This window comes from Flavobacterium sp. (assembly GCF_004211145.1).
Lineage (GTDB): Bacteria > Bacteroidota > Bacteroidia > Flavobacteriales > Flavobacteriaceae > Flavobacterium.
Genome location: NZ_SEBS01000012.1, coordinates 1 through 57,671 on the forward strand (window position 1 = coordinate 1; position 57,671 = coordinate 57,671).

The 57,671-nt window shown below is 48.4% G+C and carries 47 protein-coding genes (1 of these 47 running past the window's edge); 23 read left to right on the top strand and 24 right to left on the bottom strand.

The window, feature by feature from the left end:
• The 4 genes from EOO50_RS07650 to EOO50_RS07665 form a co-directional block, all read left to right on the top strand.
• Window positions 1–1,436, top strand: a 1,436-nt coding sequence (locus EOO50_RS07650) for a glyceraldehyde-3-phosphate dehydrogenase (RefSeq protein ID WP_290839027.1), incomplete at its 5' end; no start/stop codon positions are given.
• 150 nt (window positions 1,437–1,586) lie between these two features.
• A complete protein-coding gene (locus EOO50_RS07655) occupies window positions 1,587–2,042 on the top strand; it encodes a YciI family protein (protein WP_290839028.1) in 456 nt (151 codons plus the stop codon).
• A gap of 1 nt (window position 2,043) precedes the next feature.
• On the top strand, window positions 2,044–2,505 hold the full coding sequence (locus tag EOO50_RS07660; protein ID WP_290839030.1) for a DinB family protein: 462 nt from the start codon (window positions 2,044–2,046) through the stop codon (window positions 2,503–2,505).
• Window positions 2,506–2,602: 97 nt separating this feature from the next.
• Window positions 2,603–3,286 (top strand): hypothetical protein, encoded by a 684-nt coding sequence (locus EOO50_RS07665; RefSeq protein ID WP_290839031.1) that lies wholly within the window; start codon window positions 2,603–2,605, stop codon window positions 3,284–3,286.
• Between the two features lie 173 nt (window positions 3,287–3,459).
• Here EOO50_RS07665 and EOO50_RS07670 read toward each other — a convergent pair whose 3' ends face one another.
• The gene (locus tag EOO50_RS07670; protein ID WP_290839032.1) at window positions 3,460–4,866 is read right to left on the bottom strand and encodes an amino acid permease; all 1,407 of its coding nucleotides are present in this window, start codon (window positions 4,864–4,866) and stop codon (window positions 3,460–3,462) included.
• A 130-nt stretch (window positions 4,867–4,996) separates the two neighbouring features.
• On the opposite strand from EOO50_RS07670, the gene EOO50_RS07675 reads away from it, so the two are divergent.
• On the top strand, window positions 4,997–5,107 hold the full coding sequence (locus tag EOO50_RS07675; protein ID WP_290839102.1) for a winged helix-turn-helix transcriptional regulator: 111 nt from the start codon (window positions 4,997–4,999) through the stop codon (window positions 5,105–5,107).
• Between the two features lie 116 nt (window positions 5,108–5,223).
• On the opposite strand, the gene EOO50_RS07680 is transcribed toward EOO50_RS07675, so the two are convergent.
• From EOO50_RS07680 to EOO50_RS07690, 3 genes are all read right to left on the bottom strand, one after another.
• Complete coding sequence (locus EOO50_RS07680) at window positions 5,224–6,147, bottom strand: AraC family transcriptional regulator (protein WP_290839033.1); 924 nt, start codon at window positions 6,145–6,147, stop codon at window positions 5,224–5,226.
• 54 nt (window positions 6,148–6,201) lie between these two features.
• Window positions 6,202–7,044, bottom strand: coding sequence for an SDR family NAD(P)-dependent oxidoreductase (locus tag EOO50_RS07685; RefSeq protein WP_290839034.1), 843 nt, complete (start codon window positions 7,042–7,044; stop codon window positions 6,202–6,204).
• A gap of 95 nt (window positions 7,045–7,139) precedes the next feature.
• Window positions 7,140–8,030 carry a helix-turn-helix transcriptional regulator gene (locus EOO50_RS07690; protein ID WP_290839036.1) on the bottom strand — a complete coding sequence of 297 codons (891 nt, stop codon included), beginning with the start codon at window positions 8,028–8,030 and terminating at the stop codon, window positions 7,140–7,142.
• A gap of 226 nt (window positions 8,031–8,256) precedes the next feature.
• On the opposite strand from EOO50_RS07690, the gene EOO50_RS07695 reads away from it, so the two are divergent.
• The 4 genes from EOO50_RS07695 to EOO50_RS07710 all read left to right on the top strand — a co-directional run bounded on the left by EOO50_RS07695 (window position 8,257) and on the right by EOO50_RS07710 (window position 11,152).
• Window positions 8,257–9,237 carry an aldo/keto reductase gene (locus EOO50_RS07695; protein WP_290839037.1) on the top strand — a complete coding sequence of 327 codons (981 nt, stop codon included), beginning with the start codon at window positions 8,257–8,259 and terminating at the stop codon, window positions 9,235–9,237.
• Between the two features lie 2 nt (window positions 9,238–9,239).
• A complete protein-coding gene (locus EOO50_RS07700; protein WP_290839038.1) occupies window positions 9,240–9,851 on the top strand; it encodes a flavodoxin in 612 nt (203 codons plus the stop codon).
• Between the two features lie 87 nt (window positions 9,852–9,938).
• Window positions 9,939–10,439 carry a cupin domain-containing protein gene (locus EOO50_RS07705; RefSeq protein WP_290839039.1) on the top strand — a complete coding sequence of 167 codons (501 nt, stop codon included), beginning with the start codon at window positions 9,939–9,941 and terminating at the stop codon, window positions 10,437–10,439.
• A gap of 5 nt (window positions 10,440–10,444) precedes the next feature.
• On the top strand, window positions 10,445–11,152 hold the full coding sequence (locus EOO50_RS07710; protein ID WP_290839041.1) for a carboxymuconolactone decarboxylase family protein: 708 nt from the start codon (window positions 10,445–10,447) through the stop codon (window positions 11,150–11,152).
• A gap of 53 nt (window positions 11,153–11,205) precedes the next feature.
• Here the strand turns inward: EOO50_RS07710 and EOO50_RS07715 are convergent, their stop codons facing one another.
• Both EOO50_RS07715 and EOO50_RS07720 read right to left on the bottom strand, forming a co-directional pair.
• A complete protein-coding gene (locus tag EOO50_RS07715) occupies window positions 11,206–11,553 on the bottom strand; it encodes a hypothetical protein (RefSeq protein ID WP_290839042.1) in 348 nt (115 codons plus the stop codon).
• A 115-nt stretch (window positions 11,554–11,668) separates the two neighbouring features.
• Window positions 11,669–12,895, bottom strand: coding sequence for a T9SS type A sorting domain-containing protein (locus EOO50_RS07720; protein ID WP_290839043.1), 1,227 nt, complete (start codon window positions 12,893–12,895; stop codon window positions 11,669–11,671).
• A 331-nt stretch (window positions 12,896–13,226) separates the two neighbouring features.
• On the opposite strand from EOO50_RS07720, the gene EOO50_RS07725 reads away from it, so the two are divergent.
• Window positions 13,227–18,842, top strand: a complete 5,616-nt coding sequence (locus EOO50_RS07725; protein WP_290839044.1) for a T9SS type A sorting domain-containing protein — start codon at window positions 13,227–13,229, stop codon at window positions 18,840–18,842.
• 65 nt (window positions 18,843–18,907) lie between these two features.
• On the opposite strand, the gene EOO50_RS07730 is transcribed toward EOO50_RS07725, so the two are convergent.
• Window positions 18,908–19,756: an FkbM family methyltransferase gene (locus tag EOO50_RS07730; protein WP_290839046.1), complete on the bottom strand. Its 849-nt coding sequence runs from the start codon at window positions 19,754–19,756 to the stop codon at window positions 18,908–18,910.
• A gap of 354 nt (window positions 19,757–20,110) precedes the next feature.
• On the opposite strand from EOO50_RS07730, the gene EOO50_RS07735 reads away from it, so the two are divergent.
• Together EOO50_RS07735 and EOO50_RS07740 are read left to right on the top strand one after the other, a co-directional pair.
• Complete coding sequence (locus EOO50_RS07735; RefSeq protein ID WP_290839051.1) at window positions 20,111–20,590, top strand: T9SS type A sorting domain-containing protein; 480 nt, start codon at window positions 20,111–20,113, stop codon at window positions 20,588–20,590.
• On the top strand, window positions 20,587–23,304 hold the full coding sequence (locus tag EOO50_RS07740) for a carbohydrate-binding domain-containing protein (RefSeq protein ID WP_290839052.1): 2,718 nt from the start codon (window positions 20,587–20,589) through the stop codon (window positions 23,302–23,304). Before EOO50_RS07735 ends, EOO50_RS07740 begins: the two co-directional genes overlap by 4 nt.
• A gap of 365 nt (window positions 23,305–23,669) precedes the next feature.
• Here EOO50_RS07740 and EOO50_RS07745 read toward each other — a convergent pair whose 3' ends face one another.
• From EOO50_RS07745 to EOO50_RS07760, 4 genes are all read right to left on the bottom strand, one after another.
• Complete coding sequence (locus EOO50_RS07745; protein WP_290839053.1) at window positions 23,670–25,328, bottom strand: serine hydrolase; 1,659 nt, start codon at window positions 25,326–25,328, stop codon at window positions 23,670–23,672.
• A gap of 61 nt (window positions 25,329–25,389) precedes the next feature.
• Entirely contained in the window at window positions 25,390–26,196 is an 807-nt protein-coding gene (locus tag EOO50_RS07750; protein ID WP_290839054.1) for an AraC family transcriptional regulator, read from the bottom strand.
• Window positions 26,193–26,717 carry an STM3941 family protein gene (locus EOO50_RS07755; protein ID WP_290839056.1) on the bottom strand — a complete coding sequence of 175 codons (525 nt, stop codon included), beginning with the start codon at window positions 26,715–26,717 and terminating at the stop codon, window positions 26,193–26,195. Before EOO50_RS07755 ends, EOO50_RS07750 begins: the two co-directional genes overlap by 4 nt.
• Window positions 26,718–26,801: 84 nt before the next feature.
• Entirely contained in the window at window positions 26,802–27,947 is a 1,146-nt protein-coding gene (locus EOO50_RS07760) for a Gfo/Idh/MocA family oxidoreductase (RefSeq protein ID WP_290839057.1), read from the bottom strand.
• Between the two features lie 165 nt (window positions 27,948–28,112).
• Between EOO50_RS07760 and EOO50_RS07765 the strand changes: the two genes are divergently transcribed.
• On the top strand, window positions 28,113–28,496 hold the full coding sequence (locus EOO50_RS07765; RefSeq protein WP_290839059.1) for a YegP family protein: 384 nt from the start codon (window positions 28,113–28,115) through the stop codon (window positions 28,494–28,496).
• Between the two features lie 182 nt (window positions 28,497–28,678).
• Here EOO50_RS07765 and EOO50_RS07770 read toward each other — a convergent pair whose 3' ends face one another.
• The 5 genes from EOO50_RS07770 to EOO50_RS07790 all read right to left on the bottom strand — a co-directional run bounded on the left by EOO50_RS07770 (window position 28,679) and on the right by EOO50_RS07790 (window position 31,772).
• A complete protein-coding gene (locus EOO50_RS07770) occupies window positions 28,679–29,116 on the bottom strand; it encodes a hypothetical protein (RefSeq protein WP_290839060.1) in 438 nt (145 codons plus the stop codon).
• Between the two features lie 50 nt (window positions 29,117–29,166).
• Entirely contained in the window at window positions 29,167–29,574 is a 408-nt protein-coding gene (locus EOO50_RS07775) for a DUF4345 domain-containing protein (protein WP_290839061.1), read from the bottom strand.
• Window positions 29,571–30,014: a DMT family transporter gene (locus tag EOO50_RS07780; RefSeq protein ID WP_290839062.1), complete on the bottom strand. Its 444-nt coding sequence runs from the start codon at window positions 30,012–30,014 to the stop codon at window positions 29,571–29,573. The genes EOO50_RS07775 and EOO50_RS07780 overlap by 4 nt, the downstream gene beginning before the upstream one ends.
• Window positions 30,015–30,082: 68 nt before the next feature.
• Window positions 30,083–30,862, bottom strand: a complete 780-nt coding sequence (locus EOO50_RS07785; RefSeq protein WP_290839063.1) for an ABC transporter permease — start codon at window positions 30,860–30,862, stop codon at window positions 30,083–30,085.
• A 4-nt stretch (window positions 30,863–30,866) separates the two neighbouring features.
• Window positions 30,867–31,772 (bottom strand): ABC transporter ATP-binding protein, encoded by a 906-nt coding sequence (locus EOO50_RS07790; RefSeq protein WP_290839065.1) that lies wholly within the window; start codon window positions 31,770–31,772, stop codon window positions 30,867–30,869.
• A gap of 96 nt (window positions 31,773–31,868) precedes the next feature.
• On the opposite strand from EOO50_RS07790, the gene EOO50_RS07795 reads away from it, so the two are divergent.
• Window positions 31,869–32,588, top strand: a complete 720-nt coding sequence (locus EOO50_RS07795) for a metallophosphoesterase (protein ID WP_290839066.1) — start codon at window positions 31,869–31,871, stop codon at window positions 32,586–32,588.
• Window positions 32,585–33,229: a class I SAM-dependent methyltransferase gene (locus EOO50_RS07800; RefSeq protein WP_290839067.1), complete on the top strand. Its 645-nt coding sequence runs from the start codon at window positions 32,585–32,587 to the stop codon at window positions 33,227–33,229. Before EOO50_RS07795 ends, EOO50_RS07800 begins: the two co-directional genes overlap by 4 nt.
• A 50-nt stretch (window positions 33,230–33,279) precedes the next feature.
• Here the strand turns inward: EOO50_RS07800 and EOO50_RS07805 are convergent, their stop codons facing one another.
• Window positions 33,280–35,544 carry an aconitate hydratase gene (locus EOO50_RS07805; protein WP_290839068.1) on the bottom strand — a complete coding sequence of 755 codons (2,265 nt, stop codon included), beginning with the start codon at window positions 35,542–35,544 and terminating at the stop codon, window positions 33,280–33,282.
• A 280-nt stretch (window positions 35,545–35,824) separates the two neighbouring features.
• On the bottom strand, window positions 35,825–36,949 hold the full coding sequence (locus tag EOO50_RS07810) for an acyltransferase (RefSeq protein ID WP_290839070.1): 1,125 nt from the start codon (window positions 36,947–36,949) through the stop codon (window positions 35,825–35,827).
• Between the two features lie 21 nt (window positions 36,950–36,970).
• Between EOO50_RS07810 and EOO50_RS07815 the strand changes: the two genes are divergently transcribed.
• Window positions 36,971–38,113 (top strand): hypothetical protein, encoded by a 1,143-nt coding sequence (locus EOO50_RS07815; protein ID WP_290839071.1) that lies wholly within the window; start codon window positions 36,971–36,973, stop codon window positions 38,111–38,113.
• On the opposite strand, the gene EOO50_RS07820 is transcribed toward EOO50_RS07815, so the two are convergent.
• From EOO50_RS07820 to EOO50_RS07835, 4 genes are all read right to left on the bottom strand, one after another.
• A complete protein-coding gene (locus EOO50_RS07820; RefSeq protein ID WP_290839072.1) occupies window positions 38,094–39,047 on the bottom strand; it encodes a MoxR family ATPase in 954 nt (317 codons plus the stop codon). The genes EOO50_RS07815 and EOO50_RS07820 overlap by 20 nt on opposite strands.
• Window positions 39,048–39,175: 128 nt before the next feature.
• A complete protein-coding gene (locus EOO50_RS07825; RefSeq protein ID WP_290839073.1) occupies window positions 39,176–40,570 on the bottom strand; it encodes a peptidylprolyl isomerase in 1,395 nt (464 codons plus the stop codon).
• A complete protein-coding gene (locus EOO50_RS07830; RefSeq protein ID WP_290839075.1) occupies window positions 40,554–41,396 on the bottom strand; it encodes a hypothetical protein in 843 nt (280 codons plus the stop codon). The genes EOO50_RS07825 and EOO50_RS07830 overlap by 17 nt, the downstream gene beginning before the upstream one ends.
• The gene (locus EOO50_RS07835) at window positions 41,396–43,360 is read right to left on the bottom strand and encodes a peptidylprolyl isomerase (RefSeq protein WP_290839076.1); all 1,965 of its coding nucleotides are present in this window, start codon (window positions 43,358–43,360) and stop codon (window positions 41,396–41,398) included. The genes EOO50_RS07830 and EOO50_RS07835 overlap by 1 nt, the downstream gene beginning before the upstream one ends.
• A 397-nt stretch (window positions 43,361–43,757) precedes the next feature.
• Here EOO50_RS07835 and EOO50_RS07840 point away from each other — a divergent pair, with 397 nt between their 5' ends.
• The 7 genes from EOO50_RS07840 (at window position 43,758) to EOO50_RS07870 (ending at window position 50,832) form a co-directional block, all read left to right on the top strand.
• Window positions 43,758–44,903 carry an HlyD family efflux transporter periplasmic adaptor subunit gene (locus tag EOO50_RS07840; RefSeq protein ID WP_290839077.1) on the top strand — a complete coding sequence of 382 codons (1,146 nt, stop codon included), beginning with the start codon at window positions 43,758–43,760 and terminating at the stop codon, window positions 44,901–44,903.
• Between the two features lie 39 nt (window positions 44,904–44,942).
• A complete protein-coding gene (locus EOO50_RS07845; RefSeq protein ID WP_290839078.1) occupies window positions 44,943–45,278 on the top strand; it encodes a DNA-binding protein in 336 nt (111 codons plus the stop codon).
• 183 nt (window positions 45,279–45,461) lie between these two features.
• On the top strand, window positions 45,462–45,626 hold the full coding sequence (locus tag EOO50_RS07850; RefSeq protein ID WP_290839079.1) for a hypothetical protein: 165 nt from the start codon (window positions 45,462–45,464) through the stop codon (window positions 45,624–45,626).
• Window positions 45,627–45,973: 347 nt separating this feature from the next.
• Window positions 45,974–46,138, top strand: coding sequence for a hypothetical protein (locus EOO50_RS07855; RefSeq protein WP_290839081.1), 165 nt, complete (start codon window positions 45,974–45,976; stop codon window positions 46,136–46,138).
• A gap of 96 nt (window positions 46,139–46,234) precedes the next feature.
• The gene (locus EOO50_RS07860) at window positions 46,235–48,547 is read left to right on the top strand and encodes a peptidase domain-containing ABC transporter (protein ID WP_290839082.1); all 2,313 of its coding nucleotides are present in this window, start codon (window positions 46,235–46,237) and stop codon (window positions 48,545–48,547) included.
• Between the two features lie 334 nt (window positions 48,548–48,881).
• Window positions 48,882–50,471, top strand: coding sequence for a peptide chain release factor 3 (locus EOO50_RS07865; RefSeq protein WP_290839083.1), 1,590 nt, complete (start codon window positions 48,882–48,884; stop codon window positions 50,469–50,471).
• Between the two features lie 148 nt (window positions 50,472–50,619).
• Window positions 50,620–50,832 carry a hypothetical protein gene (locus EOO50_RS07870; RefSeq protein ID WP_290839084.1) on the top strand — a complete coding sequence of 71 codons (213 nt, stop codon included), beginning with the start codon at window positions 50,620–50,622 and terminating at the stop codon, window positions 50,830–50,832.
• 130 nt (window positions 50,833–50,962) lie between these two features.
• Here the strand turns inward: EOO50_RS07870 and EOO50_RS07875 are convergent, their stop codons facing one another.
• Window positions 50,963–55,216, bottom strand: a complete 4,254-nt coding sequence (locus EOO50_RS07875; RefSeq protein WP_290839085.1) for a T9SS type A sorting domain-containing protein — start codon at window positions 55,214–55,216, stop codon at window positions 50,963–50,965.
• A gap of 304 nt (window positions 55,217–55,520) precedes the next feature.
• Window positions 55,521–57,671 carry the end of a GEVED domain-containing protein gene (locus EOO50_RS07880; RefSeq protein ID WP_290839087.1) on the bottom strand. Its footprint extends 5,541 nt past the window's final position, so the window shows 2,151 of its 7,692 coding nt (coding positions 5,542–7,692); its start codon lies beyond the right edge, outside the window; its stop codon occupies window positions 55,521–55,523.

A 57,671-nucleotide genomic window follows, 5' to 3' on the forward strand; every position in this document is an offset into this window, starting at 1 on the left:
GTTTATACGAAAAAGAGGTCGCCTACCAAACCGATCGTCGTCGCGCCGCCGTCGAATTCATCAAGATCATCTCAGACTTATGGTACGACAAATCGATAGAAATCGTGTTGTTCCGCAACCAATTGATCAACCGAAACGTGAGCGATATCATCAACCTGCACGAATACGCGGGAGAATTCGTGGGCAAACCGATTTCAGTCTTCGATTCGGTCGAAATCGCACGCGCAATTCTTGGAATGGACTTGCCGCCCGCCAAACTCGACATCGGAAAACTTACGCATGAATATCGTTCAGAGGAAAACCATTATACGAACGCGACGTCGTTCATCATCGATAAACTTCGGAACGCACGCGATTTCAAGAACAACAAACCCAAAGACGTGGTTTTGTATGGATTCGGACGCATCGGAAGAATCCTTGCACGCGAACTCATGTCGAAATCCGGAAAAGGCACGCAAATGCGACTCAGGGCAATTGTGACGCGCGATAAGAACGACGCGATTTCCCTTGAAAAACGCGCGTCGTTATTGCGTTACGATTCGATCCACGGCGATTTCGAAGGTTCGGTAATCGCCGATCCCGACAACAAGGCGCTAATCATAAACGGCACGACCGTCCACGTGATCACCGCGAATTCTCCCGAGGAAATCGACTATACCGAATATGGTTTCACCGACGCTTTGGTCATCGACAACACGGGCGCATTCACGACCCAAGAAGCGTTGTCGCGGCACTTGGCTTCAAAAGGCGTCGACAAAGTCCTGCTCACGGCTCCGGGAAAAGGCGTCCCGAACATCGTGCACGGCGTCAACCACAAGGAATACAATCCCGATGAAGTCAATATATTCTCGGCGGCTTCCTGCACTACGAACGCGATCACGCCGATTTTGAAAGCGATCGAGGACACGCTTGGTGTCGTAAAAGGACATCTCGAAACGATCCACGCCTACACGAACGACCAGAATCTCGTGGACAACATGCACAACAAATACCGTCGCGGACGTGCTGCCGCTTTAAATATGGTCATCACCGAAACCGGAGCCGGAAGCGCGGTCGCGAAAGCGTTGCCGTCACTCGCCGGGAAACTGACCTCGAATGCGATCCGCGTGCCGGTTCCGAATGGGTCGCTCGTCGTTTTGAATCTTGAGGTAGAGCGCGAAACGTCGGTCGAGGAAGTGAATTCAATCATGAAACAATACGCGCTTGAAGGCGAACTCGTCGAGCAGATCAAGTATTCGCTGAACAACGAATTGGTGTCGTCGGACATCGTCGGGACATCGGCTCCATCGATCTACGACAGCAACGCGACGATCGTTTCACCCGACGGAAAAAGCATCGTTTTGTATGTTTGGTACGACAATGAATTCGGGTACAGCCATCAGGTCGTGCGACTCGCGAAATATATTTCGAAGGTGAGACGTTATACGTATTATTGAGAGCAAAGTGCAAAGTGCAACGTGCAAGGTTCAAAGTGCAACGTGCAAGGTCTCCCAAGGCACAAAACTTTGAACTCTGCACTTTGCTCTTTGCCCTTTAAAAAAGTCCGTCGCAACAGTGGCGGATTTTTTTTTACTTTTAAAAGAAAAATGAAAGCACTTTTTACTTTTTTGATTGTTGTCGGAGGCATCGCTCTTTTGCAAGCCCAGGACAATCCGAATTACGATAAGGCGCTCGCCGAAAAACTCGGTGGAGACGAATACGGCATGAAAAAATACGTGCTGGCGATCTTAAAGACAGGAAGCAACAAGACATCGGACGAGAAAACAACAAACGAATTGTTTCGCGGACACATGGATAACATCGGCAGATTAGTGAAAGAAGGCAAGCTCATCGTGGCCGGCCCGCTCGGGAAGAACGATAAAACCTATCGCGGGATTTTCATCTTCAATGTCGCGACGATCGCCGAAGCCCAACAACTCGTCGCCACTGACCCGGCGATCAAGGAGAAACTGCTCGAAGTGGAATTGTTCGAATGGTACGGAGGCGCGGCCCTGCCCGAATATTTGAAAGTCCAGGACAAGATCACGCTAAAAGGACATTGAGATGACACAGAACGAAAATTTAATAAAGCAATTCAAGGAGCTGTTCAACGGTGATCCGTGGCTGGATTCGTCGACACTCGGTATTCTGAGCTCTGTTTCATTTGAAAGAGCGGCGCAGAAACCCAAACATCTGACCAATTCGATTTGGGAAATCACGAACCATGTGATCAGTTGGCGCGAAGTCGTCCTGGCACGAATCCACGGCGCGAAAGACGTGACGCCCGAGCACAATTACTTTTTACCGATCGATGACACGTCAGAAAAAGCATGGCTCAAAACACTCGAACAACTTAAAAAATCCCAAGAGGTTTGGATCGGTTTTCTCGGAACCGTGAGCGACGAAAAACTCTCGCAACAATACCTCAACACGAATTATAACGTGTACGATTTGATTTTCGGAATCATGCAGCACGACGCGTATCATCTCGGGCAATTGGCGCTTTTGGCGAAGTACGAGTTGTGATCGGGCATCAAGCACTTTTCTTTGTGCGAAGACGATAGAATCACGAATAAGGTCGGTAAACAATAAATGTCGTGCCAATAAAGTTTAAGAATTGACGATGAAAACACTTTTTCTACTTGCGATTTGCGTCGTACTGAGCCAACCTTCTTCCTACAAAATCGTTGGAAGTCTACACGATTGCAATCCTCAGGAAATCGAGTACGGGAATCGCCTTATCGCCATCTCGAAAGACGGAAAAGTGCTTAACGACGCAATAAAGACAGGGGCGAAAGGACATTTTGAGATCGGCGATCTCGCGCCCGGGAATTATGTCATCGGATATTACAACAAATTCCGGCAACGCGTCCGGAAACCGGTAGCGGTGAACGCGGCATCGACGTCGGTCGAACTTTGCCTCGACGATTTTCAGGATACGAACGTGAGCACTTTATTCAACACGATGAAAAACGGCGACAAACTGCTTCTGTCGATTTCTTCGCACGGCTGTTTCCACACATTTCAGGACGACTTGACTTTCTCATTGACCGACAAAAAATATTCGGTCAGTTTCACCGACGAGAAAAACAAAGTGCGGACGCTGCCGATCGACATTGCCAAACTCAACGAACTGATCCGATTCGAGAAAATCGTTAGACACATGTCAAAAATAGATGGCGGCTGCACCACGACCGACGGCTACGTCTTTACCAAAAACGGCGAAATTGTCTATCAAGCGACCGACAATACTTGCGAGTGGCGCGGCGTCCGAAAAATAAGATCTGAAATCCTCGGAATCAAATAGGAAATGAGTTCGTATTCAACATACGAGGTTTCGCTTTTCGAAAATTTTCAAAATTAAAGAGTCAAACTAACCAAGACAAATCGCTTAACTAACTCAACTCCCTTATTGCTTATCTCAAAATCCACCAAACGACACTTAATGTCCTAAATGCTCTAAATGGTTAAAAACCTGGATTAAACCGACTTCGGCTTCGTCAAATAATAGACCGGAATCCCGATCAACATAATCAAGACGCCCCAGCCGCACGTGTCGGTCTTGAACCACAACAGCGAAACTGAAATTGCGGTCGCAACCAAAATGTAAAACGCGGGAAGAATCGGATAACCGAAAGCCTTGTACGGACGATCGGCGTCGGGCATCGATTTCCTCAATTTGAAAATCCCGTAAATCGTCAGAATGTAAAATATCAACACGATGATGACGACGAAATCAAGCAAATCCCCATATTTCCCCGTCAAACACAAAGCCGACGCCCAAATACATTGCACCCAAAGCGCCCATTCAGGAACGCTGTGCCGGTTTAAATGTGCGGCTTTCTTCAGGAACAGACCGTCTTTGGCCATCGTGTAATAGACACGCGCTCCTGCCATGATCAATCCGTTGTTGCACGCGAAGGTCGAAATCATGATCATGACCGCGATGATGTAGGTTCCGATGCCGCCGAAAATATACTCCGACGCCACGACCGCAACCCTATCGCTGGGCGCCGTCGCAATTTCCTGCAAAGGCACGACCGACAAATACATCACGTTCGCCAACATATAGATAATACTCACGATGAGCGTTCCCAAAAACAGACTTAACCCGACATTTCGCTGCGGATTCTTGATTTCGCCCGCGATAAAAGTCACACCGTTCCAAGCGTCGCTCGAAAACAACGATCCGACCATAGCCGCTGAAATCGCGCCCATCAAAGCCGCCCCGCCAACAGGAAACCATGAACCGCTTTCGACATCGAACGATTGGGTGATCCAGCCGTTCGCCCAATTCGCGTCCCAGACTTCGGCCTTGGCGGCGAAAAACCCGAAAAGGATCAGTCCAGCAAGCGATAAGATTTTGATGACCGACAAAACGGTCTGTAGGATTTTACTGTTCTTGACGCCCCGGCTGTTCAAATACGTAAGCAGGATTATCGTGATGATCGAAACGATTTGGGCCGCGCTGAGTTTGAAAAATCCGGCTTCAAACAAAATATTGTTTTCGCTGAAAGGCTCGTACAAATACGCGAAGAATTTCGAAAACGCCACGCCTACCGCTGCGATCGTTCCGGTTTGGATGACGGCGAAAAAACTCCAGCCGTACAGGAATGCCGTGAGTTTTCCGTACGCTTCCTTGAGATAGACGTACTGCCCTCCGGCTTTGGGGAACATCGCGCTGAGTTCGCCGTAACTGACGGCCGCGATTACGGTTATTATGCCCGTCAATGCCCAGATGAGCAACAGCCATCCGGCCGAACCGACTTGCCTGACCATGTCAGAACTCACTATAAAAATGCCCGACCCGATCATCGAGCCCACGACGAGCATCGTGCCGTCGAGCAAGCCTAACTCGCGTTTAAAATGTTCGTTTTCGTTTTCCATTGGTTTTGGTTTGGTTGCGATGCGTCGCCCGATCGTAATTGATGACGCGCCGATTGGCTAAAGATAGGAAAAAAGGAAAACGATGTCTTTGATGACGATTTTAAGATGAAATAAATAAACCGCAACTAAGATCTCGGCGGTTTTTCAATACGAGCTCACCGAACACGGAAAAACCCTTAAAACCATAATCAACAACCTGACCGATTGGGGAATCGCACACCGAAAGAAAATTATCCGATAAAATCCCTGGATCATTCTCACAAAAAAAGCCCGAACGTCAAGCTCGGGCTTCCTAACCTAAATGTGTTTGTTATGGAAATAACATCGCAAATGTAACAAATTCGCGCAGCATTCGAATCAATTAAACGATCGCCTGAATTCCAGAGGCGAAATATTCGTCTTCGCCTTGAACAATTTACTGAACGATTGCGAATGTTCGAACCCGAGTTGAAACGCGATCTCGCTCACCGACAACGTCGTCACCGACAACTTTTCCTTCGCCTTTTCAATGAGTTTGGCGTGAATGTGCTGTTGCGTGTTCTGCCCTGTAAGTGACCGCAACATGTCGCTTAGATAACTCGGTGAGACGTTTAATTTGTCCGACAAACCCTGAACGCTCGGAATACCGTCGATTTCCGATGTTTCCGAATTAAAATAACCATTGAGTATTTCCTCAAGTTTTTCCAACAAATCATTGCTCGCGGCCTTTCGCGTGATGAACTGTCGCTTGTAAAATCGGCTCGCGTAATTGAGCAACACTTCTATTTGCGAGATGATCACGTCCTGGCTGAAATCGTCGATGCGACCGTTAAGTTCGCGTTCGATGATCGAAAAGATAGAAATTATAGTCTGCTTTTCTTCGTCCGACAGATGCAACGCCTCATTCGCCGAATACGAGAAGAAACCGTATTGCTTGATTTTTTTGGCAAGCGGATGATTCCACAGAAAATCAGGATGGATTAATAACGTATATAACGCGTTTCCACCCGAATCGCTATTGTTCGGGCTTCCGATGACCTGATTCGGAGAGGCGAACAACAAACCGCCTTCGTCAAAATCATAATAACCCTGGCCGTATTTTATCTTCTCGGGAAGTTCGGTCTTGTACGAAATCTTGTAGAAATGTAGCACATGCGGACCGGGCGGCATACAAATCTGCGTGCGATTCTCGGTTCCGTTTATGAGACTGATAAGCGGATGCTGGGGCGCGCCCAACCCAAAAGCCCGATGCACTTGCGACAACGACGTGAAACTCTCCTTCATATTTTCGTCCTTTTTCATATTTAAAAGTACTAAATGTACACCGAGGATTCGCATCCCAGGCTACTCATGTCGTTAATTCCCTTGAGCTGCGTCTGAAACATCCTTCCAAGCTTCCCAAGTCGCGAGCCTTTCGTCGTAAGCGTTCTTGATCCACGGCAGGTTTTGGCTTCCGAGGAAGATGCGCAACGGTGGTTTCGGTGCGTCGACGACCGCAAAGATCGCATCAGGCGTCGCATTGGGATTTCCTCGTTCCATCGTGTGCAGGCCTTCGAAAAAGTGCGCCTTGAAATCGGCATAAAAGTCAAGTCCTTCCGAGAATTTCAACGAATCCTGGCTTCCGAATTCTGTCGCGTACGCGCCGGGCTCGATGATCGTGACGTTGATTCCGAACGCCGCGACTTCAATCGCCAAACTTTCATGGATCGCTTCGAACGCCCATTTCGACGAACAGTAATAACCGATTACGGGCAACGTGACGTGGCCGAGTCCGCTCGACGTTCCCAGAATATGCCCGAAACCCTGTTCGCGCAAAATGGGCAAAGCCGCTTTTATTACGGCCAACGGACCTAAAACATTGGTTTCGTATAAGGCGCGAACATCGTCGGCACTCGCCTCTTCAATCGTCGCGACCAGCGAATAACCCGCGTTGTTGAGCACGACGTCGAGCCGCCCGAAATGCGCGTGAGCTTGTGCGATTACATTTTTTACCTGCTCGTGATTCGTAACGTCGAGCTCGAGCGTGAGGACGTTTTCGCCATATTTTTGTTTGAAGTCGGCGATGCTTTCGAGTTTGCGTGCCGTAGCCGCGACCTTGTCACCGCGTTTGAGTGCGGCCTCGGTCCAAACGCGTCCGAAACCTCTCGACGCGCCCGTGATGAACCAAACTTTGGCTGAATTTTCATTTTGGGATACCATAATATTGTGTTTTAAATTATAACACAACAAAGGTCAGCCGATATCAGGATGCGTTTGTAGCCGATTCGCGCGCGTTTGTAGCCAAAATGGATTGGTCAATTGAGTTTCCGGAATTCGATCGGTGTGAATCCGACGCGCTGCTTGAACAGTCGCGTAAAGTGTTGTGGATATTTAAAACCGAGTTCATAAGCGATTTCATTCACCGTTTTCTCGGCATGGAAAACGCGTTCTTTTGCCACGTCGATGATCTTGCTCTGGATATATTCCTGGGCGGTTTTTCCCGTTTCCTTTTTGATCAGATCGCCGAAGTAGTTCGGTGACAAATGCAATTCCTCGGCGCAATAACTCACCGACGGCAAGCCGTATTGCTTTGGTTTGTCGGACGTGAAATACGTATTCAAAAGCGTTTCGAATCTCGCGAGAACGCCGCTGTTCGCGACTTCACGCGTGATGAATTGCCTATCGTAGAAACGCGTGCAGTAATTCAAGAACAGCTCGATGTTCGACGCGATCAACGTCTTGCTGTGCTTGTCGATCGATTGCCCGAGTTCGTGTTGGATCTTCGCGAAACATTCCAAAACCATCTTTTTTTCCTTTTCCGACAAGTGCAACGCCTCGCTCAAACCGTATGAAAAAAACCCGTAATCGATCATGCGTTTGCCAAGCGAGGTTCCGATGAGGAAATCCGGATGGAAAACGAGTGCCATTCCGGCGGGTTGGTAAATCTCGTCCGACGCGACTTCAACGACCTGTCCCGGAGCGAAAAACACAAGCGTTCCTTCCTGGTAGTCGTATAGATTGTTCCCGTATCTCAAGTCACCGCATTTCACCTGTTTCAGGATAACGCAGTACAAATCGAAATTCATCTTGTGTTGTTTTCTCGGGTCGGATTTGCCCAAATCGACAATCCCGACAAGCGGATGCAGCGTCTCATTCTTATTGAAACTACTGTAGTCGCTAACGGTCTTAAAATTTACAAAGTCCATTTCTAAAGTATTGGAACACAAATTTAACGGCTTCCGCCGAGCTTTCCACCGATCGGGGCGTCAATCGGTAATATTGGTAGGTAAAACTGTAATCGATGTAAAGATTGAGGTCGCATTCGGTCGGAACTTTGTATTTCAACATCCCGAGCGGACCGTTTCCCTGGCGAAGCGTTTCTCCCGCAAAGCGTTTCCCCAGCGAAGCGTCTTTAATTTAAAACCATCTAAAATGAAAACAAGAACATTAGGAACCGATCTCAAAGTTTCTGAAATCGGCCTCGGCTGCATGGGCTTATCTTTCGGCTACGGACCGGCGACCGACAAGACCCAAGCGATAAATCTGCTCCATTCCGCCTACGATTTGGGCATCACATTTTTCGATTCGGCCGAAGCATACGGCCCATACGACAACGAGGAATTGCTCGGCGAAGCCCTATCATCGTTCCGCAAAAAAGTCGTGATCGCGACCAAATTCGGATTCAAGGAAGGCAAACCCGCTATGGGCTTGGATTCGCGACCTCAAAATATCCGTGCCGTGGCTGAAAGCGCGCTCAAAAGACTCCGAACTGACTATATCGACCTGTTGTACCAACACCGAGTCGACCCGAACGTCCCGATCGAGGACGTCGCCGGAACCATCAAGGATTTGATCGCCGAAGGAAAAGTCAAACATTGGGGATTGTCTGAAGCGGGAGCCGAAACGATCAGGAAAGCACACGCCGTCCAGCCTTTGGCCGCCTTGCAAAGCGAATATTCGTTGTGGTGGCGCGAACCCGAAGCTGAAATTTTACCGACGCTGGAAGAACTCCGAATAGGATTCGTGCCGTTCAGCCCGCTCGGAAAAGGATTTTTGACTGGCGCGATCACTGAAAACACCGAATTCGACAAAAACGATTTCCGCAATATCGTCCCGAGATTTTCTGAGGAAAACCGCAAAGCGAACCAGGCATTCGTCGATCTTTTGAGTTCGATCGCGACCCAAAAAGAAGCGACGTCGGCCCAAATCGCTCTGGCGTGGCTGCTCGCCCAAAAACCTTGGATCGTGCCGATTCCGGGAACGACGAAATTGCATCGCTTACAGGAAAACACCGGCGCGACCGCGATCGAACTTTCGCCCGACGATTTACAGCAGATCGCATCGGCAGCCGCAAAAATAGATGCTCAAGGCGCGCGTTATCCTGAAAATTTACAAAAAGCCATAAACCGATAATCATGAAAAAAGCGCAATCACATCTCATCGCGATGCTTTGCCTCTGTTTGGTCTCAGGTTGTTCGAAAGCGCAACCCGCCAAGCCCGACGCGAAAATCCTTATCTTGTATTTGTCACGGACGAACAATACTAAAGCGGTCGCCGAGATCATACACGGCAACGTCGGCGGTGATTTGATTGCGCTTGAACTCGTGACTCCTTATCCCGAAGACTACAAAAAAATAGTCGATCAGGTCGAAAAGGAAAACAACTCAGGCTTTCTGCCGCCTCTCAAAACCAAGATCGACATCGCGAAGTACGATACCATTTTCATCGGGTTTCCGACTTGGGGAATGCAGTTGCCGCCGCCCATGAAGAGTTTCTTGAACGAGTACGACCTGTCAGGAAAAACGGTGATTCCGTTCAATACGAATGCGGGTTACGGTATCGGCAGCAGTTTCGAAACCGTCAAACAGTTGGCCAAAAACGCAACGGTTCTCGAAGGTTTCAGTATCAAAGGCGGAAAGGAAAAGGACGGAATTATGTTCGTGATCGAAGGCGACAAGAAAGTCACGGCGACGTCAGGAATTAAAAAATGGCTGCAAAAACTAAAGATGTTGTCGACTGTGAAATAGGCTTTCATTCAACATCGCGCTAAACCTTAGGTAACGTAAACCTAGCTTTCGACAAAACGGCGTAACTTATCCAAAACAACCCGAAATATGCTCAAAAAAACAACCTCAACCCTCGTGTTCGCCATCCTACTCGCGATCGCTACATCGTGCGACAACACTAAAAAAAACGAAAAAATGACAACTGGAAACACAACTTCGCTTTTTGAAAAAGGCGACAAGACGCCATCAGAATATTTCACGGGAAACGCCTATTTGACGATGCTTTTGAAACGCGACAAAAACAACGATTTCTCCATGGGAAGCGTCACGTTCGACCCCGGCGCGAGGACGAATTGGCACACGCATCCCAAAGGCCAGGTTTTGCTCGTCACGGGAGGCGAAGGTTTTTATCAGGAAAAAGGCGGCACGGCGCGCGCGCTCAGGAAAGGCGATGTCGTGAACATTCCTGAAAACGTCGAACACTGGCACGGCGCGTCGGCCGACAGCGAATTCACGCACATCGCAATCACGAATATCAAGGACGACGAAAGTGTGGTCTGGCTCACGCCTGTTTCAGATACAGATTACAAAAAAGTCAACCAAAAATAAGCGCCATGAAAAGAATCAGCCAATTGTTTTTTATCGTGCTCGTCAGCGGCAGCATCGACGCACAAAACAGCGAGAAGTCGCTTTCGGCCCAACAGGAAAGCATGGCGGCGATTTCAGCGTTGACCGCCGTCGGAAACATTGAACAACTCAAAACGGAGCTCATCGCCGGCCTCGATTCGGGACTCACGATAAACGAAATCAAGGAAGAACTCGTGCAACTCTACGCCTATTGCGGATTCCCGCGCAGCTTGAATGCCGTCAACGCGTTCATGGCCGTTCTCGAAGATCGGAAGGCGAAAGGAAAAACCGACGTCGTGGGAAAAGAAGCGACGCCCGTAACCGATACGAACCGATATCAAACGGGAAAGCAGACATTGCAGAAACTGTCGGGACGCGAAGAAAAAACTTTGTCGGGCGCCAACGCATTCGCACCAGCCTTGGATCAATTCCTAAAAGAGCATTTGTTCGCCGACATTTTCAGCCGCGATGTCCTGACGTACAGTCAGCGCGAACTCGTCACGATTTCAGCTCTCGCGGCGATGACGGGAACCGAGGCGCAGTTGCAATCGCATATCGGGCTTGGGTTGAACAATGGGATTTCAGAATCGCAATTGGGTGAATTGTGGCAGATCATCGAAGCGAAAATCAACAAACAGCAAGCTGACATCGCGAAGGCCACATTCGAAAAAGTAAAAAATCCCGCGAAAAAATAGTTCGTTAGAGTTCAAAATGTCGGGTTATTCCATGAGATCCGAAAAGATGAAAATCACTCCGCCTTGTGCAGTTTCTTTCTTCGGGCGAACATGAACATCGCAAAAATCTGGACCAAACCCGCGATCGCATACATGACGGGAACGCCTTTTTTCCCGGCGGCGAAATATTCGTAGGCGATCAGGAAGCACAGGAAACTTTCGATGCCGTAGAATAGGATGTCCAACATCGGGAATCGCGCCGACAGTTTGTGATGAAAAATGGCGACCGTCAAAAAAACGACGCCTGCCAACAGGAACACGATCCACGAGGAATGGCCTGTTTCGAATCGCTCCAAACTGTGCAGCAAGATCACCATGCCTGAAATCAGGTGCGGAATTTTCTTCAATTTCTCTTTGTTCATGATCGGTTGAATTGTTGGGTTCGGCGTAACCAAGTTAAGTAAAAAGCCGATTCGGAATAATCGTCACGTTTGCTTTTACGCGTTCAATAAAAAATGTCGTGTCTTCGAGCCTGCTTCACTGTTTGATGAACTTGCGAGTGACGAATGTAGTTTCATTCTGCAAAATAGCGTAATACAATCCCGAAGTTAGATCCGATACGTCGACCACATCGAATTTGGTCGTTTTCAGCACGAGGCGACCGCGCGAATCATAGATTGCAACCGATTTGAATGTTTCATTGGTTTCGATGCGCAATTCGGTCCTGACGGGATTCGGATACAGCAAAAATCCATCGGCAAAATTCTCTTCGGCATCCAGATTACACGAAGCGTCGACGTCACAATTCGCATAACCAAGCAGGTTTACGATGTTTTGGATCACGTTCAACTGGGAAGCGTCGGCACAAATATGCTGCAGCGTTTGCAGGTTGTACAATTGGAACGTCGATTCGTTTTTGCCGTTTTTTATATTGAGGTCGACCATCGGATTCGAACTGCACGACAAATTATTGAGATCGTGCAACGCCGACAAATCCAGGTTCACGATGTTGTTCGAACTGCAGTTGAGCGTGACCAGTTGCGGCACTGCGCTCATGTCGAGACTTGAGATGGAATTGGCCGTGCAGATGAACGACAGCAAATTCGGCGTGCCCGACAAATCGATTGCCGCCAAATCGTTCTCGCGTACGATCAATGTTTCGAGCGCGTTCTTTTGGATGGCGACCGAGGTGAGCGCATTGCTCCCGATCAACAATGTTTTGAGCGCCGGAAGCTCGGAATCGGTAAATTCGAAATTTCCTTCAAAATTATTTTCCTCCAAATTCAACGTAGCCAAATTGTCGACTCCAGAAAAATCGGGCAGACTCGAAAATTCGTTGTTCCAAAGATTGAGTTCGAGCAGATTTGAAAGTCCCGCTACATTAATTGAATTCAGGTTGCAACCGTAACATTTGAACAGCTCGAGATTAGTGAACAGCGAAAGATCGGCGGTAGCCAGAACGAGATATTCGCAGCGCAACCTTTTGAGATTCGGAAATTGCTCGAGCCCGCCCAGGTTCACAACGCCATTGTTCCCGAAAAAAAGTTCGTGGATCGGCGCGACTTCCAAAACCTCGATTTCACCATTTCCATTCGTATCGATGGTTTGGATTTCATTTCCCGACGAATCGTACGGATAGATATTGTCATTCTCGTTTCCCGATACCAACAATGCCGATTTGAGCGCGGGATCGGTAAACGGGATGATCTGCGCGCAAATCGCGAATGGGATCAGTACGAAAAAACAGCTTAGTTTTATTTTCATTGTTCGCAGGTTCGAATTCCGGCTTCGGGTTTCGAAAGCTAAGATACGAGTTTGTGAAAAACCTTCGACCGCGTTGTTCGCGTCTTCGAAAATCAGCTCAATCCAAACGTTTATACGCAAATTCCCGACGAATGTTCATCGGCAAAAATCCTAAATCGGATTTCGCTTATCCTTGTATCCCAAATACATATTTGGTTGCCGATGTTGATAACAAATAACATTTTCATTAAATACGATCGCCAATATTTCGCTATGTTTGGCGTCGATTTTATAGAAAAAATCTTACAGCAGACAAATAAAAACGTAACTCTCTTTAACTAAATCATTTATCTTGAAAAACAACTACAATTTTAGGACGCAGGTTCTCTTACGGAAGTTCTTGTTCACCGTGATGGCAATTTTACTAAGCCATTCGCTTTCGGCCCAATTGACGATTCCGGCGACGAACGCATTCTCTTCAACGAATAACCGTCCTATCGGAGCGCAATATGGCTATGCCGAAACGGCTTCGATTTATTTGGCTTCGGATATGAACATCCCCAACGGATCGACGATCACCGGAGTGCGTTATTTCGTCGAGACCAATTACACGGCGACAACCGTTCCGATCGGAGTATCATTGAAAAATGTATCAAACAGCACATATACGGCTGGCATTTACAACTCGACGTATGTAGGCTCGACCTACGTTTATGGCGGAAATATCACGCCCGATGACGTTGCGGCCGGAAAATGGATTACGCTCAATTTCACCACGCCTTTCGAATATACCGGCTCGAATCTTCAGGTGTTGGTATCGTCTTACAGCGCCGACGATTACTTGGGCTCGGCAGACAAACTCTTCAGATGGTCGACATCTTCAAATCGCACCCAAACCTGGAACAGCAACATCGCGCCTACTTATCCGGGCAACGGGACAGTCATCAGCTCCAGGCCGAACATCCAGATCTTATACAACGCGGCAGGCGCGACCGGCTCGCTTTCGTGGGAATATCCTGCGGATTCCATGCTTGAGAACCGCACCAAAAACATCACCGTTTACCGTCATGGCGGATCTACGGGAGCGGTTTCAATAAATTATGCCACAAGCGACGGCACTGCAATCGCGGGATCAGACTACATTGCGACTTCGGGAACTTTGACTTGGGCCGACGGAGACATGGCACCAAAATCGTTTCCGGTAACAACTTTGGCCGACTTTGTACCCGACAATAACGAAACCGTCAACATCACGCTTTCAGATGCACAAGGCGCTCCATTGGTAGGCACGAATCCTATGGTTTTGAGCATTACGAATGTTTTGGCTCCGATGCAAGGCACGTACACTGTCGGAGTCGGAGGTAATTTTACATCCCTGACAAACGCAGGCGGTATTTTCCAGGCGATCAATACAAGTGTTGACGGCGTTTCGGCACCGATCACCATCAACATCATCTCGGACATTACCGGAGAAACCGGAAATTACGCGCTTAACCAAATCGCCGGTGGACATTCCGTTTTGATCCAACCTGTCGGCGCGGCAAGAACAATTACAGGTCAGTTGAGCACGACGGCCAATTTCGGGCTTCTCCGATTTGACGGCACCGACAACGTTACCATCAACGGATCGCTTACCGGAGCAACCGCTGCAAGCTGTACAGTGGGCGGCGACGCGTCATTGCGTCAACTTACGATCGTGAGTAATTCTGTCGGGACAACATCTGGAATCTTGTTCCAATCAGCCGCCGACGGAGCCAACAACATCACCGTCAAAAACGTTAATGTCATCGGATATTCGCCCAACAGTGGATACGGCATTATGTACCGCGTGTTTCCGAACTCGATTGCAGTTCCGTCGACGGCGCACAATGAAAACATGCGCATTGAGAATTGTTCGGTCAAAAAAGCATCGATCGGTATTTCTGCTGCAGGCGTGAGCACTTCGAACCAAAACACCAACTTGGTAATCACCCAAAATGACGTGTCGGCTACAGGAGCTGAGAGGGTTTCCCGATATGGCATTGTTATTTCCAACGAGATCAACCCACAGGTAACATTCAACAAAGTCAACATCGCCAATCTGAACGGAAGCGACGCGAGTGAAAACGTAGGTATAGCAATCGGCGCGGGATCAGCGTATTCTCCAAGCGTAGCAAGTGGCGGAATCAGCGGCGCGATGGTGTCCAACAACTGGGTTACCGGCGTTTTGAATACGACAACATTTGGCGGATCTGCGGTCGGTATCGGGGTTTCCGGAACATCGACGGGCAATCCGAATATTGTTCAGAATAACATGGTCAGCAACGTATCGGGTTTGTCTCAAGGCAATTACTATACGGCGGGAATTTGGGTAACCGGAGCAGTTGCATCGGTGACGAAACTCTACAACAACACGATTAATCTTTACGGCGACCGCGGGAATCAAACGATCCAATCGCCAAGTTACGGTATCGCGCTTTCAGGTCTTGATCCATCGTTGGAAATGAGAAACAACGTGATTTCGACCACGCAAATCGCAACCGGAACGGCCAACACGAAAACCTACGCTTTCGGAACGTTGAGTTCGACCTTCAACAATTTGGTTTCCGACAATAACGTGTTTTACATAGGCGGCGCCCAGGCTGGCGGATTCCGCTCGGGCGGCCTTTCGACTACAGTGGGAACGGCTCACGCAAATCTTGCGGCCTGGCAAGCGGTTTCAGGAAAAGATGCAAGTTCCATCCAGGTACAACCGGTATTCGTATCCCAAAATGATTTACACCTTGTAGCCGGAAGCAACCCGACAATCGACGGCATCGGAACTCCAATTGCAAGTGTTACGAACGACTTCGATTGCTTACCTAGAAATCCATTGACTCCGACACCGGGCGCGAGCGAAAGCAACGTGGCTGGTTTCATAATCTCAGCATCGGCCGGAACAAACGGAACGATTTCTCCTGTTGGGACGACAAGTGTACCGACGAACGGAAACCAAACATTCACGATCACGCCAAACTGTGCGTATGCTGTTGCCGACGTTTTGGTCGACGGCGTTTCACAAGGCGCGATCACAACCTATACATTCTCGAACGTAAACGCGAATCATTCGATCAGCGCGACATTCTCGGCTACTGTTCCGACGATTACCGCTTCGGGCGCGACGACGTTCTGTCAAGGTTCAAGCGTAACGTTGACTTCATCGGCAACGACCGGAAACGTTTGGTCGACAGGTGCGACGACACAATCGATCACCGTTACGGCGGCCGGTTCTTACACGGTTTCTGTGAACAACGGAACGTGTACATCGGCGGCATCGGCGGCAACTGTGATTTCGATCATTCCGGCTCCCGCTGCTCCGACGGTTACCGCTTCGGGCGCAACAACTTTCTGCCAAGGCGCGAGCGTAACATTGACTTCATCATCGGCGACAGGAAATACCTGGTCGAACGGAGCGACGACACAATCGATCACGGTTTCAACATCGGGAACCTATTCAGTCGTATTCAACAACGGAACTTGTAATTCTGCATCTTCGGCGGGAACAACTGTAACTGTAAATCCGGCGCCTGCAACGCCAACGATCACGGCTACAGGACCGACGACGTTCTGCCAAGGCGGAAGCGTAATTTTGATTTCATCGGCGTCGAGCGGAAACGTTTGGTCAAACGGTGCGACGACGCAATTCATCACGGTTACGACTTCGGGAACATACACCGTTTCGGTCAATAACGGAACTTGTACTTCGGCCACTTCAGACGGCATTGAAGTTACCGTAAACCCAGCTGCGACAACTCCGACGATCACGGCTTCAGGCACGACTACTTTCTGTCAAGGCGGAAGTGTAACGTTGACTTCATCATCGGCTACGGGAAATACTTGGTCGAACGGAGCAACGACGCAATCGATCACGGTTTCCACTTCGGGAACGTTTACGGTTTCGGTTTCGGGCTCAAGCTGCGGATCGGCAACTTCGGCGGGAACGACTGTAACGGTAAATCCGGTTCCGACAACTCCGACGGTTTCTGCTTCAGGAGCAACGACTTTCTGCCAAGGCGGAAGCGTGACGTTGACTTCATCGGCAACAAGCGGAAACGTTTGGTCGAACGGCGCGACGACACAATCAATTACGGTTTCGACTTCGGGAACATATTCAGTTTCGGTTGACAACGGCTCGTGCACATCAGCCTCATCGGCAACAACAACGGTAACGGTAACTCCATTGCCTGCGACTCCGACGGTTTCAACTTCAGGAGCAACGACTTTCTGCCAGGGCGGAAGCGTGACGTTGACATCTTCATCGGCGACAGGAAATATCTGGTCGAACGGTGCGACGACACAATCGATCACGGTTTCGAATTCGGGAACCTACACGGTTTATGTATCGAACGGCAGTTGTTCTTCGGCTGCAGTGGCTGGAATTACGGTTACTGTAAATCCGATTCCTGCGACCCCGACGATCTCAGCTTCAGGCTCGACGACCATTTGCCAAGGCGGAAACGTTACATTGACATCTTCATCGGCAACGGGAAATATCTGGTCGAACGGTGCGACGACACAATCGATCACGGTTTCAAGTGAAGGAACTTACACGGTTTCGGTAACGAACGGCGGTTGTTCATCGGCTACATCGGCGGGAACCACGGTTACTGTAAATCCGACCCCGGCGACCCCGACGATCTCCGCTTCAGGCTCGACGACGATCTGCCAAGGCGCAAGCGTGACGTTGACATCTTCATCGGCAACGGGAAATATTTGGTCGAACGGTGCGACGACACAATCGATCACGGTTTCGAATGAAGGAACCTACACGGTTTATGTTTCGAACGGTAGTTGTTCATCGGCTGGATTGGCTGGAATTACGGTTACTGTAAATCCGACTCCTGCGACTCCGACGGTTTCAGCATCGGGCGCTACGACGATCTGCCAAGGCGGAAGCGTTACGTTGACATCATCATCGGCCACAGGAAACACATGGTCAAACGGTGCGACGACACAATCGATCACGGTTTCGACTGGCGGAACGTATTCGGTTTCGCTGAGCAACGGAAGCTGTACGTCGGCAACGTCGGCATCGACGACAGTTACGGTCAACGCGATTCCTGCGACTCCGACGGTTTCAGCATCGGGTTCGACGACAATCTGCCAAGGCGGAAGCGTTACGCTGACATCATCATCGGCCACAGGAAACACATGGTCAAACGGTGCGACGACACAATCTATCACGGTTTCAAATGAAGGAACATATTCGGTTTCGGTAAGCAACGGAAGCTGTACGTCGGCAACATCGGCATCGACGACAATTACGGTCAATGCGATTCCTGCGACTCCGACGGTTTCAGCATCGGGTTCTACGACGATCTGCCAAGGCGGAAGCGTCACGTTGACGTCATCATCGGCCACAGGAAACACATGGTCAAACGGTGCGACGACGCAATCGATCACGGTTTCCAACGAAGGACCGTACTCCGTTTCAGTGACGAACGGCGGCTGTACTTCGGCTACATCGGCAGTTATGACAATTACGGTGAACCCGACTCCAAATGCGGGCTTGACACAAGACAACGGTGTCGTAACGGCGACTGAAACGGGCGCGACGTACCAATGGTACCAATGTCCGGATACGTTGCTTTCAGGTGAAACCGACCAGACGTTCACCCCGACGGTCGTTGGCGATTACAAGGTCGAGATCACGTTGGGCGATTGCTCGGTGATGTCAAGCTGTATCACGGTTACGCAATTGGGAGTTGGAGATTTCGCACATTCGAAATTCGAGATTTATCCGAATCCTGTGACCGACATCCTGAACATCGGATACACGACCGATTTCAAATCAGTCGAAGTCTTCAACATGATCGGACAGCAAGTGATGACCAAAAACGTAAACGCGAGCGCGACCCAACTCGATATGTCGGGATTGCCTGCCGGGACGTATTTGGTGAAAGTTGAAGCCGATAACGCTTCGAAGACCATAAAAGTGATAAAGCGATAAATTCGTAATAGCTAAACAAAAACCCCGAAGACATTGTTTTCGGGGTTTTTTATTTTAGAAATCGGTTATGATTTCACCGATGAATGTTTTGCATGCGTGTCGTACCAGCCGGGAATCCCGAATAACCGGTTCATCGATTTTGAAACGACGCGTCCCAGAAAAAATTTGTTTACCGGCGCGTCATCGCCAAGTAATCTGTAGCCTTTGAAAATCGTGCGGTAGCGGCTCATGGATTTCTCATGTGACTGCCATGCATTCCTTTTTAGGTCGGTTCCGAATAAACCGGTCGCGCCTTTGAGGAATTTGTAATCGGCGAACGATCCTTCAGACGAATTTCGCGGCTCCCTGTTCGAGGTGATCTTGGTTTGGTTCACGATCTGGAACGTGTCGTAGCCGAGTTCCTTGAATATGTTGAATTCCTCGGTGAGTTTTTCGAACGACACTTTCTCAGACTCTATGGAAATATATTCGGGTCGTTCAACGAAATTGCGCAACGCTTTCAGGCAGATCACGTCCATGCCTTCGATATCGATCTTGAGATAATACGGAATCCCGTGTGTTTTCAGACATTCTGAAAAATCGACGATCGGCACCTCGATGATCTCGCTTTGCGCGCCCAACTTGTTGTTTCGTTCGGCCCAATCGTCAACGACGGTTCCCCAGACGCTCGTCACGGTATTCTTGAAAAACCGGATCTTGTCCTGGCCTTTATATCGTTCCATATCGACGATCGCACCTTCGACGATCGTGAGTTGATTGGATTTCAAATGTTCCGAGAACCGCTTCCGACATGATTCGGCCAGATCGGGATCGGCTTCGAATGCAATAACTTTAAATCCTTTCTTCAGGTAGAAATCGGTGTCTTCTCCCCTGTGCATGCCTACGTCGTACACGACTTTTTTCGATTCACTCATTTTTCAAGTATATGATAACGTAATAAATTAGGCAGTTTGGGAGCTTGCTTTACTTTTCCATTAAAGTAAACATAAGAAATAATTTAACAGGATTCGATATTAAACTCGATAGGCTGCGAATATTTGTTATTGTGGAAATCACAAACTGGAAAGCGTCGAATCGGTACAAATCAGTTAATATGCTGAAATTCAAATCATAAAAATTGAGACAAAACGATAAGAAATAAATCCTTTCAAATCGCAAATTGACACAACTGTTTTATCCCTGCCTTTTACCTCAACAATCCAATCAAACACCTCACTTTTTTTTATTACCCACGAGAATTAACCTTTTTTGCACATTAAACTAACACTATGACAACACTTCGACACATTTCAGGATTGCTGTTGCTCTTACTTTGCACATTTTCGTATGCGCAAACTGGAGTTACGGTAATGTATTACGACGGCACGACCCAGGGTTTCAACGTCGCCTCGGCGGGAAAACTCTATTTCGAGTCAGACAATTTGTATGTAAAGACCGATGTTGCGGCTACTCCGACGACGATCCCCGTAAGCATCATTAGGAAAATCGTATTCTCAAACGCACTCGCAGCCTCGACGTTCGGGCAAAACAAAACCAACCTTGTGATCTACCCTAACCCGAGCTCGGACGCGATCCGCATCAAATCGGATTCAGGCGAAACTTTGGCCACGAAAATTTATTCTATGACAGGCCAATTGATGCTGCAAGGTTCGTATCAATCAGGAGAAGACATCGACGTTTCGAACTTATCATCAGGACTTTACCTCGTTCAGGTAAACGGCGCAACCATTAAATTCAGCAAAAAATGAGACGGATATTTTTACTTATAGCGCTGTTTTTAGTGGCGAATGTCTCGTTGGCCCAACAAAAAGTCCGAGTGCACAATTCGGGAAACACGATGTACGCCAAGGAATTGACATCGGTCGACAGCATCAAACTCGACAACACCTACGCGAAATTCAAGATTTCAGGCGACGCGAATACGCTCAACATCCAAAAAACGCTCATCGACAGTTTGACGTTTACGGGAAGCGCGGTCAACCTCGATAAAATCTATATCATCTATAACGGAACCGACAACGCGACAATCATCAATCCGTATGCAAATTCAGGCGTGAATATCACGGCCGCCGCCGGAACCGTGACCGTCGCCGCGACATCGGGCATCGACAACCTCGAGTATAACATTTTGGGTGCGTCGGCCAATGGAAGCCTGACGATGGCGACCGACAAAGACGTGAATCTCGTGCTCAACAATTTGACGCTTACGAATCCGAGCGGCGCGGCGTTCAACATCACGGGCGCGAAAACCACGAACATCTTACTGACTTCGGGAACGACCAATATGTTGTCTGATGGAACCGCGAGCACCAAAAACGGCACTATCACCACCGACGGCCCGATCGTCATCGCAAACAGCGGAACGCTTCTCGTCAGCGCATTGAAAAAACACGGCGTCAACACTTCCTCAACAATCGCGATCAACGGCGGAACGACCACGATTTCGTCAGCTGTTTCCGATGGTTTCCACTCTGAAGGTTACACCCAAACCGCAGGCACGGCAACCGTAACATTGTCTTTGGGCGACGGCATCGATGCAGGAAACGGAGCAATCGCGATCAGCGGCGGCACGATCAACGTCACTTCGACCGCAGCCGACGTAAAAGGCATAAAGACGGGAACGAACACGATTACGATTACCGGCGGCACGATCAACATGACGGTTTCGGGCGCGCAATCCAAAGCCATCAGCGCGAAAGGAAATATCTCGATCAGCAACGGATCTTTCGGCATTACGATTTCAGGCGCGACAGTATTGACGGCGGCCGACAGCGGGTTCGATCCGTCGTACTCCAGCGCGTTCAAGACCGACGCCCAGATCATCATCACGGGCGGAACGTTCAACGTGAATGCCCTGTCAGGCGCCGATGGCGGAAAGGCGTTCTCGGCCGATGGCGAAATCAACATCTCAGGCGGAAACTTCACGGTTTCAACCGCAGGAAATGGTGGAAGTTACACGAATACGACCGGAGTCGCCGACACATTTTCGACGTCGGGTTTCACGTCCGACACGAACATCAACATCTCAGGCGGAACGTTTACGCTTGCGAATTCGGGCACCGACGGAAAAGCGATTTCGTCGGATACGAACATCAATATTTCAGGTTCGTCCCTAATCGGGATCACAAATTCAGGCGCGGCGGGCAAAGGAATCAAAGCCGACGGAAACGTGGTTTTCTCAGGCGGCACGACTACGATTTCACTTTCGGGCGCGACAGTGCTTTCGGCTTCGGGCAGCGGTTTCGATCCGTCCTATCCGACAGGCGTCAAAACCGATGGCAGCATCACGGTCAACAGCGGCACGATCACGATCACGGGAACATCGGTTGCAAAAGGCGCGAAAGGACTTTCATCGGACACTGGAATTACCGTGAACGGCGGAAACGTCTCGATCACGAACGCCGGAAACGGAGCGACTTATGTGAACGCGAACGGAACGACGGATTCGTATTCATCGGCGGCGTTCTCGTCGGACACTTTCATCACGATCAATGGCGGAACCGTAACCACGAACAGTTCGGGAACGGGCGGAAAAGGATTGAAGGCCGATGGCGCGATCACGATCGGAACCACAACGACAAGCCCAACGCTGAACATCACGACGACCGGAGCGCGTTTCCTCGTTTCAGGAACTGATTACAGCCATGCGAAAACGATCGTGGCGGCCGGCGTAGTCACGATCAACAGCGGAACGAACACGATCAATTCGAGCGATGACGGCGTGCATTCGGATACGGCGGTAACCGTAAACGGCGGAACGAATACGATTTCAGCGATCTCGACCACGTCGGGCGTCGGCGAAGGCGTCGAAGCTCCGATCATCACGTTCAACGGCGGAACATCGAACATCACGGCCTCGAACGACGGCATCAACGCGACGTACGGAACGGTAACGGGCGGCGCTGAAGGAAACGACGGCAGCCATTTGTACATTACGGGCGGCATCGTGATCGCAACCGGATCCGACGCGATCGACAGCAACGGAAACATCACCATAACCGGCGGAACGACCATCGTGAACGGCGTCACAAACGGGCCTGAAGAAGGTTTGGATTTCAACGGGACGTTTTTGATGAACGGCGGTATTTTGATCGCGGCGGGTTCGAATTCACAGATGACTCCGAACTTCGGGGCGGCTTCGTCCCAGGTGAATATGTTCTTGAAATCATCGGCGCAACTTCCGGCGACATCGGTTTTGCATATCGAGAACGCGGCGGGAACTGAGATGGTGACGTTCAAACCGAAAAACGCGGTATACTATTTTCATTTCTCGAGCCCGGCTTTGGCGCAGAGCACGCAGTATAAAGTATACTTCGGAGGAAGCTATACGGGCGGAAGTTTCGTTGGCGGCACGACGACCTGGGGATTGTATACGGGCGGAACGTATTCGTTGACGGGCGCGACGCTTAAGAAAACATTTACTACGTCGGCGACGGCGAAGATAAATTTGCAGACTTTTTAAAAAGGGGCCGGTGATTGGGAAACTTATTACCGGTTTTTTTTTGCTTTGGAGCTTGGTGATGTTTTGTTTTGTTGTTTCGTAAGTTTTTTTGGGTTGCTTTGCAAGTTTTTGGGTTGCTTCGCAACTTTTGGGGGTTGCTTCGCAACTTTTTTTTGACACGAAGGCACGAAGGCACGAAGAAAGGCAGGAAAAAAAGCAGGAAGGTACGAAGCTACGAAGGCGCGAAGTTATTGATGGCTTTTTTGAGGAGGTTGAAGATGTGTGGAAAATTTTGAATTTTAGAAACCCTCACAGATTTTGTGAGTAAAATTTATTTTTGAAAAAACCCTCACACTTATTTCAGGACGTTTGCCGTGAGTAGACTCCTAGTCCAGGATCGCAGGTAAAATATAATCGTTGACGATCGACTCGGCTTGCGCATGGGCGTACGGTTTGTTGTAGGCTTTTGCGGTTACGATGACGACGATCGGGAGTTCGGTGAAAACGATGAATTCGTTTCCGCCATTTCCGGCGCAATAGAAAGCGTCGTACTTTTTCCCGTGATAATCGAACGATTTGTTCCAAAACAGATAACCGTAAAACTGATTGTCGCGTTCGGTGATCCGGATTTGCCGCGTCATCGTTTTCCTGACCCAGTCTTTCGGCAGGATTTTTTTGCCGTTCCATTTGCCGTCGCCTTTGTAAAGTTGGGCGTATTTCGCATAATCGAGGGAAGTCATCTGCAGGCTTCCCGCGGTATTCGGAACCTGTTGGGGCGTGAACTGCCATTGGTAGTCTGAAATTCCCAACGGTCTGAATAACTTTTCGCTCGCGTATTTCTCGAGTCCGCCGGGAATCGATTTGTTTAGGATGTCGCCGAGCAGCACGACACCGGCCGTGAAATAATCCCATTTTGCGCCGTTGGTTTTTGTGGAATCCATCGGCAAGTCCAATGTGAATTTCACCCAATTGTCGGTCGGATACATGTTTTCTTCATTTCCTGGCGAATCCCCGTCGGAATCCGAACCCATGAACGCCGAACTCATCGTAAGCAAATCCTTAATCGTCACGTTTTCCTTCGCTTCAGAATAGTTCGCGAATTTCTTCAAATCATAAAATTCGCGGAGTTTTTGATTTTCGCTTTTGATGAAACCGTCACGAATCGCCATTCCCATCAACGTCGATGCGAACGATTTTCCCGCCGATCGCGTATCGTGCAAAGTGCTTCTTTGCGCATCGTTGAAATATTCCTCAAGCATCAATTTTCCTTCCCGGATCACGACGACACTTGTGATTTCCTTGAGGTTGAATTTCGCGATTTCGGTGTTCATGGCTTCGATTTTCGCTTTGTCGAACGGCAATTTCGAGATTTCCCAACCGCTGTTCGGAGCGATGTTCTGGACGGCGATCTGGTCTCGCGTGATCGCGGGCGTCTTGACAATGAGTTCGAGTTTTCCTTGCGCGATCAATTCGCCGACTTTCGGGTCCGACGTTTCACTTAATCTTATATAAGGACGGATTTCGAGCTTGAAATTGTGCGTGCCGTCGGTCAGCGCCTTATCGCCTCCGTTCGCCTTGAATCGGTCGAACATATACATCGCCCACCAATCCTCGCCTTTCGAACTCGTGAGCGGAACGCGGAATGTCGTCGCGGTATTCTTGTTTACCGACGACCCGAAATTGCAGCCGTGATGGATATTTTCTACATAAATCAAGACGTCGTCCACATAAAACGAAAATTGAAGGTTGCCCGATTTGAGCAATTTCTCGGTCGGAAGATCGGGAGCCAATTCGCGCAGGTAGTTCGTGACCGAATTGGCCATGAAAACCCGGATGTTCAGATTGGATTTGCGCTTGAGATGGAACGACGTCAGGAAATCGGAATTGGAAAGCTTGTCGGGCGGAATATTTCCGTCGGTGAAAATTACCTTGCCCATGTTCGCCTTGTGCAGCGGATCCGAAATCTCATCGACCGTAAAAAGATCTTTTTGCGCGTAACTTGAAATCCCGAAAAGGACGACGAATAGAAATGTGGCTGTTCTCATTTTTTGATTTACTGATGAGTTGCAAACCTACGCCAAAGTTCGCGCGCAAAATTGTACAGGATTAACGCAACAGTTTTTTGTGAGCACCGGGATTCAGGCCGTTCAGTTCCTTGAAGCATCGGATAAAATGGCTTTGGTCGAAAAAACCGCAACGGTGCGCGATCTCCGACAGCGACAAATTGCGTTCAGGCATCAATGAAAGCGCTTTCTCAACTCGTATCTTCCGGATATAATCGGCCAAAGTGCATCCGAAATACTTTGAAAAATCACGCGACAAATGAACCGGATGAATGTTTGCGATGCCCGATAAATAGTCGAGCGTCATCGGTTCGGCAAACCTGTCGTGCAATACTTCGTCGACCTTTGCGACCCAAGACGGTTTTGGATTCACGTACGTTCGTTGGATTTCGGTCAGGCGCGAAAATGCTTCGGTAAGTAAGCTGCGGACCGAAACATCGCTCACGGAATCGTCGATCTTCGTCTCTCGGAAAATCTTGTAGAGCAACAACTTGACATCGGGATGCGAAATATTCAAACTTCCTTGCAAATTCGAAATGTCCAGCATCGAATCGGCGAACCATCGGTGATCGATCTCGACATGGAAACCCCGCGTAAATCCATCGGGTTTGATGTTGTAATGCGGCTCCTGCCAATTGTGGAACAGCAAACTCCCGGGCGTGCATTCGTAAATTTCCTTTTTGTTTCCCTCGATTACATTTCCTTGCAGAATGAACGTGAAGTAAGCGTTCTCGTGATAATGCCAATCGACTTTAGGGTTCGTGTATTCGGTATCGGTCAACGTAATGCCGCCGAGCTGTATCGTTTGGTTGGTCTGTCCGTAGAATTTACCTGTTTGGGAAACGTTCATTGCGGTTGCTTTGACCAGTTTGCGAGATGGCCGTTCAAAGCGTCAAGCAATTCTTCCTTGGGTATTTTGAGGTTGCTTACGTTGATTGCGAACGGGCTTCCGAATTTTTCAATGGAGTTTTTGGCATTCCGCAACCGCCGTCCACTCAAACGCCGCGTCACGATACCCGGATCATCGAGAAAAATAACGTAAAACGTCGACGAAAAATATGTTGCGGTCGCGATTCCTTTGACGTGCTGCCAGGAAATCACACCGATGTTCGAAAAGCTGATATTGTCCACAATGCCGCGGCTATCCACGATCAATCCGGGCAATTTAGACGTCACGATCTTAAGATTCTGATACCAAACGAAACCCAACAGCGGAATCCCGATAACCATTGTGATGATGAGCGCAAACGAATACCGTTCGCGTTGCGACAGATAATTCATGACAACCGCCGCCAAAAACATCGAAGCCGTAAACAGCAGCGTTAAAAACAATATTCTGGGTTTGTTGGTTCGGACGGTCAGTGTTTTCATAAATGAACGAAAGGTAATGAAAAGCCGCGCACGTGAATCTTTCACGACGAAAACTTTCCGACTAACCAATTAGCCGATAACCAATCATCCCAACAAAACCTTACTTCCACTCCTCGCCGCCTTATAAACCGCATCGATCACACGCAAATCCCTCAAACCTTCTTCGCCCGAAATGTGATTTGGAAGTTTCCGGTTCTCCAAGAGCGCGCTCGCAATGGCGTCGAGTTGCGTCTGCTGTTGGTTGATCACGGGGAATTTTAGTTCTCCTTTGGACGTTTTCCCCGCGAAAGGCCCGTAACTCAAACCCGGACTCAATTCGAAGCTGCCGTCATCAGCCGACACGAACAACCTGTCGATGTCGAAACCGCAGGACGTATTGCAATTCGCGACCGCGCCGCCCGGGAATTCCATTTGCCAGCTGATACTTTCCTCGACTTCCGAAAACCGTTTCTTGTTGTGGATGACTCCGAATTGGGCCGTTACCGCGATCGGCTCTTCGCCCAAGATATAACGGCTCGCCTGTATGCAATAAATACCCAGATCGGTAAGCGGGCCGCCGCCTGATAATTTTTTATTGAGATGCCAGTCTTTCGGGTCGGGTTCACTCGTCAGATCCAAAATGTCGTAGGTTTTATATCCGAGCGACGCTTCGATGAACCGGACCTGCCCGAATATTTTTTGCTGGCCCAGTCGTTTCATCTCCAAGTGATACGGTTCGAAATGCAACCGATATCCAACGGCGAGTTGCACGTTGGCGTCGGTGCAGGCTTTTATCATTTGCTCGCAATCGGCAGCTGACGTCGCCATGGGTTTTTCAGTAATCACGTGCTTTCCCGCTTGCGCCGACCGGATCACGAATTCCTTGTGCAGGCCATTGGGTAAAACGACATAGACGAGATCGATGTCTTTGTTGTTCTTGATGTCGTCGAAATTTTCGTAGTCGTAGCTATTGCTGTCGGGAATTTGGTATTGCTTTTTCCATTTCTCAGCTTTCGACGGCGTTCCGGTTACGATCCCCGCGAGATGGCAATATTGCGATGCTTCGATTCCCGCGGCCAACAGTTGTGCGTAATAACCGAGGCCGCAAAGCGCGATATTGAGTTTTTTACCGACGTAGGGTTTTTGTTTTTCGGGCGGCATCAGAAACGACGGAAGCGACGTCATCACCGCAGCCGCACCAACTCCTATTCCGAGCGAATTGACGAACGAACGTCTTGACATGTTTTTCATAAAAGATAAGTTGGTCACGATCAGTTAGTAATCAATACCAACAAGTCGTTACATATTCGTTCCGACATTTGAAAACTCCACATTTTTCTGTTCAGAACTTTTCGCGAACCCGCCCGACATTGCCGTTTGCTTTTCTTATTTTTCGCTCCGAATCCAAATCGAGTTATGGGAACATTCGTCATCAGCAAACGATACAACAACGATTACAAGTTTATTTTCGCGACGCGCAGGGGAAAGACGATTTTTACGAGCATCGGCTGCAAACACAAATCCGATTGTGAGGCGATGATCGACGGCATCAAGACCAATTTGGCGCAGTTCGCGTTCACGAAGATCAGGAACGCGGGCGGAAAATATTACTTCAGGTTATCAAAAGACGGTTTGGTGTTGGCGAATTCGCGTAAGTATTCGACCGAACTGCGGCTTAAAAAAGGGATTGATGAAATCATGAAATACGTTTCGGAAGCTGAAATCCTGGACTTTTCGGACAATGCTTTTGTGTTCGCCGATGAAGATGCGGAATTGGCGGAAGCTGAGGATATGGATTAGGTTGGGTTGTTTTTTGAGTGTGTTGCTTCGCAACTTTTTTTAACACGAAGGCACGAAGACGCGAAGACACGAAGTTTAGTTTTGATCTAGATCAATCGTAACCCGAAACGTTGTCTTTTTCCAAATGTATTCTGCACCCTGAACCTTGCACCTTGTACATTTACCCTGAACCCTGAACCTTCCTACGCCCAAAACTTCATCCAAAACTCCTTATTCTTCTTCATCGCCACATCGGTCGCATACATTTTCTCACCGTCGTAGCGGATTTCAAGCCCGTTTATGAAATAAATCTCGACATTGCCAGACGTCCTGATGTTGCAGCACGTCTGTTCTTCCCATTGGTCCTTCCATATTTCGAGCAGGATGAAATGCGCGACGACGCCTTTGTTTTGGCTGTCGAGTACGTCGATCAATTGTGGAGTGGCTTGTTTTCCGACTTTAACTATTTCAGTCGCCGGCCCGACTTTCACGCGAGCCGACATCGTGTTGACCAACATGATATACGCGTCTTTGTTGCTGATTTTCGAAATCAGGGAATCGACTTCTCTGTTTTGCGCAAAACCGAAAGTCGAAAACGTGAAGATTGCAACAACCGCAAAGGATCGGACAAAATTTTTCATGAGAGTATTTGATTGATTATGTTTGATTTGTCGCGAGTCGCGAGTCGAAGTTACACAATTGCCTGACCGTATTTACGCAAATTCAAAAATCCCCAAAACGCGAGCACCAACTCGGCGCTGGTTCCGATTGTAAAGCAATCCGACGGCAATCCGTACAGCAACATCGCCATAATTCGGCCTAGCGACAAACTCGCCATGAAAATGACATTTACGAGTGTCGCGGTCCGCCAAAATCCGGCATCGAAAATCCCGACGAGCCACAGCGCCGACATTCCAAAATACAACGTCATGATCGAAGTCAAAATTCCTTTTAAATCGTCCGAATCAGCTTTGAAATCGAAAAGTCCGGGAAAGATTTCCATCGGATAAAAACCATAATAAAGCGCGATCGACACGACCAATATCACCGAAACCGACAATTGCAGATTCTTGAATTTTTGACCTTGTCGCGCTTTCAATATTTCCGAATGATGACGACACCAGCCACGATCAACGCGATCCCAAGCAGTTTCATGAAACTCATCGGATTGGGTTGGGCCACGAGGATATTAAAATGTTCAAGCAAAACCGACACGATCATCTGTCCCGCGACTACAAGCCCAAACGTCAATCCAGGACCTAATTTCGGGAACGCGAGCAGGATGAACGTCACATAAAAAGCGCCGAGTAATCCGCCTGCCCAAACATAGCCGGGCGCGTCTTTTACTCCGCTCCACGAAACGGTCTGCCGCGTGATCAGGATATATGCGACCAATCCGACGGCGCCTACCGCGAACGAAAACAACGACGCGTAAACGGGATTTCCGGCGGCTTTTCCAAGTTTTGCGTTGAGGCCGGCCTGTATCGGCAAGAACGCGCCCGACAACAATACGAGTGCAATCCAGATTACTTTGTTCATGCTTTGGTTTTAGAGGATTCTTGCCAAAATCGGCGTGAAACCAAGGTACGAAAAGTTACGTTTTCCAATTAGGATTTGTCCTTTTTCGTGCGATATAAGACGTAGCCCACAAGCGTGATCCCAACGAAATATCCGACCGCAAGAACGTGTACGTTCACCAACGGCAAAATCACTTTCCCACCCGGATTATCCTTTAAATAATGCAACATTCCATACGTATACGGAATCACGTAACCGAATTTCCATGACAGGGCCGCGAGCGATCCGACCCATAACGCGAATCCTGCGCCCACGGGAACGAGAAAATTCCGAAACTGCAGGCTGATCAGGTATTGAAGCGCGATTATCGGCAGGCAATCGATAAAAAACAACGCATTCTCCTTAATGAAATATTGGAATGGAATCGGCTGCGTCGGATACGGAATGTCGGGAACCAGCAAACACGGCAAAACGCCCGACAAATAAATCCCGATGTTGAAAAGCACGAAAAATTGCAGCATCATGACGACGATCACCATAAGTTTCGCAAAGAAAATCGTCGTGAAACCAACCGGAAGCGTGTGGACTTGTTTCCACGTGTTGTTCTTATATTCGAGTTGCGTAACCAGACTCGTGGCCAAAATCACGCCGAGCGGCAACAAAAAAATCGCCATCGATTCCCATGAACTGCTCCAGAGTAAGTTCCAAAATCGGTCCGATGCGTAAATTTGGGGCAAGGATTCGTAATTCACGAGTCGTGCAATCGTCACGATCACGGGTGTGAAAAACGCGCCCAACACGACGAGCCACGACGCCAAACTGCGTTTCTTTTTGCGCCATTCGCTATTGAAAACGTGTAGAAACATCATCATATCAAGATTGTATCAGGTCCATAAAAATCATTTCGAGGTCGTTTTTCGTCAGGCTGATTTCGTATACCGGAATGTTCCGACGTACCAATTCGGCCGTGATTTTCGCGATCGTTTCCTTATCGAGATTTGGCAGCGTGATCTTTCCATCGGCGATCTCCGACGGAATTCCCAAGTCGTCCAAAATCCTGACACTTCCAAAATTATCGCCCGTGTCGATCGTCGTCTTCACGGTCTGCGCCTGTTGTAATTTCAATTCGTCGAGCGTGCCTTGGAACATCATTTTTCCTTTGTGGATGATGCCGACGTGAGAAACGAGTTTTTCGATTTCGGGCAACAAATGGCTTGAAATGATCACGGTAATTCCCATTTCGGAATTGAGTTTCTTGAGCAACTCGCGAATCTCAAGGATTCCGTTCGGGTCGAGGCCATTCGTCGGTTCATCCAAAACCAAAAGCGACGGATCGTGTAAAAGCGAAATCGCGATGCTCAGGCGTTGTTTCATGCCGAGCGAAAAACGTCCGGCTTTCTTGTTTCCGGTTTTCGAAAGCCCGACAAGTTCCAGCACTTCGGCAATGCGCGATTTTGGGCAACGATAGATTTTTTGGAGCAATTCGAGGTTTTCGATTGCCGTCAAATGCCCGTAAATGGAGGGATTTTCAATCAGTGAACCGATGTTCCCCAAAATATCGAACCTGTTTTTTTCGAGTGTTTTTCCGAAAATCAAAATCTCGCCTTGCTGTTTTTGGAGCAACCCGAGAATGAGTTTGAGCGTCGTGGTTTTTCCCGCGCCGTTCGGGCCAAGAAATCCATAGATGCTGCCGCTAGGGACTTTTAGGTTGATGTCGTCCAAAATAACTTCCGATGACGAAAATCGATGCGACAGATTCCGGGTTTCCAAACAATGCATAATTCGGTTTCCGAAGTAAACGAACCGCAGCTCAAATAGTTACCGAAACGATGAACATTTATCGGAAATCCTTAAATTTAAGAACAAATCCCTACCATGAAAAAGACAATTGCCTTTATTACCGATTCGCATCTCGCCGAAGAACTTCCCGTCGCAGCCGACCAGCAGCGAAATTTCGACCGCATTTTGGAAGATATTGAAAAACGCGGCGTCGATCAGGTAATTATCGGAGGCGATATCGGGCACGAGTCGATTTACGCCGACTTCTTCAAATCGCTCGGGAAATATTCGGACAACCTAAAAGTAATTCCGGGCAACCACGACAGTCTTGGCGATTTGCTTTCGCATTTCCCGAACCCCGAATTTCCCGATTTGGCCGAATTGTATTACAGTTACTCCGACGACAATTTCCTGTATATTTTCCTCGATTCGTCGACCGATGAATTCAGCAACCCGCAACTCGCTTGGCTTCGCGAGAAAGTTGAAGAGACGAACCTCAAAATCCTGCTGTTCGTGCATCACCCGATTTTCGAGATCGATACGCCTGTCGATCGCAAATATCCGCTGCAAAATCGAGAGATCGTCCAACAAATCCTTATGCAACAGCAACGCGAGATCTTCGTTTTTTGCGGACATTACCATACCGAAGACGAGACCGGAACCGGCGCGATCTCGCAATATGAAACGACGGCCGTTTCCTACCAAATTAGAAAAGGAACGCCTGACGTCGAACCGCACGCCGATTATTTCGGCTATCGGTTGATCACGCTCGACAACGGAAACGTAGCCACCGAACTCATAAAATTACAGCCGTGAACGCCGAAGAATTGCATCATCTCGCCACCCAATTGAGCCATCCCGACGGCGAATTCGGAATCGCACTCGCCGAGAACATGAACGAGACGAACATCGGGATGACGAGAAATTCGATCGGAAATCTGGCGCTTGAAAATGGTGATTCGGTATTTGAACTCGGACAGGGAAACGGCGCGCATGTGTCGGAACTCTTTGAAAATGCCGACATATCGTACGACGGTTTTGAGATTTCCGAAACGATGCACGAGGCCGCGATCGCTAAAAACAGCGCCCTCAAAAACGCGCATTTCTCGCTTTACAACGGAACTAAAATTCCCGCGAACGATGCCACGTTCCAAAAAGGTTTTTCCGTAAACACGCTTTATTTCTGGCCCGATCCGATATCGATGTTCGCCGAAATCTCACGCGTGCTCAAACCAAAAGGCATTTTCTGCCTCACGTTCGCCGAGAAGGATTCGATGACGCAATTGCCGTTCACCGACTATGTTTTCAATTTATACGGTTCCGATGAAGTCGCCGAACGTATTTCACAAACCGATCTCAATCTCGTCAGGACCGACCGCCAGTTCGAAGAAGTCGTGAGCAAGACGGGGCATCCGATCGAACGGCATTTCGTGACGATGGTTTTGCAAAAGGCATAAAAAAAGCTTCCCGTTATGAGAAGCTTTTTTGTTTTTATGATTTCTGTCGACTAGACTTCGGCAGCAGCGATCAGGTTCAAGGCCGAACCCGCAACGAACCAACCGATCTGGCCGGCGTTGTACGTGTGGTTTGCCATGATGATGTCTTTCGAACCGTCTTTGTGGACGAATTCCAAGGTCAATTGCTTGCCCGGAGCGAACTCGGTCAAATCGAGGAAGTTGATCGTGTCGTCTTCCTGGATCAAATCGTAATCGGTTTCATTGGCGAAAGTAAGCGCCAACATGCCTTGCTTTTTCAAGTTCGTTTCGTGGATACGCGCGAACGATTTCACCAAAACGGCTTTCACACCAAGGAAACGCGGCTCCATCGCAGCGTGCTCGCGTGACGAACCTTCACCGTAGTTGTGATCTCCAACGACGATCGATGGAATTCCTTCAGCCTTATAAGCACGTTGCGTTGCGGGAACAGCATCGTATTCGCCCGTCAACTGGCTTTTCACCGAGTTTGCCTTTTGGTTGAACGCGTTGATCGCACCGATAAGCATGTTGTTCGAGATATTATCCAAGTGTCCGCGGAAACGCAACCAAGGTCCGGCCATTGAAATGTGGTCGGTCGTACATTTTCCGAATGCCTTGATAAGTAATTTCGCACCTGTGATATTTTTCTTATCCCACGGATCGAAAGGCGCAAGCAATTGCAAACGCTCTGATGTCGGGCTAACCGCAACCTGTACGTGCGATCCGTCGGCGGCCGGAGCCTGATAACCCGGATCGTCGGCGTCGAAACCGTTTGGCGGTAATTCGTTACCTGTAGGCTCATCGAGGCGAACTTCTTCTCCGTCCTCATTAATCAATGTATCGGTAAGCGGGTTGAACGAAAGATCTCCGGCGATTGCCAAAGCCGTCACCAACTCGGGCGAACCTACGAATGCCAAAGTGTTCGGGTTTCCGTCGGCGCGTTTCGAGAAGTTACGGTTGAACGAGTGGACGATCGTATTTCTTTCTTCTTTTTCAGCACCTTCGCGATCCCACATTCCGATACACGGACCGCAGGCATTGGCGAAAACCGTCGCTCCGATCTTATCGAACGTGTCGATAAAACCGTCGCGCTCAATCGTGTAGCGAACCGTTTGAGATCCCGGAGTGATCGTAAATTGTGCTTTCGTCTTTAGTTTTTTATCGGCGACCTGCTTGGCAAGTGACGCCGAACGTGCGATATCTTCGTAAGACGAGTTCGTGCACGATCCGATCAAACCGACCTGGATTTGCAATGGCCAATCGTTTTTGATGGCTTCCTCTTTCATTTTCGAGATCGGCGTAGCCAAATCCGGCGTGAAAGGACCGTTCAAATGCGGCTCCAATTCTGAAAGGTTGATTTCAATTACTTGGTCGAAATATTGTTCAGGGTTTGCATAAACCTCGGCATCGGCTGTCAGATACTCGCGGATTTCGTTCGCTGCATCGGCAACGTCGGCGCGGTTCGTGGAACGCAGGTAACGATCCATTGAATCGTCGTATCCGAAAGTTGAAGTCGTCGCCCCGATTTCGGCACCCATGTTACAGATCGTTCCTTTTCCGGTACACGACATTGCGGTCGCGCCTTCCCCGAAATATTCCACGATAGCTCCCGTTCCACCTTTCACGGTGAGGATTCCGGCAACTTTAAGGATGACGTCTTTTGGAGCCGTCCAGCCCGACAATTTTCCTGTCAAGTGAACTCCGATTAATTTCGGGAACTTCAATTCCCACGCCATGCCCGACATTACGTCCACGGCATCGGCACCACCGACTCCGATGGCGACCATTCCGAGACCTCCGGCGTTTACGGTGTGCGAATCGGTTCCGATCATCATTCCGCCAGGGAACGCGTAGTTTTCAAGAACGACCTGGTGGATGATTCCGGCTCCGGGTTTCCAGAATCCGATTCCGTATTTGTTCGAGATCGACGACAGGAAGTCGAACACCTCATTCGATTGTTGTTTCGCGCGGGCCAAATCGGTTTTCGCATCGATTTTCGCCTGGATCAAGTGGTCGCAATGTACCGTAGTCGGTACGGCGGCTTGTGGTTTCCCGGCGTGCATGAACTGCAAAAGCGCCATCTGCGCGGTCGCATCCTGGCACGCGACACGGTCCGGAGCGAAGTCCACGTAATCCTTACCGCGTGTAAAAGCTTGGGATGGCGTTCCTTCCCAAAGGTGGTTGTATAAAATCTTTTCTGAAAGTGTGAGCGGACGGCCTACGATCTCACGCGCTTTATCGACGCGCGAAGGCATGTTCGCGTAGACTTTCCGTATCATTTCAATATCAAAAGCCATAATGTTGGATTTACTTTGTACTGTTCGGCAAAATTGCCCAAGGTGTTAATTTGTGTTCTGCAAATTTACTGAATTCGGCCAACAACTGAAATATTTTTAATAAAATGAACAAATCCGAGTATTATTATTTCCAATTACAAAGAATTTCTGTAATTATTTGTAGAAAATGTATATTGAAGTGAAAATTTTACCGATTTGTTATTTTAAAGTATTTTTATTGTCGATTTGGAAATTTCACCGCATTTATCGCTCTGCACAAAAGCCTAAGAATGATTCTAAATTAGCCTCTGAAATCGATTTCGGAAGTCTTGAGCTTCGAATCGCGAAATTTTAGGATCGGCTTTTCGAAAAAACGGTAGAGTAAATAAGAAAAAACGACTGTGATCGACAGATAAAACAACGTCGTGATCGCCCAATCCGATTCGGGCAAAATGTAGACGTGCAGCAACTGCATCACGACGCTGTAATGCAGTAAATACATGGAATACGATATAAGACTTATGAAGGTTATCGGCATGCTTACGAATTTTTTCGCGCTTCGCCATGATGAAAGCAACGGCAGCCAAAACGCCATCGCCAACGAGATAAGAGGCAAAAACAGGACGTTCCAGTAGTACGGAAACTTCGCCATCGTGATTCGCATCGCGAGTGAGAAGCACAACGCCAATAGCAGCGCGCAACCGCCGAGAGCGAACAACAATTTGAATTTCATCCAGGTCTTTTGAAAATTTACCGATGCCCAAGCCGCAAGGACGCCTGTACAAATCGCGTCGATTCGGAAAATGACCACGCCTTTTAAATTTACGTTCCATTGTGCCATCGTCGTGAATTCGGTCGTTTGGTCGTAATATATTTTTGTTCCGATGAAGAAAAGATACAAGACAAATACGCCGAAAAAGAAGACATTGCGACGATTACCGCTGAAAAACGAAAACCCGAACAACGCGATCGGCAATAGCAAGTACGCGAATTCCTCTATCGACAAACTCCAGGATTCGGGAAAGAAGGCCGGCATCGCGTGACTGAAATTCTGTAGAAAAAAGAAATACTTCCAAACATCGTCAATGTCATATCGGAACACCGCGAACACGAGAAAAATATTGAGAGAAAGTACGAAAAAATAATTGGGCAACGTGCGCAGCCAGCGTCGTCCGAGGAAATTTAGGATCGACCGGAAGTTGAAAGTGCTCTGGGTGAATTCGCGATACAAAATCCGTCCGATGAGGAAACCGCTGAGCACGAAAAAAATCTCGACGCCCAAAAATCCCGACAGCGACAACAACGCGTTCACGACTTCGAACTCTTTGGGCAAAATCCAGCCGATGTGCCCAAAAACGACCATAAGGATCGCCGCCGCGCGCATCAAATCGAGCCCGAATACACGTTGCGAAGTCTGGGCGCTCATATAATTTGTAAGTTTGCCATCATGCCGAAACCAAAGATATACAAAATTCTTGCGGGCGTCGCTGTCATTGGGATCGTTGCGGGCGCGATCGTGTATTCGCAATTGAGCAATAGGCACAGAGCCATCGTGAAGACCGAATTTCTGCATCGCACGGGTTTGGTTGACAACGAATGGAATATCTCGAGCAAAACCTCGACATATCGCATGTTGTCCCCGACGCTTTTGATCGACGGCATCTACAAATCGATGGAAGGCCCGAAAGCCACGAATTACGTGCAACTCTCGAGCGATTCGAGCTTGGTCTGGATCACGGGCTTCGAAGTTAAGGCCGTCGATGCGAAGACGAAAAAACGCTTGTCGAACGATTTCATCTGCCACACGAACGTCGATTTCAACGATTCGAAATACTTCGGGAACTTCGGTTTGCACGACCGGATCGGGAATTATTATCCAAGGATGACGTCGCTTTCGAACGGCCTCGAAAAATTCAGGTTCCCGAAAGGTTACGGTATTCCGATGCGTGGGAACGACCTGCTTCACATCACCACCGAATCGCTCAACCACAACATAAAAGACGAATATCGCTGGATCAAGCACGAAGTCACGATCGATTATTCGGCCAAAAACGAAAATCTCAAACCACTTATGAGCCGAACGGTTTTCATCATGCTGCCGTTTGACCGGAACGATCCTTTCAAAGAACCGCTGGATCCGAATGCGAACAGTTGCGTTCCCGTCGAGACGAAAAACCATACGTACCAGAACGATAAAGGCGAAAAATTGTCGGGACATTGGGTTATTCCCAAAGGAAAAAAAACCTATCGCAGCGACGTAAATTCCCAACTCGAAATCAAGGACAGTCTGCGATTGCACGCGTCGGCAGTTCACGTACATCCGTTCGCGACGTCGCTGATCTTGTTCGATAAAACGTCAGGAAAAGCGATCTTCACGAGCAAAGTCACGAACTACAAAAACAAGATCGGGCTCGCGAAGGTTGCGGATTTCGTGTCCGAGAGCGGAATCTGGCTCTACAAAAACCACGACTACGAACTCATCCTCGAAGTCGATAATACGACAAACGCCGCCCAAGATATGATGGGCAGCGCTTTCTTATTTTTCTACGACAAAGAACTCGAAACGAAAATCAATACAATGAAGCGATGATTTTTTCGATGGAGATTCCTTCGGCGTCGGCTTTGTAATTCTTCACGACGCGGTGGCGCAGGATCCCGGTCGCTACGGCTTTGACGTCTTCGATATCGGGTGAATATTTTCCGTTGAACGCGGCGTGCGCTTTCGCGGCCAGGATTAGGTTTTGTGAGGCGCGCGGTCCGGCTCCCCAATCGATATAATTCTTGATATAATCAGTTGCGAGTGAATTGTCGGGACGCGTTTTACTCACCAACGTCACGGCGTATTCGATCACGTTGTCGGCCACCGGAACGCGACGGACCAAATGCTGGAAGTCGATGATTTCCTGGGCCGAAAACAACGGATTGACCGTTTGTTTTTCGTCGGACGTCGTACTTTTCACGACCTGGACTTCCTCAGCAAACGACGGATAATCGAGTTTTATCGAGAACATGAAACGGTCCAACTGCGCTTCAGGCAACGGATATGTTCCCTCCTGCTCGATCGGGTTTTGCGTCGCCAATACGAAATACGGAAGCGATAATTTGTGGTTCTCGCCCGCGATCGTCACGGCGCGTTCCTGCATCGCCTCGAGCAAAGCCGCCTGTGTTTTTGGAGGCGTACGGTTGATCTCGTCGGCCAGGATGATATTCGAGAAAATCGGGCCTTTTATGAATTTGAACGTGCGGTTCTCATCGAGGATTTCACTTCCCAAAATGTCGCTTGGCATCAAATCGGGCGTAAACTGTATACGCTTGAAATCGAGTCCGAGTGCCTGCGCGATCGTGTTCACCATAAGCGTTTTGGCCAATCCCGGAACGCCGACCAAAAGTGCGTGGCCTCCCGAGAAAATCGACAACAGGATTTGGTCGACGACTTCTTCCTGCCCCACGATGATTTTGGAGATTTCCTTTTTTAGAAAGTTGCGCTTTTCTACGAGATTTTGGATTGCCGTAACGTCTGACATTTAATTAGTTATGAGTATTGAGTAATGGGTATTGAGTTACGACCAAACCCGCCGCTCCCAAATCATTATTCATTGTTAATTATTAATTATTCATTTCCAATTGTCAATTGTCAATTATCAATTGTCAATTACTTTTTCAACCAGTTGTTCGTAAACGTACAATCGCGGTATTCGCCGTTGATCTTCACGTACGTATCCTTGATTTTCGTATCGAACCATTTTCCGACGGCAGCGAACTGCTTTTCTTTCAGCGCGAGCGCTTTGATTTTCGTGTAATCTTTCGCGTAATCGGCGGTGTGCTCGTCGTAACGGTTCATCACGGTAAGCAATTTATACTTTTTCTTGCCGTTTTGTTCGGTTTCAAGAATCGGATTCGAAATTTCTTTGTCTTTCAATCCCGAAAGATCGCGATACAAAGCGGGATCCATTTTAGTCAATTCGAAACGCGTATCCTGTGTTCTCGGGTTGAGCAGAACGCCTCCATTCGCGCGGGTTTCTTTTTCATCGCTCATCGTTCTTGCAGCGTCGGCAAAAGAAATTTCTCCTTGCTCGATGCGTTTCTTGATTAGCGCAATCTTCTCTTTCGCGTCCCTAAGTGCTTCGTCCGAAACTTTGGGAGCCATCAAGATGTGGCGCAATTCCACTTCCTGGCCACGGATTTTCTCGACCATGATGATATGGAATCCGAATTCGGTTTCGAACGGATCCGAGATTTCACCTTCGGCCAGACTGAACGCGACTTCCTTGAATTCCTTCACGAACTGCGTCTTTCGGTTGATCTTATAGAAACCGCCGGTCGGGCTCGAAGCCTTGTCGTCAGTATACAAAACGGCTTTCCCGAAGAAACTCGCGCCGTCCTGGACTTCTTTCTTGATTTCCTTGAGCTTGTTGATGACCTTTTGCTTTTCGGCATCGGTTACTTTTGGCAGCACGACGATCTGGGCGACTTCCATTTCAGCTCCGAACGTAGGCAATTCCTCTTTTGGGATCTTGTTGAAGAACGTGCGCACTTCCTCAGGCGTGATTTGCACTTCTTCAATGATTTTTTGGGTTTCCTGCTCGGTGAGCATCTGCATTTTCATAATCTCGAACATGTCGTTACGGAAATCTTCCTCGCTGTCTTTCTTGAAATGAGCCACGACATCCTTCATCGTACCAAGCTGCTCGACCATGTAATCGATCTGCTTGCCCATTTTTTCACGCACTTGTCCGTCGGTTACCACGATACTATCCTGGATCGCCTGGTGAGCGTATAATTTGTCTTCCATGAGTCGGCCCAAAATCTGGCAACGCGTAATGCCGTCGATCGATGCGCCCTGGCTGCGGATTTCAAGATACGCCTTGTCGATGTCGGAATCAAGGATCAAATAATCCCCGATCGTCGCTACGATTCCGTCCACTTTTTGTCGCTTCTGGAAAACGGGTTGTTCGGTGTTCTGAGCCACATCGGTCGTATCCTGGGCGTTGGCGAACATCGGCAATAGTACCGCGATCGCGAATACGATTTTACTTATAAACTTCATACTTCTTGTCTTTAATGGCATCGTCTGTTATTTCTTTTTCAAATTTTTTAATGAGCTCGAGTTTTCTCTTGTTGAGGATTACTTCGCGCAACGTCGGTTTTACATACTCGAACGGGCTCGTGTTGTTCGGGTTGATCACGTTTCGGATCTTGACCAGATATACGTCGAGCGAATCCGTTTCCTGGATCGATTTCCCGCTTGAAATATACGCGTCGCGGTTGTCGGGATTGATGAACGGCAACTTCGCGTACACCTGTTCAATGCTCACCCAAACGCTATCGTTGAACGCGAAATCCTTGAATTGGAGCGCGTAGGTTTCCCAAAATTTGCGGTCCGACTTCCTGTAATCAAAGAACTTTTGCTTTATCGTCACGTAACGCGGGTTGTCCTTTGGCAAATGGATATACCTTAAACGCACCAACGTCCCGTTTGTTTTAAAATTTTCCTTGTTGTCGTCGTAATACGATTGCAATTCGGCTTCGGTAATCGTCGTGTCGACCGATTGTTTGACCACTTCCTCAATGTAGGCCTTGGTATACAGATCGACTTTATATTGCTTGACGAGCTTGTCGAAATCGACTTTCCTCGCATCGCTCAAATTGAGTTCGGCGGCTTCGATGAGCAGTTTTTGCGACGCCCATCGGTCGATGAAACCACGAACGATCGCCACGCTGTCTTCTTTCGACGTTCCCGACGGCACCAGATCTTTGATATCTTCGTTATACAAATAGGACTCGCCTACCCGCGCAACGGCTTCAGGCTTGGCTTTCGGGCCCGAGCAGGCAATACAGCCCAGCAACAACCCTATGCCCAAAACCTTGTTCATTATTGGTTCATTTGCTTCTTGACCTTTTGGAACGTGTCGTTGTTCACCTTTAACGCGAACTCCGACTTGAGGTCTTTCACCCAATTTTTCTCGAGATATTCCTGGTAATCGTTGACTACGCGCCCTTTCGCCTCGTCGAGCGTTTTAGGGCCGGCCGGCATTACCTTGTTGACTTTCGCGACGAAATAATAATCGCCTTCCTTGATGATTTCTGAAACGCCCGCCTCGAACTTCAAGCCTTTTGGCAACGCGTCGTTTCCTTCTTCAAAAACACCTGCGGTCGTCATCACGTTTACTTTGTCTTTCGTGTTGAGTTTTTCCTTGATCGCGTCGGCAGTCTTGTCGGCCTTGAGCATCTTTTCAGCTTCTTTGACGACGTCTTGCTTGGTCGATGAGACGATCACGACATCAAGCCTGTTCTTCCATTGGTATTTCGCCTTGTTCGCGTCGTAGAAATTCTTCAATCCGATCGTATCCGTTTTCGAACGCTCCCAGATTTCCTTTTCCATGAGGTCGAACAACAACAAACCGTCGCGGTATTCGTCCATCACGGCCGAAAATTCCGGGAATTCGTTCTCGAGGTTGTCGTTGTAATATTGGTTGAGTTGTTCGTCGAGGAATTTGTCGTACAACTTGTCGGTCAATTTGTTGATCGGTTTTTCAGTCAGACCCGCTTTTTGTTGTGAAAGCACGTATGTAAGGAAATCAGCCGACGGTACGTTTTTCTTATCGATCGTAACCAACGTCGACTCGAAATTCTTCAAATCCGGAGTTTCCCATTCGTTCTTGTAGATCGCATCGGTAACCGCGGCCGCAGCTTTCTTGTATTCCTTTTCGTTGCGTTTGATCTTGTATTTCTTGTGCAGTTTCTCGTTCAACGAAGCCGTTATAAGGCGTGAACGGTCGTCCTTGCTGATCTTATTTTCGAGTTCGCCTTTCATCTCGTCCGATGTTTTCACAGGATAACGCTCGATGAATTTGATGATATGCCATCCGAACTGGCTTTCGATCGGTTCCGACAACGGCTTGTTTTTCGACAATGAAAACGCTGTGTTCTCAAACTCTTCGGAACTCAATTGCCCCGATCCGAAACGATTCAAGACGCCGCCTTTCGAAGACGAGGATTTGTCGTCAGAGAATTGTTTCGCAAGACTTTCAAAACTCTCGCCTTGCTGCAATTTGTTGTAGATGTCGTAGATTTTGTCTTTCGCTTTCTTGGCTTCGGCGGCATCGTCAGTCTTCGGTTTCAGGATCATGATGTGCGCCACCGACATTTCGCCACGGTTGTCGCGGATGTCGTTCACCTTGATCACGTGATATCCGAAACGCGAACGGACCGGTTTTGAAATCTCGCCTTTTTTCGTGTGGTACGCGCCGCTTTCGAACGGATATACCATTCGGAATGCCGAGAAATAACCCAGATCACCCTGGTTTTCCTTAGCCGACGGATCCTGTGAATATTGTTCGGCGAGTTTACCGAAGTCTTCTCCGGCAACGGCCTTATTGCGAACTTCGACGGCTTGGTTGTAGGCTTTCAACGTATCGGCCGGAGCAGCGTTCTCGTCGACCAAGAATAAGATATGTGAGGCGCGGATTTCTTTTAGCGAACGTTGGTAGGCTTCATCCACAAGTTCTTTCGTGACTTTCGAATCGGTCAAATAGGTTTTGGCGAGTTGGCCGCGATACTGCTTGAGTTCGCCTTTGTAACCCTGACCGTTTTCAAGACCAAGCTTGTACGCTTTATTGATTTTGAGTTTGTAACCCACGAAAAGCTCGAGGTATTGGTCGAGGTTTTTTTGCGACTCGTCTTTTACAAGGTCGAGGTTTTTGTTGTAAACGCGGAGGAATTCGTCAATATAGTACGGTTTTTCGTCGATAGTAAACAGCACTTCCTTTTTAGATTTTTGGGCTGTAGCGGCAGTTCCCGCGAGCAGCAATCCAATCAACAAATGTTTGATTCTCATTGGTTTAACTAAAGTTTTACGGTATAGATATTTCCATCGCTTCCCAGATAGAAAATACGACTGACAAAAGTAGCAATTCAATCGTGGCATACAAGCATTGTGTTTACTATTAACAAATTATTATTAACAGATTTATGATCGGGATTTTTGGGTGTAATCGGCAGGAAAAGATGCGTTTAAAATTTCCATCGGTAAAAATATCGCAAACGAAACGCCCAACTATCGAATGCGGCGCGCTTTTCTTTTTAACGAATGTTTAGTAAAACCTTGACATCTATCGCCGTGAGGATTTTCGTAATTAGTATTACCGATGCGGAGAAAAAAAGAAAAATGAAGCAGGACTGAATCGTGCGATATGGCGCATCAAAGGAAGAAACTAATAGCATAAAATACCACTATGAGCATTTTCCCGAGAGAAATCCTGGACAATACCACCGAGGTTTTCAAATTCAAGCACACCGTGACAAGCAAGATAATCTATACGATTTTACTTGCGGTCGTGATTATCGGCTTCCTGCTTTTGCCGATGATAAAGGTCGATGTTTATTCGTCGGCACAAGGTTTATTGACGCCCGACAAAGGCCGCGTCCCTATCGCGCTCATCAATTCGGGCCGAATCATCTACTCGGATCTCGAAAACAACAAAACCGTTAAGAAAGGCGACACGATATTGGTGCTCGACAACAGTTCGATCAATGAGAAACTTGAGCTCTCGTCGAACAAGATCGAAGACGTAACACTGTTCGTGAAAGACCTTACCTATCTCACAACGCAATCTGAAATTAAGTCCGACAGCCTGCAATCGCCGACGTACCAAAAAGCATTCTTGCAATACGAACAGGAAATCGCCGAACTCAAAACGCGCCTCGCCCAAGCCAATCGCGATTTCGAACGCGGCCGCCGACTCTACAAAAAAGGCGTGATCGCGAGGGCCGAATACGAAAGCGTACAACTCGAACACGATTTGGCGTTGAGCAAAATTTCGCGTCTCCAGAAACAACAGCAAAGTTCTTGGCAAGCCGATCTGATCACGAACCAGAATTTGATGGACGAATTGCAAAGCGGCAAGAAAATCCTCGGAAGCGACAAATCGCACCAAATCGTCACGGCTCCGGTCTCGGGCACGATGCTCGACGTGGTGCAACTCGAGAAAGGCGGATACGTGAATCAGGGAACCGATATCGCGCAGATTTCGCCCGACGGCAAACTCATCGTGGAATGTTACGTGAGTCCGTCGGACATTGGATTATTAAAAGTAGGAAATCCCGCGATTTTCCAGATCGACGCATTCAATTACAACCAATGGGGATTGGCGAACGGAAAAATCATCGAAATCGGAAAGGATGTCGAAATGCTCAATGGGAATCCGGCATTCCGCGTTCGATGCGACGTCAATAAGCGTTATCTGCAACTCAAAAACGGCTTCAAAGGCAACCTCAAAAAGGGAATGACGCTAAATGCGCAATTCATTCTGACCGAACGCTCGCTGTACCAACTTTTGTACGACGGCGTGGACGACTGGCTCAATCCAAGCCGAACTTAAATCGAAAACTACAACTCACAACTATAAACCACCCCAATTATGAAGACATTGAAAAGCCTCGAACGACTGCAACGACTGCACGATTTGATCCAGACCGAATCCACGGGAACGCCCGCCGAACTCGCCGCCCAAATGGACATCAGTGAACGCCTTGTCTATAATCTGATCGACATGCTCAAGGATTTCCAGGCGTGCATCAATTACAGCCGCAGCCGTCGCACGTATTTTTATGAAGATGATTTCGTGCTTAAAGTCAACATTTCAGTAACCGTGATGACGCAGGCCGAAACGCGAGAGGTTTTTGCGGGAGCCTATTATGAAGAAAATGAGTTGTTGTTGCACAGTCTTTTCGGGCACCGACAATATATATGTTGAATTCACCAAAAACAATTTGAGTCTCGATGAGGCTCTTTTTTTTGCCCGACGTTAAAATAAATCTAAAACGCGAAATCCGCGACTTCCCTGCACGCTTGATGCAGTGGACGAACGTAACTTTGAAATATCAAAACAGGACAACACAACTTGTTTTGGTTAGTATAAACCTAAAACTTTAGTATTATGAAAACGCTAGAAAATTTATCAGCAGCCGAATTGAGAAACATTAACGGAGGTGGATTGCAAATCGGATTCTCCAATTCAACAACCGATGAGGACGGAGCGACTTCGACCACGCAATTCGGAATCAGTCTGGATGATTTGTTCGACGATGTCCTTGGATTCTAAGGACGAACGACAACGTATTTCCTTTGGGAAATGGAAATGAGGAACGGCTGGATGTCGTTCCTCGTTTTTTGCGTTTGAAATTCGTTTACGGTTTTTTGGGCAACCCTTTAAGAGTTTCAAACTCTTAAAGGGTTAAATCTAAAAATAAAAAAACAACGCCCTTTCCACATTTTCCCCAAAAATCGTTAAATAATCCCTCAACGCCTACCAATCGTTAAATCCAACCCAAAAAACCGTTCAAACCTCGCCACTGCAAGCTTTGTGCAGTGAACGAACGTAACTTTGAAATATCAAAACAGGACAACACAACTTGTTTTGGTTATTTATAAACCTAAAACTTTAGTAGTATGAAAACGCTAGAAAATTTATCAGCAAGCGAATTGAGAAACATTAACGGAGGTGGTTTAGGAATCGTCTTCAGCAATTCGACAACCGACGAGGACGGAGCGACATCAACAACGCAATTCGGCCTGCAATTGGACGATTTGTTCGATGACGTCCTCGGGATCTAATCTCAATTCAGGTTCAAAAACCTAAATGTTTTGAAAGAAAAAGCAGGAACAGCGTAAAAGTTGTCCCTGCTTTTTTTGATATTTTTAGATATGACCATGAAAAAGAAAAGCCCCATCGATAGCCTCGCAAAATATTACGACATCGCCGAAAAATACGTGCGTGAAAACGTAACGGACCTCACCAAAAAATTCAAAACAGCCAAACACGCCAAGACGAGTATCCGCCAACACGACATGACCGATTGTGCCGCGGCGTGCATCGCATCGATCTCGGCACATTACGATCTGGAACTCCCGATAGCACGCATCAGGCAATACGCCGGAACCGATAAAAAAGGAACGAACATCCTGGGAATCATCGAAGCCGCCGAAAAGCTCGGGTTTGAAGCGAAGGGCGTTCGCGCCGATTTCGACAGCCTGTCGGTAATTCCCAAACCCGCGATCGCGCACGTCGTCGTGAACGATACGCTCCATCATTATGTCGTGATTTATTCGGTAAGCAAAGAAACCGTAACGATAATGGATCCCGCCGACGGACAATTCCACGAAAAAACCCACGACGAGTTCAAGTCAGAATGGACGGGAATTTTAGTTTTGCTGATGCCCGACGAAGGTTTCCAGACCGGAAGCTCCAAAACCGACGTCACGAAACGATTTTGGCACTTGCTCAAACCACATAAATTCGTGTTGATCCAGGCGCTCATCGGAGCACTGGTTTTCACACTGCTCGGATTCTCAACTGCGATCTACATCCAAAAAATCACCGACTTCGTGCTCGTCGGCGGCAACACGCGATTATTGAATTTACTGAGCATTATCATGATCGCGCTTTTGCTGCTGCAGATCGTAATCGGGATTTTCAAGGACATTTTCCTAATAAAAACCGGCCAGCAAATCGATGTCCGACTGATTTTGGGTTACTACAAACACCTGCTCAAACTGCCGCAACAATTCTTCGACAACATGCGCGTGGGTGAAATCACGTCGAGGATCAGCGACGCCGTCAAGATCCGCACATTCATCAACAGCGTTTCGTTAACGCTTACGGTAAACGTGATGATCCTGTTTTTCTCGTTCGCGCTCATGTTCTCATTTTACTGGAAACTCGCGTTGATCATGTTGCTCGTGATTCCATTGTATGCCGCGATTTATTATGTGACCGACAAACTCAACAAGAAAACCGAACGCGCCGTCATGGAAAATTCGGCAAGCCTGCAAAGCCAACTCATCGAATCGTTGAATTCAATCGGGACGATCAAACGCTTCGGGCTCGAGGAATATGCGAACATCAACACCGAAACGCGATTCATAAAATTGCTCAAATCGGGTTATAAATCGTCGTTAAATTCCATTTTTTCGAATACGAGTTCCACGTTCGTCGCCCAGTTGTTCACGATCATCTTGCTTTGGAGCGGATCGTATTTTGTGATCGCTCGTGAAATCACGGCCGGGGAATTGTTGTCGTTTTACGCGATCGTAGGATATTTCACGCGACCCGTGGCGAGTTTGATCACGGCCAACAACCAAATCCAGAACGCGCTTATCGCCGCCGACCGATTGTTTGAAATCCTCGACCTCGAACACGAGGAAACCCAGGACAAGATAAAAGCCAAAAAGACCGACGTGGGCGACATCGTGTTTAAAAACGTCGCATTCCGATACGGAACCCGCGTCGATGTATTCGACGATTTCAGCCTTACGATTCCGCACGGAAAAATCACGGCCATCGTCGGGGAAAGCGGTTCGGGAAAATCAACCTTGATTTCGCTCCTGCAGAACATTTATCCGATCCAAAAAGGAAACATCCATATCGGCGATCTCGATTTACGGTATATCGACAACGCGAGCCTGCGCGAATTGGTTTCGGTCGTGCCGCAGCAGATCGATCTTTTTTCAGGAAACGTGATCGAAAACATCGCGATCGGATCGTTCGAACCCGACATGCAGCGCATCATCAAAATCTGCAAGGACATCGGGATTTTTGATTTCATCGAAGCTTTGCCGAATGGTTTCGAAACGCACCTGGGCGAAAACGGCGCGACGCTTTCAGGCGGACAAAAACAACGCATCGCGATCGCGCGCGCACTCTACAAAGAACCCGAAATATTGGTCATGGACGAGGCGACCTCATCGCTCGACAGCACGTCTGAAAACTACATCCAAAACACGTTGAAAGTCCTGCGCGACCGCGAAAAAACAATTGTATTGATCGCGCACCGCTTGAGCACGGTTATAAATGCCGATAAGATCGTCGTGCTCGAAAAAGGAAAAGTCATTGAACAAGGCAACCACGCTGAACTCTTCAAAACACAAGGAAAATACTACCAACTGTGGCAGCAGCAAATGCCCGTGCTTGAAAATTTCGCGGTCGCAAAACCAAAAGCGGTTCGACGCAAAAAGGAGAATTGATTGGATTCTTTGTTCGTTGTTCGACATTCATTATTCTTTTGAATTTCTTTTATCTACCGTCGATTTTCAAATATTGAAGTTTTGAATTGGGTTTTTTGAATGTCGAATATCGATTAACGAACGGGGAATTTCGAAGTTTGCTCCCGCGTTAGGGTTGGCGGCACTGTTGAAGCTCGCGGCTTAGGCACGACAGCCGCAGCGACTGCCGCCTGCCCGACGGCGGCTTTAAAAATGCGACCAGCTTTTTTAAAGCCGCCGGAACGCCCAAAACCCTGAGCCCTGAACCTTGCACCCTGAACCAAAATCCCTACCTTTGCACCCTATTTCAAAAAACATGAGCTTTTTAAAAGAAATCGAAAGACGCCGCACGTTCGGGATTATTTCCCATCCCGATGCAGGTAAGACGACATTGACCGAGAAACTCCTGTTGTTCGGAGGCGCGATCCAGGAAGCCGGAGCCGTCAAGAGCAACAAGATCAAGAAAGGTGCGACATCGGATTTTATGGAGATCGAGCGCCAGAGAGGAATCTCGGTTTCCACGTCGGTGCTGGCGTTCAACTACAAAGACAAGAAAATCAACATTCTCGATACGCCCGGACACAAGGATTTCGCCGAGGATACGTACCGAACGTTGACCGCGGTCGATTCAGTGATTGTCGTGATCGACGTCGCGAAAGGTGTCGAGGAACAGACGGAGAAACTCGTGTCGGTTTGCCGCATGAGAAACATCCCGATGATCGTGTTCATCAACAAACTCGACCGAGAAGGTAAGGACGCGTTCGATTTGATGGACGAGGTCGAACAGAAACTCGGATTGCGCGTTACGCCACTGAGTTTCCCGATCGGAATGGGTTACGATTTTCAGGGAATCTACAATTTGTGGGAAAAGAACATCAATCTGTTCAGCGGTGACAGCCGAAAAAATATTGAGGAAACGATAGCATTCTCAGACGTTGCAAATCCTGAGCTCGAGAAAATCATCGGCGACAAACCCGCGAATAAGTTGCGTGAGGAACTGGAACTGATCAATGAAGTGTATCCGAAATTCGACCGAAACGATTATCTCGAAGGAAATTTACAACCTGTGTTTTTCGGGTCGGCGTTGAACAACTTCGGAGTGCGCGAACTCTTGGACTGTTTTATAGAAATCGCTCCGTCGCCTCGCCCCAAGGAATCGGACACGCGCGAAGTAAATCCCGAAGAGACAAAACTGACGGGATTCGTATTCAAGATACACGCGAATATGGACCCGAAACACCGCGACCGTTTGGCGTTCGTGAAAATCGTGTCGGGAACGTTTGAAAGGAACAAACCGTATTTGCATGTGCGACAGGGAAAATCACTCAAGTTCTCGAGCCCGAATGCGTTCTTCGCCGAAAAGAAGGAAATAGTTGACATTTCGTATCCGGGCGACATCGTCGGGTTGCACGATACGGGGAATTTCAAGATCGGCGATACGCTTACCGAAGGTGAAAACATGAGTTTCAAAGGAATTCCGAGTTTTTCGCCCGAGCATTTCCGCTATATCAACAACGCCGACCCGATGAAGGCAAAACAACTCGAGAAAGGCGTCGACCAATTGATGGACGAAGGCGTGGCGCAGTTGTTTACTTTAGAGATGAACAATCGCAAGATCATCGGGACGGTCGGAGCGCTTCAATATGAGGTTATCCAATACCGATTGGAACACGAATACGGCGCGAAGTGTTCGTACGAGCCGTTTCCCGTCCACAAAGCGTGCTGGGTAAAGCCCGACGACGCTAAAAATGAAGAGTTTAAGGAATTCCGACGCATCAAACAAAAATTTCTCGCGCATGATAAGTATGGACAATTGGTTTTTCTGGCCGACTCTGATTTCACTATCCAGATGACGCAATCCAAGTATCCAAGTGTGAAATTATTCTTTACGTCGGAATTCGAATAGATTAATTTGCCTATATTTAAGAATAAATGAATTTAATGTGAGGATAATTTTAAATTTCGTTCTTTGCGAATAAAGTCTTAAAAAACAGACAGTCAAGTTTCGCTATTCCAAAATGATTCCTATCTTTACAACCGCAAAACCCAGCATAATGAAGCAGAATTTATTCAAATTATATTTTCTTACTTTTTTCCTTTTGATTGATTTCGTGGCTTTTGCCCAACCCGGATCTGATGATGAAAATGATGACCTTGAAGGCAATGATCCGCCCGCAACTCCTATCAACGGCAAATTGATTTGGCTTGCAGTTTTGGCGATCGTATTCGTTTACTTCACGTACAGACGACACAAGAAAGTAGCTTAATTTTCCAAGACATAAAAAAAAAGCCTCTCCGAAAGAAGGGGCTTTTTTATTTTCGGAAAAATTCACACCATTACACGATGTAAAAAAAAAGCCTCCCGTTCAAGAGAGGCTTTTAAATTCCATTTAAAGTTTATCGTTTTATGACCCTAAGCGTCTTGACGTTCGCGCCTTGGGTGACGATTACGTTGTACACGCCCGCCGAAAGTGTCTTGCCGAACTGCTGCACTTCCGCATCGATCGACTCGAAGTCACGTGTCTCTACTAATTTGCCAAGCATGTCGTAGACTTTGACGTTAAGTTTTTCATCGGTCGGCAAATCGACATCGATCGAGAAGGATTCCGTATATGGATTCGGGTACGTAACAACCCTGAATGCCGTTTCAGGCGTTTCGACCTCATCCTTGATCGACGAGCGTGCGAACCCTGGTGCTGTTATCAACTCGCTTTCTCCAAACGGTGACCAAACGCCCGAAGTCATTACGGCAACGCGAATCGCGTAATTTCCGCCGACGACAAATCCCGGAATCTGATTGAAATTGAAATACTGCGACGGGCGATCTACTACGGTAGTGGTGAAACCTCCATCAAGATACGTAAGCTCGAAACGGTACGACGTCGCGCGGTTCATGCTCGTCGTGTAAAACAGCATGGTCGGCGTGGTCGCGGTTCCCGGGTTGGTGATTACGGGAACGGCTGGCGTACTGACCGCACAAGGCGCGCCGAATCCAGAATAGACGCCATTTGTTTTCACGGCAACTTCGATCGTGTACGTCGTGCCGTATACATATGTGCTGAGCATCGTCAACGAGAACCAGTGTGTGACGCGATCCAATATCTGGACTTGGTTCGGCGCCGCAAGATCGGTCGTGTTCGTAATCCTGAAACGGTAACCCGTCACGCCCTGTAAACTCGTTGTCGCTATCAACGTGCTGATGTTGGGCAACGTAATTCCGCATTGGGACGGAGTGACCGAAGCCGCTCCTCCATTATCGAGTACGGCCGGCGTTGAGACCAGGCATGTCGGCCCGTAATAGTTGAGCCAGATGCCATTGCGACGAAGCATTACCGAAATCGTATAGGTTGTCGCGTAATCGTAGCTCGGAAGTTGCGACAATTGGAAGTTCGGAGATGAACGGTCGATCGTTTGTTCGGCCAGGGTCGTGTTGTTGATTACCTTGAAGCGATAGCCGTCAACGGGCGCACCGAAGCTCACGGCCCCGACAAGCGCATTGATAACCGTTAAAGTGGTTCCGCATTGAGAAGGCAACACCTGCGAGAACAATTGGCTTCCTTCGTCTATGGTTCCGTCGCAGTCGTCATCGATGCCGTTGAAGGCAACTTCAGGCGTATTCGGATGAACCGACGCAAGCGCATCGTTACAGTCGGTCGCATTGAGCGAATAACCTGCCGGAGGCGTGTTGGCATCGACAGCGCAAACGCTGATCAAACTTCCGGTTCCGTACGTATCGCCGTCGCCATCGACATAAAAATCGAATTCGGCGTGGATCGCAGCGACATCGTCGTTACAATCGGTGTTGTTTAGTGAAAAGCCTGACGGAGGCGATCCTGCATCAACCGCACAGACACTTTGAATCGTCGTGCTTCCGAAACCGTCAAGATCGGTATCGACGAAGAAGTCGAAATTCGCATTCACGGTATCGTCGGCGTCGTTGCAATCAGTATTATTGGAAGAATATCCCACTGGCGGCGTATTCACATCGACAGCACAGACAGGTGTGAGCGAACCAACCCCGAAACCATCTTCATCACTATCCAAGTAAAACGAAAAAGTCGTATGCATGGTCGCGTCGTCGTCGTTGCAATCGGTACTGTCAAGCACGTAATTCGCAGGCGGAGCAAAACACGTGACCAAAGGCGCGTTCACGTCCCCGTAAGTATCCATGTCATCATCGGCGTAATACGTTACGATCGCATTGACCTGCAAAGTCGCGGTGTTGTTTGCCGCGGGCGCGAACGAACATGTGAATGGCAAATCAGTGCGTTGGATATTCGTGATCGCCAAGGTTTGTCCGTTATTTCCCAAAACAAGGTTCACCGTAAACGAAGCGTTGCCCGAACCGTCGGCAATTACCGATGTAGCCGTTTGGGTGCCGCCGCCGTTAATCGTGTAACTCACTGTAGAAGTACTTCCCGCCAACATTCCCGTTAGATTGATCGTCGCATCGGCGTTCTGGCAGATTGTTGCGGCCTGGGATGTCGAGGCGAGTGTCGGCAAAGGGTTTACATTAACTGTTACATCGGCCGACTCGGTACCGCAACCGAACGGACTTTGTGAAGTAGCGGTATATGTCGTTGTCGATGTCGGTTTAGCGAACACTTTGAAAGCAGATGTTCCCGTGTAAGCTACCGTTGCTGCCGCGTCAGTATACAAACCGGTTGTCGGCGACCAAATTAGTAGTGGCGCGCTTCCGCTGAGTGACACGTCGTCAATTCCCCACCATGCGGTTGAGAACAAACCGATATTGGCCACGTAATTGAACCTGACCTTGAGATCGGCAACATTAATGTAGCTGTTAAGATTTACGTTATCAGTGACAAAGGCGTTGTCGTCACCTTGAGACGATGCATATGTTTTCACATTAGTCCAAGTACCGCCGTTCACGGAAACCTGAACCGAAACGCCTGACTCGCTTCCCTTTTTATACGTGTGCTTGTAAGAGAGCGTCAATCCGTTATAACCTGTAGTATTTATCGAGGCCGACGTAAGCGTAGTATTTGCGGTCCCCGATGAAAACAAAGTCCCTTGATTCGCAAGCATGAATTTACTCGCGTCGGGCGATGCGAAATCACCGACTGCCGCAACGGAATACGTACTCGCGCGATTGGCAAATGGCGAACCTGTGCTCGAAGTTCCGGCAGCCGTGAACGAAAGGGTCGCATTGAAATTCTCGGACATGATCGGGTAACTCGTCGAAACACCACCAGTCGCATTGATCGGGACGATCGTATTTTGACACACGGTTGTCGATGTCGGCGTCAGGATAACCGGGGTCGGAACCTGATTCACCGTAATCACGGTAGCAGCTGAAGTCGCCGGAGATCCCGTAAGACACGGAGAAGCGTTCGATGTCATTACGACCGTCACGCTGTCCCCGTTATTTAACGTCGACGATTGGAATGTGGCGCTGTTGGTGCCCGAGTTCGTACCGTTGACTTTCCATTGGTACGATGGAGAACTTCCGCCGTTTACGGGAGTGGCCGTGAATGTCACTTGTGTTCCCGCGCAGATCGTAGTTACTGAAGCCAATACCGTGACGCTCGCAGGAAGCTGCGGATTCACCGTCATCGTTATTGCATTCGACGTCGCGGGCAACCCCGTGCGACAAGGCGTCGATGAAGACATTACGCAGGTTATTACGGCTCCGTTGGTAAGCGCGTTGTTTGAATAGGTCGTCGAGTTCGTCCCGACATTATTTCCGTTCAGTTTCCATTGATAACTCGGAGATCCCGCATTTACGGGCGTTGCCGTGAAGGTTACATTTGTTCCTGCACAAATCGTAGTCGCCGTGGAGCTTATGTTGACGCTCGACGCTAAGACAGGATTTACCGTGATCACTGCCGCGGTTGACGTCACGGTGTGGCACGCGTTTATCACATCGACCGTGTAACTTCCTGCATCGCCGGTTACTGTAGTCGGGATTGAATACGTGCTCGAAGTCGCGCCTGAAATATTTGAACCGCCCTTTTTCCATTGATAACTCGTGGCGTTCGTTGCCGTTACCGACAAATTCAAACTGCTTCCGGCGCATAACGTTTGTGTTGTGGGTTGTGTTGAAATTATTGGACCGGCGCATGAAGTACCGCTGATCACTACACTTCGGTTGCGAAAGCTACGATTGCTTCCGTCGGAGTCCCAAGCATAAATTCGGACCGAGAACGTTTGTGTTGGCAACACTGTGATCGTGCCGGTATACGACTGTGATGTGGGTACTGTGCTACCCGATACAAATGTTCCGAGCGACGTTCCGCCCGTTGCGAATCCGTTAAGCGAATATTGAGCCGAGGCGGCCCAGGTTCCATTCGTAACACTATGTTCGAACGAGAGCGAAGTTATCGTAAGCTTATTTCCCGGAATAGGAACGATCTCATATTCGTAATATTCATTCGTCACGAGACTTCCCGCATCGGTTGACCAAGAACTTGTCGTTACACCTGCTCCACTGCTATAGCTGGGGCTGTTGATGCCACTTCCGATAGCCATCGGTGTTCCCGTAACTACGCCACCGGTAACCGCGACGGAATTATTGTTCGTGAGTGCCCAAGTGCCCGTGAAGGCCTGGCCAAAACCTGAATAGGTGATCAGTAAAAAAAGCAAGGCAGCAATATAATTACTTCCCGCCATCCTAAATAGATGTGTTTTCATACGCATTGATTTTAAATAGATATTGCAAACCCGTATCCGCTTCTGGCGGATATCGTAGTGTCTTGATATTTATTGGGTTGGCAGTTGTTGGAAGAATTAAACACAAGGTAGTTCGGAATATGCTTTATCTTAAAATATATTCGATGTCGTACTTCTTTAATCGTTATAATGCCGATTTGATAAAAAAACAGCCCGCAAACTGTAGGATTTTGATTACTGATTAAAAATGTCGGAAAACGTCAAATAAAAAAGCCCCTCTCTTTCGAGAAGGGCTTTTAGTATTAAAATACCGACTAAGAGAAACTTATCTCTTAATCACGCGTAGTGTTTTAACGAAATCTCCCTGAGTAACAATCATGTTGTAGACTCCTGAAGGGTAACGAACACCGAATCGTTGCAACTCGATCGCATCGACTTCAAGGTCGCTGTCTTCGAGAAGCTTTCCAACCATGTCGTAAACTTTGACGTTCACGCGCTCATCACTTGGCGTATCCATGTCGAGGTAGAAACCTTCAGCATAAGGGTTAGGATAAACGACCGCACGGAATGCGATGCTCGGTCCTGTTTCCTCTTCGAATAATCCGCGTGTAGCACCTGGAGCCGTTATAAGCTCAGCTTCCCCGAAAGGAGACCAAGTTCCAGCCGTCATAACCGCTACCTGTACTGCGTACTGTCCGCCTGGAACATATCCGGGAACATTACTGAAGCTGAAGTAGTGCGACGTACGGTCTACGATGATCGTAGTGAACGGAGCTACCATAAGTCCCAATTGGAAACGGTAAGACGTCGCACGGTTCATACTTGTCGTATAGAACAACATCGCAGGCGTCGTAGCAGTACCAGGGTTCGTGATTACAGGAACCGCAGGTGTCGTGATGGTACATGGAGCACCATAACCTGAATACGTCGTGCTGCTTCCTGTTTTCAAAGCTACCTCAACTGTATACGTAGTCCCGTAGGCATACGTCGCAAGCATTGGAAGCGAGAACCAATGCGTCGCACGATCAAGTTCCTGTACCTGGTTAGGCGCAGTCGGATCGGTCGTGTTCGTCACACGGAAACGGTAACCTGTTACACCTTGCAAACTTGTAGTTGCGATAAGTGTAGAGATATTCGTCAACGTGATACCACATTGTGAAGGCGTAACTGACGCAGCTCCACCCGGATCAAGCACGGCTGGTGTAGACACCAAGCATGAAGGTCCGTAGTAGTTGAGCCATACACCATTGCGGCGAACCATTACTGAAATCGAGTACGTCGTAGCGTAATCGTAAGTCGCAAGAGCCGTCAATTGGAAGTTTGGTTGTGTGCGATCGATAGTCTGAACCGCATTCGTTGTCGTGTTCACGACTCTGAAACGGTATCCATCAACAGGCGCAGGGAAGCTGACCGCCCCGATTGCCGAGTTGATCGCTGCAAGTGTAGTTCCACATTGTGAAGCCAATACTTGAGACATGATCTGGCTGCCTTCGTCGATAGTACCGTTACAGTTGTCATCGACTCCGTTGAATGCAACCTCGGTCGCACCAGGATTAACCGCCGCAACGCTATCGTTACAGTCGCCACCGACAGCAGCGTAAAGTGCCGGTTCAGTACAAGCCTGAACAGTTGGCAACGCTGAATCACCGTAGTTGTCGTTATCGGCATCAACATACCAAGTGGTAGCTGCTGAGAACGAAACAGTTGTTTGGGCAGTACTTGTACATCCAGCAGCAGTTGTGTAAACAGCCGAGTATGTAGTTGTCGCCGTAGGTTTTGCATATACTGAACTTGCTGCAGTTCCCGTATAAGGAACAGTAGCGGCCGCATCAGTAAACAATCCTGCAGATGGAGACCAAACTACCGGAGTGTTAAGTGGAGAACACACGAATGAGCGTGTTCTGCTTACTGTTGCAGCACCACAAGCGGCATTGGTATGAGTATAGAACCTAACTTGGCCCGCCGCAATTGACACATAAGAAACCGGTGAAGGACCAGCCGCGAGAACCGTAGTTCCTGCAGCGTTACTGATCGTAACGTAGTCACCTGCTCCGGTTGATGTGAACACGTACGACGTATTCGCAGATACGTTCACGACCGAATATTCACCAGCCCAAGCAGCGCCCGTAATGGTGTTTGTGGTCGTGCCGTTGCATGCCGTTGCCGTGAATGCAGTTCCCGGATATTGTCCGCTAGGCGCCGTTAGACATCCTCCTGAAGGAACAGGATTGTTTACGACCGCAGTCAATTGTACCGCAGCTCCTACCGAACAAACTGAAGGGCTAGCCGGTGTAAGTGTGATAGCACCCGGCAATGGATTTACGGTAACTGTGAATGTCGTCGAATTTCCACAACCTGCGGCATTCGCAGTAGTCAACGTATACGTAGTCGTAGCCGTCGGATTGAATACGAAGCCTGATGCAGCACTACCTGTCACGCCTGCACTAGGCGACCAAGTGTACGTATCGTAATCGGC

Excerpts from the sequence above, each read along its gene's own strand:
- EOO50_RS07655 (WP_290839028.1), top strand. The coding sequence starts at position 1,587 with ATGAAAGCACTTTTTACTTTTTTGATTGTTGTCGGAGGCATCGCTCTT.
- EOO50_RS07660 (WP_290839030.1), top strand. The coding sequence starts at position 2,044 with ATGACACAGAACGAAAATTTAATAAAGCAATTCAAGGAGCTGTTCAAC.
- EOO50_RS07665 (WP_290839031.1), top strand. The coding sequence starts at position 2,603 with ATGAAAACACTTTTTCTACTTGCGATTTGCGTCGTACTGAGCCAACCT.
- EOO50_RS07670 (WP_290839032.1), bottom strand. The coding sequence starts at position 4,866 with ATGGAAAACGAAAACGAACATTTTAAACGCGAGTTAGGCTTGCTCGAC.
- EOO50_RS07680 (WP_290839033.1), bottom strand. The coding sequence starts at position 6,147 with ATGAAAAAGGACGAAAATATGAAGGAGAGTTTCACGTCGTTGTCGCAA.
- EOO50_RS07685 (WP_290839034.1), bottom strand. The coding sequence starts at position 7,044 with ATGGTATCCCAAAATGAAAATTCAGCCAAAGTTTGGTTCATCACGGGC.
- EOO50_RS07690 (WP_290839036.1), bottom strand. The coding sequence starts at position 8,030 with ATGGACTTTGTAAATTTTAAGACCGTTAGCGACTACAGTAGTTTCAAT.
- EOO50_RS07695 (WP_290839037.1), top strand. The coding sequence starts at position 8,257 with ATGAAAACAAGAACATTAGGAACCGATCTCAAAGTTTCTGAAATCGGC.
- EOO50_RS07700 (WP_290839038.1), top strand. The coding sequence starts at position 9,240 with ATGAAAAAAGCGCAATCACATCTCATCGCGATGCTTTGCCTCTGTTTG.
- EOO50_RS07705 (WP_290839039.1), top strand. The coding sequence starts at position 9,939 with ATGCTCAAAAAAACAACCTCAACCCTCGTGTTCGCCATCCTACTCGCG.
- EOO50_RS07710 (WP_290839041.1), top strand. The coding sequence starts at position 10,445 with ATGAAAAGAATCAGCCAATTGTTTTTTATCGTGCTCGTCAGCGGCAGC.
- EOO50_RS07715 (WP_290839042.1), bottom strand. The coding sequence starts at position 11,553 with ATGAACAAAGAGAAATTGAAGAAAATTCCGCACCTGATTTCAGGCATG.
- EOO50_RS07720 (WP_290839043.1), bottom strand. The coding sequence starts at position 12,895 with ATGAAAATAAAACTAAGCTGTTTTTTCGTACTGATCCCATTCGCGATT.
- EOO50_RS07730 (WP_290839046.1), bottom strand. The coding sequence starts at position 19,756 with ATGAGTGAATCGAAAAAAGTCGTGTACGACGTAGGCATGCACAGGGGA.
- EOO50_RS07735 (WP_290839051.1), top strand. The coding sequence starts at position 20,111 with ATGACAACACTTCGACACATTTCAGGATTGCTGTTGCTCTTACTTTGC.
- EOO50_RS07740 (WP_290839052.1), top strand. The coding sequence starts at position 20,587 with ATGAGACGGATATTTTTACTTATAGCGCTGTTTTTAGTGGCGAATGTC.
- EOO50_RS07745 (WP_290839053.1), bottom strand. The coding sequence starts at position 25,328 with ATGAGAACAGCCACATTTCTATTCGTCGTCCTTTTCGGGATTTCAAGT.
- EOO50_RS07750 (WP_290839054.1), bottom strand. The coding sequence starts at position 26,196 with ATGAACGTTTCCCAAACAGGTAAATTCTACGGACAGACCAACCAAACG.
- EOO50_RS07755 (WP_290839056.1), bottom strand. The coding sequence starts at position 26,717 with ATGAAAACACTGACCGTCCGAACCAACAAACCCAGAATATTGTTTTTA.
- EOO50_RS07760 (WP_290839057.1), bottom strand. The coding sequence starts at position 27,947 with ATGAAAAACATGTCAAGACGTTCGTTCGTCAATTCGCTCGGAATAGGA.
- EOO50_RS07765 (WP_290839059.1), top strand. The coding sequence starts at position 28,113 with ATGGGAACATTCGTCATCAGCAAACGATACAACAACGATTACAAGTTT.
- EOO50_RS07770 (WP_290839060.1), bottom strand. The coding sequence starts at position 29,116 with ATGAAAAATTTTGTCCGATCCTTTGCGGTTGTTGCAATCTTCACGTTT.
- EOO50_RS07780 (WP_290839062.1), bottom strand. The coding sequence starts at position 30,014 with ATGAACAAAGTAATCTGGATTGCACTCGTATTGTTGTCGGGCGCGTTC.
- EOO50_RS07785 (WP_290839063.1), bottom strand. The coding sequence starts at position 30,862 with ATGATGTTTCTACACGTTTTCAATAGCGAATGGCGCAAAAAGAAACGC.
- EOO50_RS07790 (WP_290839065.1), bottom strand. The coding sequence starts at position 31,772 with ATGCATTGTTTGGAAACCCGGAATCTGTCGCATCGATTTTCGTCATCG.
- EOO50_RS07795 (WP_290839066.1), top strand. The coding sequence starts at position 31,869 with ATGAAAAAGACAATTGCCTTTATTACCGATTCGCATCTCGCCGAAGAA.
- EOO50_RS07805 (WP_290839068.1), bottom strand. The coding sequence starts at position 35,544 with ATGGCTTTTGATATTGAAATGATACGGAAAGTCTACGCGAACATGCCT.
- EOO50_RS07810 (WP_290839070.1), bottom strand. The coding sequence starts at position 36,949 with ATGAGCGCCCAGACTTCGCAACGTGTATTCGGGCTCGATTTGATGCGC.
- EOO50_RS07815 (WP_290839071.1), top strand. The coding sequence starts at position 36,971 with ATGCCGAAACCAAAGATATACAAAATTCTTGCGGGCGTCGCTGTCATT.
- EOO50_RS07820 (WP_290839072.1), bottom strand. The coding sequence starts at position 39,047 with ATGTCAGACGTTACGGCAATCCAAAATCTCGTAGAAAAGCGCAACTTT.
- EOO50_RS07825 (WP_290839073.1), bottom strand. The coding sequence starts at position 40,570 with ATGAAGTTTATAAGTAAAATCGTATTCGCGATCGCGGTACTATTGCCG.
- EOO50_RS07830 (WP_290839075.1), bottom strand. The coding sequence starts at position 41,396 with ATGAACAAGGTTTTGGGCATAGGGTTGTTGCTGGGCTGTATTGCCTGC.
- EOO50_RS07835 (WP_290839076.1), bottom strand. The coding sequence starts at position 43,360 with ATGAGAATCAAACATTTGTTGATTGGATTGCTGCTCGCGGGAACTGCC.
- EOO50_RS07840 (WP_290839077.1), top strand. The coding sequence starts at position 43,758 with ATGAGCATTTTCCCGAGAGAAATCCTGGACAATACCACCGAGGTTTTC.
- EOO50_RS07845 (WP_290839078.1), top strand. The coding sequence starts at position 44,943 with ATGAAGACATTGAAAAGCCTCGAACGACTGCAACGACTGCACGATTTG.
- EOO50_RS07850 (WP_290839079.1), top strand. The coding sequence starts at position 45,462 with ATGAAAACGCTAGAAAATTTATCAGCAGCCGAATTGAGAAACATTAAC.
- EOO50_RS07855 (WP_290839081.1), top strand. The coding sequence starts at position 45,974 with ATGAAAACGCTAGAAAATTTATCAGCAAGCGAATTGAGAAACATTAAC.
- EOO50_RS07860 (WP_290839082.1), top strand. The coding sequence starts at position 46,235 with ATGAAAAAGAAAAGCCCCATCGATAGCCTCGCAAAATATTACGACATC.
- EOO50_RS07865 (WP_290839083.1), top strand. The coding sequence starts at position 48,882 with ATGAGCTTTTTAAAAGAAATCGAAAGACGCCGCACGTTCGGGATTATT.
- EOO50_RS07870 (WP_290839084.1), top strand. The coding sequence starts at position 50,620 with ATGAAGCAGAATTTATTCAAATTATATTTTCTTACTTTTTTCCTTTTG.
- EOO50_RS07875 (WP_290839085.1), bottom strand. The coding sequence starts at position 55,216 with ATGAAAACACATCTATTTAGGATGGCGGGAAGTAATTATATTGCTGCC.